The sequence below is a fragment of the Dactylosporangium sp. NPDC049140 genome, assembly GCF_040648435.1.
The window spans coordinates 56,443-112,019 of sequence record NZ_JBEZDS010000037.1; the positions used below are offsets into that span (position 1 = coordinate 56,443).

A 55,577-nucleotide genomic window follows, 5' to 3' on the forward strand; every position below is an offset into this window, starting at 1 on the left:
CGGCCTTGCGACCCGAGCGGGCGAGGGATCCCCCGCCGTCCGCCGGGTCGCCGAGATTGTCGCTCGCAGCGCTGAGCTGCGCGGACACCCTTCTCGGCCGGCGCCGGCGGCGCGAGCCCGCGGCGACACCTGAGCCGGGTGCCGGGTTTGTCCAGGAAGACGCGGCGGACACCACGGCTAGACTGTGACGATGGCGGAGATCACGCCTCCGGCGCCGGTGGCGTTCTCCACCGCGGGATTGCCCGAACGGCAGCGCGTCGAGTTGTGGGAGAGCCACAACGCCGAGGCCCTCATCGGCCTGCGCTGTCGCACCCTCACCGCGGCCGTGCTGGAGGCGACCGAGATCAACGTGCAGCTGGAGCGGATTCACCTCGCCCGGGTGCGCGGCAACTCCCACGTCGTCGAGCGTGACGAGACACTGATCAGGCGCCGGCCCGCCGAGTCCGTCGCGCTGTTCTTCAGCCTGGTCGGGGAGGCGTTCTTCTACCACGACGACGGGGTCCGAACCGTCCAGCCCGGCGAGATGCTGATGTGCGACGCCGACCGGCCGTTCATGCGCGGGTTCTCCCACGGGCTCGAGGAGCTTGTCCTGAAGATCCCGCACGCGGTATTCGCCGACGTCACCGGCGTCGACCATGTCGCCCGCCCGACGGTGGTGAACTTCGCCGCCGGTGCCAACTCCGTCGCCCACGCGCTCGCCCGCGAGGTCGGCGCCGCGACCAGATCCGACGACCCACGCCCGGCCAACGAGGCTGCCCTGCTGGAACTGGTCGCCGCGCTCGCCGGCGCGGACCGCGACGCCCTGTCCACTGCACACCGCGCCGCCGCACAGACCTACATCGACCAGCACCTCGCCAACCCGGCCCTGAGCGCACCTCAGGTGGCCGCGGCCGTCGGCATCAGCCCGCGGCACCTCTCCCGGGTCTTCGCCGAAGCCGGCACGACCGTGCCCAAATACGTCCTGGCCCGCCGCCTGGAGGCCGCCCGGAACCTCCTGGAGAAGCCGACGGCGGCCACGATGACGATCGCCGGCCTCGCCCATTACTGCGGGTTCACGTCCGCCGCCCACTTCTCGAACGCCTTCAGGTCCCACTTCGGGGAACGCGCCACGGACGTCCGCCGGCGGGCCCTGTTCTCCCGGACGCTGGACTGACCCACACCGTTTCGCCTTCCGGGCTACAAGCTTGCGTGGATCGGCCATCGCATCGGGTTCTGGCCGAGATGAGCGTCACATGTCGACGCCGCGGTTGCGACTGCTGACACTGGCTCGCTAGGCGCCGGCGCACGACCGGCCCGAGGGGATGTATCGATGCCCGTGTTCAACGACGGCCAGAGTGAGACCGAACTGCCGACGTCCGCGGCGGTCGAGACCGACGTGCTGATCGTCGGATCCGGACCGGCAGGGTCGGCGGCCGCGCTGTTCCTGTCGACCCTGGGTGTCCCCAACATCATGATCACCAAGTACCGGTGGACCGCGAACACCCCTCGGGCGCACATCACCAACCAGCGGGCCATGGAGATCTTCCGAGACATGGGGATCGAGGACCAGGTGCTCGCCGACGCCACCCCGCACCACCTCGTCGGTGACACCGTGTTCTGCACCTCGATCGCCGGTGAGGAGATCGGCCGGATCCACACCTGGGGTACCAGCGCTGCGCGAGAGGCCGACTACCAGCTCGCCTCGCCGTGCCTGACCGTCGACATCCCGCAGACCTACCTCGAGCCGATTCTGGTCAAGAACGCGACGATGCGCGGCACGCAGTCACGGTTCTCCACCGAGTACCTGTCCCACACCCAGGACGCCGACGGCGTCGACGTCCAGGTCCTGGACCGGCTCACCGGCACGCGGTACACGATTCGGGCGAAGTACCTCATCGGCGCCGACGGCGCGCGGTCGAAGGTTGCCGCTGACATCGGGCTGCGGTACGAGGGCGCCATGGACATCGCCGGCTCCATGAACATCACCTTCAAGGCCGACATCAGCGCCTACTGCAACCATCGGCCTTCGGTGCTGTACTGGGTCATCCAACCCGGCTCCAACGTCGGCGGCATCGGCGCCGGCCTGGTCCGCATGGTCCGCCCGTGGAACGAGTGGCTGATTGTGTGGGGCTACGACATCAACGACGAGCCTCCGGTCGTCGACGAGGCCGCCGCGACCCAGATCGTGCGTAACCTGCTCGGCATGCCCGACCTTGACGTGGAAATCACGGGCACGTCGCTGTGGGGCAACAATGAGATGTACGCCGCGCACCTGCAGTCCGGACGAGTGTTCTGCGCCGGTGATGCCGTCCACCGGCACCCACCGAGCAACGGGCTGGGCTCCAACACCTCCATCCAGGACTCCTACAACCTGGCGTGGAAGCTCGCTGCGGTGCTCAGAGGTCAAGCGTCCCCCTCGCTGCTGGACACCTACTCCACCGAGCGCGCCCCGGTCGCCGAACGCATCGTGAAACGCGCCAACAAGTCCAGCCGCGAGTTCGTGGACCTGTTCGTCGCGCTCGGCGTCACCGAGGCCAAGACCGAAGAGGAGATGGTCCGCCAGATCGAGGAGCGCAAGGCCAACACCCCCGCGGGGGCAGCCAAGCGCGCCGCCCTGGTCAAAGCGATGGAACTGAAGAACTACGAGTTCAACGCCCACGGCGTCGAGCTCGGCCAGTGCTACGAGTCCAGCGCGGTCGTCTCCGACGGCACCCCCCGGCCCGAACCCACCCGCGACCCGGACCTGTACTACCAGGCATCGACGGTGCCGGGTTCGCACCTGCCGCACGCCTGGGTCGGCAACAACAAGCGGAAGCTCGCCACGATGGATCTCGCGCCGTACACCCGGTTCACCCTCATCACCGGCATCGCCGGCGAGGCCTGGGAGAACGCCGCCGCGACGGTCGCCCATGCGCTCGGCATCGACCTGACGACCGTCATCATCGGCCCCGGCCGTGAGATCACCGACCTCTACTACGACTGGTCCAGGCTGCGCGAGATCGACGAGAGCGGCGCTCTGCTGGTGCGCCCCGACAAGCACATCGGATGGCGCGCCGCCGTGCTGCCCGCCGACCCCGAGTCCGCACTGCGCGACGCGTTGACCCAGATCCTCGGCCTGGGCAGTCGCGCATGAGCCTGCGGTTCGAGCACGAGACACTCGGCCAGCGCATCCGGTTCGCCTCCGGCGGCGCAGCCCACGCGGTGGGGGAGGAGGTCACACGTCTGGGCGCCTCCCGGGTGATGGTGATCGCCGCACCCGCCGAGACGGCCCTCGCCAAGCAGATCACCGGCGGGCTCCCCGTCGTCCTGGTCCACGACGAGGTCGCGATGCACGTCCCGGTCCCGGTCGCCGAACGCGCCCGAGCAGCTGCCGCCGAGTACGACGTCGACGCGATCGTCAGTGTCGGCGGTGGCTCCACCACCGGCCTCGCCAAGGCGATCGCGCTCACCGCAGGCGTACCGATCGTCGCGGTGCCGACCACGTACGCAGGCTCGGAGGCGACCAATGTGTGGGGGCTGACCGAGGGCGCTCGCAAGACCACCGGCGTGGACCCGCGAGTACTGCCGCGCGCAGTCGTCTACGACGCGGCCCTGACGCTCTCCCTTCCGGTCGACCTGAGCGTCGCATCCGGATTGAACGCGCTGGCGCACTGTGTGGACTCCATGTGGGCGCCCCGCACCGACCCGATCGACGCGGCGCTGGCCGCCGAGGGCATCCGCGCGCTCGCTTCCGGCCTCCCACAGGTCGTCCACGACCCCGAAGGGCTGCCCGGCCGGGAGGCGGCGCTCTACGGCTCGTATCTGTCGGCGGTCGCGTTCGCCTCCGCCGGGTCCGGCCTGCACCACAAGATCTGCCACGTCCTGGGCGGCATGTACGGCTTGCCGCACGCCCCGACCCACGCCGTCGTGCTGCCCTACGTCCTCGCGCTCAACGGGCCGGCCGCCCCCGCCGCCGCCGACCGCATCGCGCGAGCCTTCGGCAGTGACACCGCCATCGAGGGCCTGCAGGCCCTGCGTCGGCGCCTCGACGCGCCCCGGGCGCTGCGTGACTACGGACTCCACGAGGCACAGATCCCGGCAGCGGTCGAGGCGATCCTGCCCGTCGTGCCCGACACCAACCCCGCGGCCGTCACCACCAACGACCTGCAGCGCCTCCTGCACGATGCCTGGGAAGGAGCCGACCCCCGATGACCGCCGACACCAATCCGATCAGCGCCGACACCGACGCTGCCAGCAGCGTGCCGCCTGAGGTCTCGCAGGACCAGCGGGCCCGGGAGGACGAGTTGGTCGGGCGGGTCCTGGACTCGTTCGATGCCACGCCCGACGCCCGGCTCAAGCAGATCATGCGGTCGCTGGTGACCCACCTGCACGCGTTCCTGCGCGAGGTGCGCCTCACCGAGCAGGAGTGGAAGCAGGGCATCGACTTCCTCACCGCCGCCGGCCACATCACCGACGACCGGCGCCAGGAGTTCATCCTGCTCTCCGACGCTCTGGGCGCCTCCATGCAGACTATCGCGATCAACAACCAGGCGTACGCGAACGCGACCGAAGCGACGGTGTTCGGGCCGTTCTTCATCGACGACGCCCCGCACGTCGAGCTCGGCGGCGACATCGCTGCCGGCGCCACCGGCCAGCCGTGCTGGGTTGAGGGCACCGTCCGCGACACCGACGGCAACCCGGTCCCCGGCGCCCGGATCGAGGTATGGGAGGCCGACGAGGACGGGTTCTACGACGTCCAGTATGACGACGACCGCACCGCCGGCCGCGGGCACCTCTTCAGCGGCGAGGACGGCAACTTCCACTTCTGGGCCATCACCCCCACGCCGTACCCGATTCCCCACGACGGCCCGGTCGGCGCGATGCTCGCCGCAACCGGCCGCTCCCCGATGCGCGCCTCGCACCTGCACTTCATGGTCACCGCCGACGGCCTGCGCACCCTGGTCACACACATCTTCGTGCGCGGAGACGAGCTGCTCGACCGAGACAGCGTGTTCGGGGTGAAGGACTCCCTCGTCAGGGACTTCGCCGAACAGCGCGCCGGCACGCCGACCCCGGACGGCCGCGACCTCGACGCCCGGCCGTGGTCACGCGTCCGCTTCGACATCGTGCTCGCACCCGCACCCAGCTGAACCGCCGCGCCAGCACGATGTCAGACCCTGCCGCCGCGGAGCCGGGGACCCAGGACGGCGAGCCCGACGCCGACGACGAGCGCGCCGCCCTGAGCCATCTGCTGCCAGAAGGTCGGCACGCCGAGCAGCGTCAGCCCGTTCTGCAGGCCGCCACGGAACACCACGCCGAGCAGGACGCCGAGCAGCGTCAGCCCGTTCTGCAGGCCGCCAAGGAACACCACGCCGAGCAGGACGCCGAGCAGCGACCCGCTGCCGCCGGTGAGTGCCACGCCACCGCGCAGGACGGCGGTCAGCACGGTCAGCTCGAAGCCGAGCCCGGAGGTTCCGGCCGCGACGCTGTCCGGTGCGGATGCCTTGACGGCGACGGCGAGCCCGGCCGTCGCGGCCGTGAGGACGAACAGCATGAACGGGATGCGGCGCACGTCCACGCCGGAAAGGTAGGCGGCCTCGCGCTGTTGCATTTGGCGATCAGGAGACGTGGTTCAGCCGGTGTTTCCGGTTGCAGATGGCGGCGGCGAGTTCGGTGAGCGCCGCGGTGATGCGAGGCCCGCGTGCGGTGTCGAGGCCGAGTTCGTCGTGTCCGCGGCGAACGTTCTGCATGCAGGCGTGTCCGGCGCTGATCACGGTGGCTGTTCGGTCGGTGCGGAGTCCGCGTATGGGTTTGAGCCGGTGTTTGAGCTGGCTGTGGTCCGCCTCGATCCGGTTGTTGGCATAACGCGCGACGTGCTGCCACGCCGACGGGACCAGCTCATCGAACACCGCTGGATGGACAGCGGCGGCGTCGGTGACGACCTCGCTCGGCGTCGCCTTCAACGTGGCCAAGGCTCGGCGGAGGAACCGGCGGGCCGCGGCGGCGTCGCGGCGGGCGGAGACGAGCACGTCGATGACCTGGCCGTCCTGGTCGGTGGCGCGGTGCACGTACCGCCGAACGCCGTGGACCTTCACAGACCTTTCGTCGACGAACCATCTGCCGCCGGGCGCGTGCCGACAGCACCGGGCGGCGTCGGCCAGCAGCGGCATGAACCGCTGCACCCACCGGAAGATCGTGACGTGGTCGACCGCAACGCCACGCTCGCAGGAGTTCCTCGACATCGCGGTAGGACAGGTTGTAGCGCAGGTAAAGCCGAACGGCGACCACGATCACCTCCAGCGGAAACCGGAACCCGACGAAGGCAGCCTGCGGCGGCGAGGGCGACTGCCGACTTGGGAGCTTCACTGCTCCTGCCTGCCTCGATCTTGCCGAACGACGAATGCAACAGAGCCGGTCGCTCTGCTGACCGAGCGCATCAGGCGGACATGGCCGCTTCGTGGCGGTGTCCGCCGCGGTCAGTCGGAAGACGAGGGCTGTAGCCAGACCGCCGGCATACGCGCGATTCCACAGGCCGCCGGTGTCCGAGCCGGCCGTGAGGAGGCCGTCGAGCGGTTGGCCGTTCTCGCGTAGGGCGCGTGCCTGGTCGTCGATGAGCACGCCGTGGAACGGGAACGTGATGGCCGGCGCCGTTTCGATCACGTAGTACGGCGGTTCGTCGAGCGGCAGGCGGTCGAGTTCCCGGCCCGGGGTCAGGTCCAGACCCGCCGATGCGCGCTCGTTGAACTGTCTGACGCCGTTGCGAACGGCCTCGCCGCGGTACCCCCACTGCCGCACCGATGCGGCCAGCCCGACGGGGCCAGCGCCGGGATGCCGGTCTGTGTCTGCGTCTCGCTCATGGCCATGCTCCTTCAACGAAGGTCGGTGGCACAGGCGGGATGGATGTCGGTCGGTGGGCCGGGATGCGAATGGGTCGCCGGCTCGACGATCTGTGGTGCGCTCTGGTCAGCGCGGGCCGGTGATGGCGGTGGGGTGTGTGCGCGTCGCCTCGATGCGGGCGTGGGTCCGCTGCTCGGCGGTGGTCACTTCGGCGCAGTCGTCGCAGAACCGCACCCCGGAGCGGGTGCTGGAGCGGCGAGTGAGTCGGAACATGTCGGTCTCCCTGATCATGACGCCCAGGCTGTCTCGACGTCTGTCGAATCAAACAGTTGCACGCTGATTTGAGATCTGTCAACCTAGAAGCATGTCGAAACAGTCGGCGGTCCTCACCCTCACCGACCTCAACGCGAGCGAGCCCTGCTGCAGCCCGATCGCGCAGCAGCGCATCCAGGCCGAGACGGCGGCGATGCTCGCCCCGGCGTTCAAGGCCCTCGGCGACCCGGTCCGGCTGCGGCTGCTGTCGATGATCGCCTCAGCTTCCGAGGGCGAGATCTGCGTCTGCGATCTCGCCCCGGCGTTCGACCTGTCGGGACCGACGATCTCGCACCACCTGAAAACCCTGCGCGAGGCCGGTCTGGTCGACGCCGAGCGCCGCGGCACTTGGGTGTACTACCGAGCCCGGCGAGGCCTGATGCGGCAGTTGGCTGCCCTGCTCGCCGTGGAGGAATCCACCAACGTGTAGCCCACGAGACGGAAGGTTGGTCGAACGACGATGCCTGGTGCAAGCGCGCAGACCTCGCCGGTCAAGGCGCTCAACGCCAACTGGATTGCCGGTCCCGACGGCACCGACGGCCGGTTCGAGCTCATGATCGTCACCGAGGACGACCAGCAGCACACGATCTGCCCGAGTCCGGCGTCGACGACCGCACTGCTGGCGCTCGCGCAGGCCGACACGATCCTGCTGTGGGACCCGGACAATCGGACGCTGATCGCCGCCAACGTCGTCGGTACCTGGCTGGCCAGAACCGGGGCAACCAGGGTCACTGTCACCGCAGACCGCTGACAGGCCTTCCATCGATCCGTGCGCAGATCATCGAACGACTCGCGGACGGCCCGGCCTGCACGTGCCACCTCGTGGAGGACACCGGCGCAAAGCAGCCCAACGTGTCCAACCATCTGCGTGTGCTACGCGAAGCCGGGCTCGTCGTGGCCGAACCGCACGGCCGCTACACGTACTACCGGCTGCAGCCCGAAGCGTTGCAGGCCGCCGCCGCGCAACTCAGCCACCTGGCACAACGCGCCCGGACCAATGCCCAGAACCGCCGGGAGTGTCCATGAGTACCGCCGAGCTGACCAGGACGTCCGACCCGACGGCGGTCGCGCGCCAGTCGCGTCTTGATCGGCTCCTGCCGCTGTGGATCGGTATCGCCATGGTGGCCGGTCTCGTCCTCGGCCGCGTCATCCCCGGCCTCAACAGCGCCCTGGAGGCCGTCAAGATCGGCGGTATCTCCCTGCCGATCGCGGTCGGCTTGCTCATCATGATGTACCCGGTGCTGGCGAAAGTCCGCTACGACCGCCTCGACACCGTCACCGGCGACGCGCGCCTACTGATCTCGTCACTGCTGCTCAACTGGATCATCGGGCCCGCCGTCATGTTCGCGCTTGCCTGGCTGTTCCTCGCCGACCACGCCGAGTACCGCACCGGCCTGATCATCGTCGGCCTCGCCCGCTGCATCGCCATGGTCATCATCTGGAACGACCTCGCCTGCGGTGACCGGGAAGCCGCCGTCGTCCTCGTCGGACTCAACTCCATGTTCTAGGTCATCGCCTTCGGCCTGCTCGGCTGGTTCTACCTCGCCGTGCTGCCCGGCTGGCTCGGCCTGCCCGGCGCCGAACTCAACATCTCGGCCTGGGACATCGCTCGCAACGTCCTGATCTTCCTGGGCATCCCGCTCGCGGCCGGCTACCTCACCCGCCGCTTCGGCGAACGTACGAAGGGCCGCGCCTGGTATGAGCAGCGATTGCTGCCCAGAATCGGCCCGGCTGCGCTGTACGGGCTGCTGTTCACCATCGTCATCCTCTTCGCGTTGCAGGGCGAGGCCATCACCAGCCAACCCCTGGACGTCGCCCGCATCGCACTGCCGCTGCTGGCCTACTTCGCCGTCATGCGGGCTGGCTCGTACTTGCTCGGCAAGGCCATCGGCCTCGGCTATGAGCGCACAACCACGCTGGCGTTCACCGCTGCCGGCAACAACTTCGAGTTCGCCATCGCAGTGGCGATCGGCACCTTCGGCGTCACATCGGGCCAAGCGCTCGCCGGTGTCGTCGGTCCGCTCATCGAAGTTCCGGTTCTGGTCGCCCTCGTGTATGTGTCCTTGTGGGCCCGCAGGCGCTACTTCACCCCGGCCGGCAGCCGGCACGACGTCATGAACTGCCTCGACTGCGGTGCCGAAGGTGTCGTCGGTGTATGCGCCGACTGCGGTGCGGCCGTCTGCCGCGACCACGCTGTCGTCAGGCCGGTACGGCTGACCCGCACGATGGGGCGCTGTTGCGTTGAGGGATCGATGGACGCGTCGAACTTGTCCTCGTTCCGAGGTCAGATCGCCCAGGCGAGTTCGGCAAACGCCGCAGCGACCCGCATTGCTGGCGGGGTGTCGACGGCGAGTTCGTAGTGCCCGCGCCGCAGGTTCTGCATGAAGGCGTGCCCCGCGATGACCACCTGCGTTGTCTTGTCTGTTCGCAACCCGCGCATTGGTCTCAACCGGTGTTTGAGCTGGCTATGATCTGCCTCGACCCGGTTGTTGACGTACCGCTCGACGTGGTGCCATGCGGACGGGATCAACTCGTCGAGGACGGCGGGGTAGATCGCGGCAGCGTCGGTGACCACCTCGCTGGGTTTGACCTTCAACGTTGACAGCGCCCGCCGGAAGAACCGCCGAGCTGCGTCAGCATCACGGCGGGCCGAGACCAGCACGTCGATGACCTGCCCGTACTGGTCGACAGCCCGGTACACGTACCGCCAGACTCCGCTGACCTTGACGTAGGTCTCATCGACGAACCACCTGTCGCCTGGCGAGTGGCGGCAGAACCGAGCCGCATCGGCCAGCAGCGGGGTGAACCGCTGCACCCACCGGTACACGGTGACGTGGTCGACCTTCACGCCACGCTCGACCAGCAACTCCTCGGCGTCACGGTACGAGAGGCTGTAGCGCAGATACCAGCGGACCGCGACGACGATGACCTCGGGCGGGAACCGGAACCCGGCGAACGCCGACTTCGGAGGCAGCCACGGATCAGGTCGGGTCGATGACCTCACCCGCTCAAGTCTGCCTGGATCTTGCCGACGCACAACGCAACGGCGCCTCCAGTACCGGCCCGACCTGATCGACGGCTTCCTCGCCCACACGGGTCTGACCGTCGGACAGACCGTGCCGGATCAGGACCCTGGCGACCCACTTCGCCGAGACCGCACCAGATCCAGATACTCCTCGCCAGCCACACCGAAGTTCACCCACCGATCTGCCGCTGCGCCGGCGAGTCGTTCGGCCAGCGCGATCGCCTGCTCCTCGTCGGTGCTGCAACCGAGTTCGCGACCCTCACCGACGTAGTCCTCGTCCACTGGATCCAGTGACGGGAACTCGGGCAGGTCACCGAACCGGTCATCATCAAGGTCCTGCACCGTATGCAGCGAGATCCGGTACTGCCCACCCATCGGGCTGACCGCAACCCACCGCACGGCAGCCACACCGTCGACCTCAACGCCACCCAAGAACTGCTCGATACCGCTGCCGCTGCGCAAGGCGCCAACCGCGAACTGCCGGCGTGCGCTGCAGCACGGCCGTGTCATGCACGACCTGGTCGCCGGTGAGACCGGCACCCAGGTCGGGCGCCGCCGCGTTTTAGCCGTCGAGCGGACCGCCCGGATCGTCGAGCGGGTGCGGCAGCGCGGCCGCCTGCCGCCGGTGGGCCGGCGAGCGGCGGGCCGGACGCGGCTCCGGCTCGTCATAGATCTCCTCGAACTCCTCGTCCACGCCGAGGATCGGGTCCTCGACCCGGCCGAGGGCCAGGTCACGTAGCTGCCGCCACCGGTGCGGGATGCGGCTGATCGGTGTCGCGGTGACGACGAGCAAACCGAACAGTGACAGCAGGATGAGCAGCGGCAGCGCGATCCACGGAGTGAGCGCCGCGTCGATGGTGCCGCCGCCGAAACGTCCCAGCAGCCCGCCGGCCTCGTCTTGAGCCGGGGACCTTGCCGGCCGGCCGGCGGCGATGTGGGCGAGGCCGGCGCCGCCGATGAACAGCGCGGCCCAGCCGACGATGCCACGGCCGCGGTTGTCTTCGTCTGGGGTGCTACGCATCCGAGCCACCGCATTGAGGAGCAGTAGCACCGGCAGCGCGTTGGCGAGCGCGCCGAAGGTCAGCCGCATTGCTGTGGCCAGCCAGCTCGTGACCGGATCCGGCGTGCGGAACCACAATGCCGCGGCGAACAGCACCGCAAGGCAGATGAGTGCCAGTCCACCGCCGTCGCGGCGGTGCTCGGGGTCCAGGTCGCGGGTGCTGGCGGCCTGCCGGCCCACGACGCGGGCGGTCCAGCCGACGCCGTGCGCGACCCCCATCCAGAGCGCGATTACACCTCGGCCGAGCAGCCCCAGGGGCGTGGTGACGACCGCACCGCCGCGACGGCGGACCCTGGAGGAAGGCCGGGCGGCGTTGGCCTTCTTCGCGGGTGTCGCGCTCTTCACGGGCCGGATCGGCGGCTTCGACTCGGCAGATCGGGCCTGGGACGGCGGCAGCGGTGGTAACGGGCGCTGCGGGGCGGGCTGAGGCATGGCCGGTAGCGGTTGCATTGTTGCCGTTCCGACCGGGTTGGCTGGCACGGCCGGGGGCTGCGGCGGCGGCGTGATGGGGGCCGGGCGGTAGGCCGGATTCCGCGTCAGCGCCAGCTGCGCGGCTGACCTGTAATTGACCTGCTCGGGCCTCGGAAGATCACGCGCCCGCAGCATCCCGTTCAACTGCTCATGGATCACGCCCAGGCTCAGCAACTCCGGCCCGTCGGCGATGCCGTTGCGGAGCAACTCCAACAGCGCACCGCTGAACGCCGTGTACCGCTCGCCCTCCGGTGCAAGCGCGGGCTGGTTACGAGCGGTCGCCGTCAACACGTACACGCCGTCGATCTCCACCAGCCCGCCGACCTGCGCACTGGACATCGTCGGGATTGCGCGGCCACTGAAGCAGCAGTCAAGAATGACGACACGGGTCTTGGCTCGGACGAACCCACTGGCCACCAGCAGATTCCGGAGATCGTCGTACCGCAGCGCGCTGAGTGCTGGATCCTCGGGATCGGACTCGGGCAATGCGAGAAAGAGTTCACCGCTCGTCCGACCGGCAATCCCATGACCTGCGAAGTAGACGATCAACGTGTCGTCCGCCGCACGCGCCAACTCGCGCACGGCTCGGCTGATCGTGAGCGGACTCGCGGGTTGGTCGATGATGCGGCAGTTGACCGGCTGGATGCCGCCGTACCGCGGATCGGTCAGCGCCGCCGCGAGCCCCGCCAGGTTGTTGCGCACCGCAGGCAGGTCGGGAAGGTCTGGTGAAACGTATTTGCTCGTGCCGATTAGGAGAACGGAAGATCCGTCACGACGCGGGAGACGCACCGTCATCGTCCGCAGCTGCCCGTCGATGGAGATGACGATCCATCACGATGCAGCCGCACCGTCATCGCCTTCAGCCGGCAGTTGCACCGCCGTCTCGCGCGTCAGCACAACCTTCAAGATCGCCTCAGCATTGTCGATACGTCGGGCGTCCAGCTCAATGGTCTCGCCTTGCGCGGTGGTCACCTTCAGCCGGACGTCCGAACGGCGGGGCTGCGCGAACCACACCCGAAGGGATGCAGCCAGCGCGGTAACTGCCCCGCCACTCGCCAGCGCCACCGACAGCACGTCGCTGACCGCCCCCATCTCGCCAGTCCGGGGCTGGACGATATTGCGGCGGACCGCCCCGCGCAGGTCGAAATCGCTGGTCAACCAGCTCTCGAGATCCTCGAGCACGGTCTCGTCGGCTGCTGAGCCAGCGCGAAGATCAACAATCAAAGGTACCTCCAGGACGAGACACGCCAGCCTTACATCCGGACCGTCGCATTGGCATCGTTCGCTCGGGCAGTTCCGCCATCCGGACGTTCCTCACCGCTTTTGATATGCAGGGCTTCGGGTCTGTCAAATTAACGGCTCTGGCGCAGAAACGGCGGTGCCTGCCGGTCTTATGCGAGCAGGGTTCGTTGGCGTAGGAGAGCGAGGCCGGCTCGGCCGTACCTCCACCGCGCGGATATTCAGGTCGTCACCTCGACGGTAGCGACTCGTGGCCAGGATGCCAGCCGGCCCCGTTCGCTGGGCCATCACGGTCAGATCGCACAGGTCGTCCGGCTTGCTCTGGCCTCATGGGCGTTAGGTGAACACGTCTCGCCTTCCCTGCTCTGACTCGGAGCTCCTCGTTGGCTGCTATTCCGGATTCCGCTGGTGCTGATCTCTTGGCGTGTGGGGTGGATGAGGTGCGGCCGGCCGGGCGTTCGTGTCGGCGGACCCCGGACGCGACGGGTGGCTTGCGGTTTGTCTTCTACGGGCGGGTGTCGACGGCCGATTTCCAGGAGCCGGAGTCGTCGCGGCGGTGGCAGCGGGATGTTGCCGAGGAGTTGATCGCGGGTCATGGTCGGGTCGTGGCGGAGTTCTTCGATGTCGACCGGAGTCGGCGGTTGCCGTGGCGGGAGCGGCCTCGGGCGGCGGCGTTGCTGGAGTCGTTCGCAGATCCGGATCGTGGGTTCGATGCGGTGGTGGTGGGGGAGTATGAGCGGGCGTTCTACGGTGACCAGCTGTTGTCGATGGTGTCGTTGTTCGAGGCGTCCGATGTGCAGTTGTGGTTGCCGGAGGCGCACGGCCGGATCGACCTAGGGGATCCGTCGCATCGGGCGTTGGTGATGTTGTTGGGTGCGCAGTCGAAGCGGGAGGTGTTGCGGGCTCGGTCGCGGGCGTTGGCGGCGATGCGGGCGCAGACTCGTGAGGAGGGCCGGTTCCTGGGTGGTCGTCCGTTGTACGGGTACCGGCTGGTGGATTCCGGTCCGTATCCGAACGCGAAGCACGCGAAGTGGGGTCGGCGGTTGCGTCGCTACGATCCGGATCCGGCGACGGCGCCGACGGTGCGTCGGATTTTCGCGGAGCGGCTTGCCGGGTGCAGTACGTCGAGGATCGCGGCGGGTCTCAACGATGACGGTGTGCCGTGCCCGTCGCGGGTGGACCGGGAGCGCAACCCGCACCGCTCCGGTGCCGGGTGGGCGTTGACGACGGTGCGGGCGGTGCTGAGCAACGCGAAGTACACCGGCAGGCAGGTGTGGAACCGTCAGCCAGGGCGGTACACGCCGCCGCATCTGCCAGGCCCGTTCAAGACGCAGCGGTGGGCCGGCACCGATCAGTGGGTGATCTCCAAACACCTCGCGCATCCGGCGTTGGTGTCCGAGGTGGACTTCATCGCCGCGCAGCAGATCACCGCGCTTCCGGCGCCGCGCGATGATGGAGTGCGGGAGTACCGGCTGGCGGGCCTGTTGCGCTGCCGGTCGTGTCGGCGCCGCCTCGATTCGTGCTGGTCGCATGGTCGTGCCGCGTACCGTTGCCGGCACGGCCACACCAGCGCGAAACTACGCGTTGGGGGAGGGGCGTCGAACCTCTACGTCCGCGAGGACGTGATGATCGACATCATTCGCAGGCTGCTACCCGACCGCAGCGCCGGCTGGACCTGCCTGCAGATGGTCCAGCATCTACGCCGTCGCCGGCTCGTGGTCAGCTGCGCGCCGCGGACAGGTCAAGCCGGCCCGCGGCGCGCAGCTCGGCCAGGATCAGCTCGTGCAGCTGCTGCCAGACGCCGGCCTCATGCCACTCCTTCAACCGTCGCCAGCACGTCGCACCGGACGCCCCAGACGCGGCCGTTGGCAACGCATTCCACGAGACCCCGGTCCGGGCCGCGAACAAGATGCCTTCCAGGACGGCCCGGTCCGGGGTCCGGGCCCGGCCCGGGTAGCGGTGTCGCCGCTGCCGCACCGGAATCAGTGGCTTCACCCGCGACCACAGCTCGTCCGCGAGCACTGTGTGAGACACCACATGAGTGTCGATCACCTTGATCAGCAACCCAATCAGACACACGGAGTCATTTTGAACTGATCTCTAATCAGGACAGCGGTCCGCTTCTGGGTTTTCGGGTGGCCTCGAACTGGGGTTTCGGTTGTCTGCACCTGGCTGATTATTTGTTCGGCGGCAGGGAAAAGGCTGGAATGCGAGATCAAGTCGCCCTGGAAGGAGCTTCCATGACCGTCAGCGATCAGGAGATCATCAGCCGCTTCCCGGTCGGATACCACGAGCTGCACCCGAACCTCTCCCTGAACTTCCAGATGAACCGGTTCTACGGGTGGGCCAACGAGCAGCAGATGCTCGACGAGATGCGCGCGGCGGGAAAGCGCATCAAGACTTATGACGACTGGACCCGCGAGATGTTGCAGCTCAGTGACCAGGCGGTAAACCAGAAGCGCGCGGTGCCGGCCGCCTACTACTCACGGGGGGCGCAGTTCTTCCTCCAGCCTGACGATTCTCGCTTCGACCAGGCCAGGAAGCGGTTCCTGGACGGGGTCGAATCCGCCTTCGGTGTCACCGAGGCCGACAAGTTCCAGGTCCCGTTCCAGAAGACGCAGCTCGCCGCCTACCGTTTGACCCCGGATAAGCCGCGAGGAACCATCGTGATCTTTGGCGGCTACGACAGCTACATCGCCGAGTGGCTGCCGGCGGCGATCGCCCTGCGCGACGCCGGCCTGGACACGGTGATCTTCGACGGGCCGGGCCAGGGCATGGTGCTGGACGCCGGTGTTCCGATGACCCCGGACTGGCATCTGCCGGTTGGGGCCGTGCTGGACTACTTCAAGCTTGACGGCGTCACTCTGATGGGTTTCTCGCTCGGTGGCTGCCTGGTCGTCCGGGCGGCCGCCCGCGAGCCCCGGGTCGCCCGGGTGGTCGCCTGGGACGTCTTCACCGACCTGCACGAGAACGCATCGAGGGCGCTGGACGCGGTCGGCCTGGAGACGGTCGAGAAGAACGCGGAGCAGATCCCGGCGACGGCTCTCAACGCGGCCATCGACGCGGTGAGCAAGTCCGACCTGCTCACCGAGTGGACCTTCAATCAGGGCAAGAGGGTCATGGGCGTGGACACCCCGTCGGACGTCTTCAAGGCCTGGGACCAATACCACACCGATGACGTCTCCTCGCTCGTGAAGCAGGACATCCTGCTGATGGTCGGGACCAAGGATCACTACGTGCCTCTGCATCAGCTCGGCGACCAGGTGATGACCCTGACCGCCGCGCCGTCGGTCACGTGCCGGGTCTTCACCGAGGAGGAGCAGGCGCAGAACCACTGCCAGGTCGGCAACACAGGCTTGGCGATCAGCGTGATCCTGAACTGGCTCGACCAGGTCGGTGGCCGGAAAGGCTGACCCGGGCCGGGGGACGGGTCTTCGATCGCTGATCGACGGCGAAGCTCCCGGCATGCCGAAAATGACCGGCGAGCCGGCCGTCATCGCCGCGGCCGAGCGCCTGGGGTGCGCCCCGGCCCAGGTCGGCCTGGTCTGGCTGCTGCACCAATCCGCGTCGACTCTGCCGTTTACTCCGGCAGGCGGAATACCGGTGAAGTCAGGCGAAGAGGTTGCCGGTGATGTCGGCGTAGAAGTCGGCGGGATCGCGGGAGAGGGATGCCTTGACGTTGGCGGTGGGCTTGTCGGCGATGACTTCGATCTTGCCCGCTTCCAGTCCGTCGAGGGCCTGGGCGACCACCTCGTGGGGCGCGAGTTTGGGGATGTCGACGCCGGCCATCATGTCCGTGTCGGCGATCGCCAGCGCCAGGGCGGTGACCAGAGTCTTCTGGTCGGCCAACTCGAGTCGGATGCCGTTCGTCAGGGACCACTCCGCGGCCTTGGAGGCGGCGTAGCCGTTGCTGCTGGGGCTGAAGGTGTACCAGCTCAGCGCCGAGATGACGTTGAGGATGGCACCACCGGCCAGCCTGGGCGCGAAGGTGCGGGTGACGTTCAGGGTGCCCCAGAAGTTGGTGTCGAGGTCGCGGCGGATGTTCTCCGTGGAGGAACCGAGCAGCGGGGCTTCCGTGGAGGTGCCGGCGTTGTTGATGAGGATGTCGAGGTCGCCCACCTTGCCTGCGGCGGCCTCGATGGACGCGGGATCCGTGATGTCCAGCTGGAGGGCGATGGCACCGGGGATGCCGATGCTTTCCAGGCGACGGGCGGTCGCATAGACGGTGGCGCCCCGGGCGAGGAGGGCCTCGGCGAAGGCCTTGCCGAGGCCGCGGTTGGCGCCGGTCACGAGTGCTGTTGAGCCGTTGATTTGCATACCGCCACGCTAAAACCTCACGTTGACGTCAGGGACAAATATATGCGAGGTGAATCACGCTCGCCCGTGTCGGCGGCGAAGTACGGCCCGGCTGAGGGTGATCCGTGTGCGGCCGGTAACGCCCAATAGGCCGGTAATGCCCGATCGGACGGATCGGGCGTTACCGACCGCGCGTACTGATCAGGGGTTGATGATTGCGATCATTGCGGCATTGGTGCCACGTGCGGCGCGCTCTCCGGCGGCCATGGCCTCTTCCGGGGTGGCGCCGCGGGCCATCGCCTTGGCCACGGCCTCGTTGTGAAGCTGTTCGACCCGCTCGCGGCGCGTCTTCTTGAACCAGCTCCAGATAGACATAGTTCTGATCTTTCCGACACCTGTCGCGTGGAAACTTTCCAGGCCTCGTGCCGCGAAACCAGGGCCCTTCGGGCTGACTGCCCGATGCTCAAGCGTCACTGGTTTGTCGACATCCGAGGCGATGGTGTCCGGTGGTTTATAGGAACTCGCTGCGGTAGAGCGGGGCCAGTTCGGCCGCGCGCCGGCGGCGCTCGGCGAGTTCGTCGGTAGAGAGCTGCGGCGGCGGCGCGTCTTTGCCCGCGACGACATCGCCGATCCGCGTGAAGTATTCGTCCTGGCCGGCGGGCGTGCACATGCAGAGCATGCGGGCCGGGACGCCGGAGACGTTGCGGAAGTTGTGCGGTGCGTTGGCGGGGACATTGACCGTGGTTCCGGCCCGTGCGGTGTGTTTCTCGCCGCGGAAGGTGAATTCGATCTCGCCCTCGAGGATGGTGAACATCTCCTCGAAGTCGTGCCGGTGCGGGGGCGGCCCGCCGCCGTCCGGTACGCGCATGTCGATCAGGCAGTACTGGCCGTTCGTCTGCGCACCGGTGATCAGCATGGCGTAGGTGTTGCCCACCAGCGAGATGTATGTCGTGCCCGGGTCGTCCGGGTCCGCCAGGGTGAGCGAGCGGGAGGGATCGTCAGCAGGAATCATCAGGGTTGTCTCCTTCGTGGTGAACAAATGGTCGCCGAGATCGGTCACGCCTCGAGCTCGGTGCGGCGGGCGGCCAGGAAGCCGGTGAGGCTGAGTGGCTCCTGGTTGACGGCGCGCGTGGTTCGAGGTCGTGCCGAACGAGGGAGGCGTTCGATCAGAGGACGATGACGGTCTTGCCGTGCAGTGCACCGGCGGCGGCCCGGGCGTGGACGTCGGCGAGTTGCGCCAAAGGCATCCGCTCCGCGACGTCGACGCGCAGCTCGCCGGAGTCGACCAGCGCCACGAGCTGCGCGAGCTGGGCGGCGTCGCTGTTGACGAACAGATTGATGCCGCGGACGCCCCGCGTCTCGTCGGAAGGAGCGGGCATCCACACCGTGGTGTTGACCAGGACGCCGCCCGCCCGGACCAGGTCGATCAGCTCGTTCAGCTGAGCCGGCTCGACCGGCGCCACGTTGAGCACCACGTCCACCGAGGTCGTGGCCGTAGCCACCGTGGTGCTGGAGTGGTCAACGACCTCGTCGGCGCCCAGGGCCTTGACCCGCTCGGCGGTACGCGGCCCGGCCACACCGACCACGTACGCCCCGGCCCGCTTGGCCAGCTGCACCGCGAAGCCGCCAACCGCCCCGCCCGCGCCGTTGATAAGTACCCGCTGTCCGGCCGTCAGCCGCGCGTGGTCGAACAGTGCCTGCCACGCAGTGAGGCCCACGATCGGCAGCGCGGCGGCGTCGGTGAGCGGGATCCTCGCCGGCGCCGCCGCCAGGATCTCGGCCGGGGCCACGACGTACTCTGCGGCCGCGCCGTCCTCGGTCATCGGCAGGAACCCGATCACCCGATCGCCGGCCTGGACGTCGGTGACGCCATCGCCGAGCGCGGCGACCGTGCCGGAGACGTCGATGCCCGGCGTGTGCGGTAGCGTCACCGGGATCGGGCCCTGCATGAAACCGGCCCGGATGTTGCCGTCGACGCCGTTGAACGATGTCGCCGCGACCCGGATCAGCACCTGCCCTGCGCCAGCCGTGGGCTGCTCGACGTCCTCGTAGCGCAGGACGCTCGGATCGCCGTACTCGTGGTAACGCACTGCCTTCATCTCAGGACCCTTCTGGGGTATTGCTTCGTCTTCGAAGCGAATGTGTGTGGTGCGAGCCGGGGTCGGATTTGCCGCTCAGACACCCGGCCGGCGACGCCGCGCCGGGTCGAGCAAGGCGGGCGGGGTCGTTCTCCTCGGGCGCACTCTGCGGATCTGCACCCCACTTGCGCGCCAGCGTCATGGCGGGTGGCCAGGTACGGGTTACACCGGCGTCCTCGCCACTCGAGCCGGCGCCGCCGCCCTCTGGCTCACCCACCTGTGGCCGGTCAGCGAACCCGGCCCCACCTGGCCGTCGCTCGCCGCGTCTACGCCGGGCCGACCGCTGTGGCCGTCCCTCGGATGACCTGGACCTCGATGCGCTGACCGGGCCCGAGTGCCGCGCGGCCCGGACCCGGGGACGTCAAGCGATCGTGCTGATGATCTCCGTCAAATCGTCTGGGGGGAGAGAAACGGTAAGTGGGAGGCCTCAAGCTCGAAGACCTTGGTCTGCGACATGGATACCGCGTCGATCTCGCGGACGAAGCGGTGTTGCAGGGCTGGCCGGATCGCGTTGTCCCGGGTGCAGACCACGCAGCTGCGCGGGACGCTGCCGAACCTTTCCCGGGTTACCGGGAACGCTTCGCCCGGGATGCCCATCGGGCCGTCCGAGCCGCCGGGTCGAACGGGGTTGGCCCAGCGGAAGCGAGGAGATGCCGCTTTGAGACCGTGGCCGTCGAGGTCGACGGCGACTCATCGGATTTGCTGGGCGGCGAGGCGGCTGGTGATCGGCGTCCAGCACCAGGAACCGTGCCAGAAACCGTGAACAAGAACGACGTTGCGCATGCTTGGAAACGTTAGGGGAGCCCAGCGGCGACAACCACGTCCTGATTGTGTGGGGATAAGCGGTAGGTGTGCAGTGCGGCGATCCGGTGAGCGGTGGGCGTGCCGGCAACCGGCTGAAGTGTGAGCATCCGCTGCCGGGCCGTCGCCCCGGTCACGATCTCGCAGTCCAGGTCGAGGCGGCCGACTCGCTCGTCGTGCACCACCTTCGTCGAGCAGTGCAGCATTGCGACCGTATGCCGCCCCCACATCGCCCGGAACTCCGTGCTGGCCTCGCACAGCCGCTCGACGAGCTCACCCGCCGTACGGTCCTGACCGCGTTGGGTGATTATCGCCCTCAGGTCCGACACGTAGGCCATCCCGGTCTGCTCCTGTTGCTCCGGCGGGTCGAGCCGATGCCGCCACGCCGGCGACGTGAACCAGTGCCAAACGAGATTCGCCTCGAGGCCTGGCCGGTCTGCGAACTGCCCGAACAGCGTGACATTGAGCCAGTTTTGCGCCAGGACGGTGCCCAGGTCGTCGGTGACGAACGCCGGAGTCGTCTCCGAGATCGCTGTCATCAGGTACGCGAGCCCGGGATCGACCGGTTCGGGCTGCGGGTCCCATCGGGCCGGCGCCATGTGGCCCGCCAGCCGGAACAGGTGGGCCTTCTCGGTCTCGGTCAGCCGCAGTGCCACCGCGATCGCGGCCAGGACCGTCGCCGATGGCCGTGGCCCTCTCGCCTGCTCGAGACGCTCATAGTAAGTAGCCGACACGTTGGCCAGCGCCGCCACCTCTTCACGCCGCAGCCCTGGTGTCCGTCGCCGGCGCAGTGAAGTCAATCCCGCTTCCACGGGTGACAGCGCCTCGCGCCGGCGTCGTAAGAAATCACCCAGCCAGTCGCGGTTCTCCACCGAGCCATAGTACGTAGGGTCCACTCCTGCTGCCTGTGCGATCCTCGTCGCCGTGATGGCCGGGCCGCTTCGAGCACACCTCAGCGGAGCGACGGTGTGACGCCCGTCGTGGGCGAGGACGTGCCGCGTACGCCGTCAGGTGCTGCGGTAGCGGGATGCGCGCGGTCAGATCCGCACCGCGGCCGGCGGCGGTCGTGTGGGCTGGATCGACGTGGAAGACGTGGCAGAGGTGGCGACACCCGTGATACGGAACAGCCGCGCTGAACCGGCCCGCCCCCGGAGGTAGGTCTCGGCCTCAGCACACTGCAGGCGCGCGGCCGCCGGCCGGTGTACATCTTCCGCGAGTTCGCCGTCCACCCTCGCTGGCAACGACACGGCTACGGCCAGCAGATCCACGACGAACTGCTCCGCGAACGCGACGAACAGGTCGCCCACCTACTCGTACGCCCCGACAACGACCCTGCACTCGCCGCGTACCGCAATTGGGGCTGGACGAAGGTCGCCACCAAGCAGCCGTTCGTCGACTCGCCGGTTTTCGGCCTTATGGTCCTCGATCTGACGGACCGCCTTGCGGCGTCCAGGCGTGAACCAAGCTTGTGATCCGGAATCCTCCACCTCAGCAGCGTGTCCAGGTCCGGATCGTCGCCCGTGGCACTGGCGACTTGGTTGATCTCCGCCAGGCATGTGTCGGCGATCGCTCGGCGGGTGCTGGGCAGCCGGCAGGATTTCTCCACCTTCTGGGTGGGGTCGTCCGCGGCGGTTAGGTACCCATCGGCGACGACCCGCTTGTAGAGGCAGCGCAATGCGGCGATGAACAACTCTGCAGCGCTGCGGCCTCCGCGTGCGCTGCGCCGGGTCACGACGTTCGTTTTGATCTGCTGCGCCAGGCGTTCGATCTCGGATGGCATGCGGGTGTCCGACCGCGGTTGGTAACCGGTCGCCGCCCCCTCTGGTGCGCCACCGCTCGGGTCGGCTGGATGGAGGCGGCGCAGTGCGGAGGCCAGGGCTGGTGAGGTGCGTCGCCGGTGCCGTGAACCACGGCTATGCGCGGTGCCCGTCGGTACAGGAGAAAGGCGATGCGATGGGCGGCCAGCCCACGAAGTCGCTACCGGCGGAGGCCGACGATGCCGATTCGGTTCGCCGGTGGCGGTATCGGGCTGCGGTGGCGAGGCCGATCAGCAGCGGCAGCGTCCAGGCGGCGCCGAGCGGCCCGGCTGCGGAGAGGAGCCGACGATGCCGCCGAGGCCGAGCGTGACGGCGGACCACCGCGGGACGGCGCGAGTTCGCGGCCAGGCAGTCGGCGACGCCTTGTGCCTGATCTCCGCGATTCGAGCGGAGATCAGGGAGGCGGTCACGCTGCGGCGCTGCCGCAGCTGTCCGGCGACCACGTCCCGGACCTGGCCGCCGCCGTGTTATGAACACTGCGCGACTGGCTAAGGGCTGTCTCGTAACCCCGAGCTCTGTCCACTGAGGATGATCGTCGATGATGTCTGGGTGCAGGTGATCTCCGCGGCCCGGCCTGAGTGGATCTTTCCGTTCACCGGGGTGCAGCCTGCCCAGTTCCGCAGGCTGGTCCGGTTGGTGGCCGAGCGTGGTGGGGAATCGATCGTCGACGGGCGGCCGGGCCGGCAGTGGGCGCTCGACCTGGCTGACCGGGTGCTGCTGGTGGCCGTGTACTGGCGGACCAACCTGACCATGCGGCAGATCGGTCCGCTGTTCGGGGTGTCGCACTCCGCCGCGCACCGGGTCATCGACACCGTCGGGCCGCTCCTGGCCCTCGCAACGGTACGGCGCCGGCCGGCCGACCAGATCGCCAGCGTCGACGGCACACTGATCCCGACCCGGGACCACCGTCTGGCCATGCGGAGCAAGAACTACCGGTACTCGACGAACCTGCAGGTCGCCATCGACGCCAGTACCCTGTAGGGCTCGTAAATGCGGTTCGGTGGCTGTGACGTGCGATTTTGTGCGCGGTCCGGGGAACGTGGGCGGTGACGATCCAGACCATGTCAGCCTCGCTGGTGTACCTGCTCCTGCGCCAGATCCTGCGGATGCTCACCCAGCTCGCCCGGGACGGCGGCGCGAAAGACGTCGAACTGCTCGTGTTGCGGCATCAGGTGGCGGTACTACGTCGGCAGGTCCACCGCCCCGACCTGCAGCCCGCCGACCGGGTGGTGCTGGCCGCGCTGTCGCGCCTGCTGCCCCCGACCACAATGGGCGGCGTTCTTCGTCACCCCGGCTACACTGCTGCGCTGGCATCGGCAACTGATCGCCCGACACTGGACCTACCCACACGCCCGCCCCGGCCGGCCATCAGTCGACCGGGAACTCCGCGAGCTGGTACTGCGCCCGGCAGCGGAAAACGCGACCTGGGGCCATCGCCGCGTGCAAGGTGAACTGGCACGTCTGGGCTACCAGATCGCCGCCAGCACGATCTGGAAAATCCTGCACCAGGCGGGCATCGACCCGGCACCACGCCGAACCGGACCCACCTGGCAGCAGTTCCTCACCGCCCAGGCACACACGATCCTGGCCTGCGACTGCTTCACCGTCGACACCGTGCTCCTCAAACGCATCTACGTCCTGTTCTTCATCGAACTCGCCACCCGCCAGGTCCACATCGTCGGTGTCACCACGCACCCGACCGGCGCCTGGGTCACGCAACAGGCCCGGAACCTGCTCATGAGCCTCGAGCAGCGGGCCCACGGACTCCGATTTCTGCTCCGCGACCGCGACAACAAGTTCACGGCCGCCTTCGACACGGTCTTCACCGCCGCAGGTATCGACGTACTCCGAACACCGCCACAAGCGCCGAGAGCGAACGCCTACTCGGAGCGCTGGGTCGGTACGGTACGACCCGAGTGCACAGACCGGATGCTCATCGTCGGCGAACGGCACCTGACGACCGTTCTGACCGAGTACATCGAGCACTACAACGGCCACCGACCCCATCGATCACTCGGCCAGCGACCACCGAACCCACCACCGCAGGTCGTTGACCTCACCGCCGCGCGGGTCCAACGGCGCCCGATTCTCGGCGGACTGATCAACGAATACTCGCAGGCAGCGTAGCCGAACCCGGTTTACGAGCCCGACAGGTGTGGCTGGTCGGCTCGTTCTTCGCGGTCGGGCCCGGCCCGCTGCTGCTCGTGGCACTGTACGTCGTGTTCCTGGCGGTGCTTCCGGGGCGCGTCGCCCGGGGCGCGCTTTCCGAGCAGTACGATCAGGCGGCGCCGAAGGCCTTGCGGTAGCGGTGCGGCGGGATGCCGCGGCGGCGGACGAACTGGGCCCGCAGGAACGCGGCGCCGGCGTAGCCGACCCGGTGGGCCACCTGCTCGACCGGCAGGGTGGTGGTCTCCAGCAGCTGCTCGGCGAGGTCGAGGCGCTGGGCGAGCAGCCAGGCGTTGGGTGTCGTGCCGGTCGCGGCGTGGAAGCGGCGCAGGAACGTGCGCCTGCTCATCGTGGCGCGCGCGGCGAGGTCGTCCAGCGTCAGGCGCAGGTGCAGGTTGCGCCGGGCCCAGTCCAGCACGTCGCTCAGCGCCGTGTCGTGCGGGTCGGCCGGCACCGGGGACGGGACGAACTGCGCTTGACCGCCGTCGCGGTGCGGCGCCACCACCAGCTCCCGCGCGACCGTGGCGGCGGCCGCCGCGCCGTGCTCGCGTCGCAGCAGGTGCAGGCACATGTCGATGCCGGCGGCGGCGCCCGCGCCGGTGACGATGTCGCCGTCGTCGACGTACAGCGCCTCCGGGCGGACGGCGACGCGCGGGAACAGCTCGCGGAACAGCGCCGTGAAGCGCCAGTGCGTAGTGGCCGGCCGGCCGTCGAGCAGGCCGGCCCGGGCGAGCGCGAACGCGCCCACGCAGTGCGCCGCGACGATTGCGCCGGCGGCGTGGGCCTCGCGGACGGCGTCCAGCACCGCCGGCGACGGCGGCTCGCGGAAGCGGCTCCAGGGCAGGGCGAGCACTAGGTCGGCGGCGGCCAGCGCGGCCAGGCCGTGTCCGATGTGGACGGCGGCACCGAGGCTCGTCGGCACCGGGCCCGGCCGCGGGGTGCAGAACGTGACCTCGAGGCCCTCGAAGACCTCGCCCGCGATGCCCAGCGCGAGCGGGGTCACGCCGGGCAGCACCAGCGCGGCGACCGAGCGGATCGGCATGTTGGCATGATAGCAGCGATAGTCGGTGTTCGTGCCGCTGTCGGGCGGCGGGCCAGGGCCGCAAGCTGTGGGCGTGACTGACGTTCCCGCCGGGCGAACGGCCCGCTACCGGCTCCTGTTCACCGGCTACACCAGCTCCACCGGCCCCGGCGTCGCCGCCACGGTGTCGCTGATCGAGGACGGCGACCTGCGCATCGTGGTCGACCCGGGCATGGTGCCGACCCCGTCGAGCCTCACCGGGGCGCTCGCCCGGGCCGGACTGGCCGCTGCGGACATCACCGACGTGGTGCTGAGCCACCACCATCCCGACAACATCATGAACGTCGGCCTGTTCATGCTGGCCCGGGTCCACGACCACAAGGCCGTCTACCGGGGCGACCAGTGGACGTCGCGCGACGCGGACGGCGTCGCCCTCAGCGACTCGGTGCGGCTGCTGGCGACGCCCGGCCACAGCGACGAGGACGTCACGGTGCTGGCCGGGACGCCCGAGGGCGTGGTCGCCTTCGCCGGCGACCTGTGGTGGCGGCCGGACGGGCCGGCCGACGACCCGGTGGCGCCGGACCGCCAACGCCTGCGGCGCAGCCGCGAGCGGGTGCTGGCGTGCGCGGACGTGATCGTGCCCGGGCACGGGCCGGCCTTCGTACCGGGGCCCGGCACGGTCCGCTGAGGGCCGCGGCGGGGTTCAGGCGTCGCCGGGGTGCGGCTCGTGCCGCTGCGGCACGGGGGACCAGCCGGGCGCCGGTGCCACCGAGTGGACCACGTCGTGCAGGATCTGCTCGTACTCGGCCCGGTCGAACTCGTACGGCAGCTCCAGGCGCAGCTCGTCGACCGCCTGCACGCCGGCGTCCGCCCGCAGGCGGTCGACGATCTCGTCGCTGGTGCCGATGACGTCCAGGGCGAACAGCGTGTGCGTGGCGTGGGCGAGGGGCCTTTCGCGTCGGCGGTCGCCGCGCGTACCTTCTGGCGATCCATGTTCAGGCCGCGTCGCGGTGACGGTCAGCGGTGAGTTCGCGGGCGGCGCGTTGGGCGGCGTCGAGGCTGCGCCGGAGTTCGGTGACCGGGTCCGGTGCGGTGCCGGTGGTGACCTCAAGCCCGGAGGCGATCAGGTCGCGCAGCATCTCGGACAGGGTCACTCCGCGCTGCTTGGCGAGAGCGACGACATCGGCGTCGATGTCGAACGGGAGCCGGACCGCGCGGACGACGGTGACCGGTGCGCCTGGTGGCGGGAGCTCGGGTGTGGGTGCGGTGTCGTCGTAGACGAGTTCGAGGTTCCCGGCGGCCAGGTCGCGGACGGCGCGTTCGCCGTCGGCGAGTTCCTGGAAGTCGATGTCGTCACTCATGGTCTTGCTCCCATTGCTCGAGGTGGGCAGTTTCAAGGGGCGTCATGGGCCGTGCGGCGATGATCTGGGCGTCGAGTCCGCCGAGTGGGCGGACGGTGACGATGACCGGTCGGCGGGTTGCGGTGCGGGTCCAGACGGCGATGAAGATGTGTCCGTGCTGGTGCGTCATGCGGCCACCGGTCGAGCCGATGCGTGCCGTTCCCGCTGCGGACCTTCCGGCCGGCGCCGTCTACGAGCCGAAATTCGACGGCTGGCGATGCGTGGCGTTTGTCCAGCCGGACAGGGTGTTCCTGCAGTCGAGGCATCTGCGGAACCTGACGCCGTACTTCCCGGATGTCACCCGGCTCCTGCGTGCCCTACCCGCCGGCACGGTCCTCGACGGTGAGCTGATTATCTGGGACCCGGACCGGCATCGGACCAACTTCGTCGCCCTCCAACGCCGCGTCACCGCCGGCCGCCAGTTGCTGGTCGAGGCCCGCGACCGGCCCGCCCACTACGTTGTCTTCGACCTGCTCGCTGAACCGGGCGGGCCGCTGCTCGACCTGCCGTTGTGTGTCCGCCGCACCAAGCTCGAGGCGCTCCTCGCCGCGGCGCCGCCGCCGCCGCTGCTGTGCCCGCAGACCGCCGACGTGGACGAGGCCCGCCGGTGGGCTGTCGATTGGGAGGCCGCCGGCGTCGAGGGTGTGATCGCCAAGAACCCCGGTGGCCGGTACGAGCTGGGCCGGCCGGGCTGGGTCAAGGTGAAGACCCGGTCGACGGCGGAGGCGATCGTCGGCGGGGTCACCGGCAGCCTGTCGACGCCTGGTGTGCTCCTCCTGGGTCGGTACGACGCCGCAGGCCGGCTCCGCTACGTCGGGCAGACGATGCCGGTCGGCGAGGTGGGCCGGGAGCTCGGCCAGGCCCTCGTCCGGTACGTCGCCCAACGCCGCAACGCCGACGAGCGGTCGCCGTGGCCGCAGCCGCTGCCCGCCAGCTGGTCCGGGCAACTGGGGGAGCGGCGCCCGCTGCCGTACATCCCGGTCCAGCCGACGGTCGTCGTCGAGGTGGAGGTGGATGCCGCGTTCGACGAGGGCGCCGGCCGGTGGCGGCACCGGGCCCGGTTCGTGCGAGTCCGTGCGGACCTGTCGGTGTACGACGTAGAGCGGGCCGTCGGGTTCTGACCGATCTCAACGAAGTGCCCGGACTACCTCAGCGACGGCGGCAATGACCGCGGCGATGCTTGCCAGTAAGCCTGCACGGGCGTGGAGTAGACGAACGCGCCGGTCTTGGCGGATACGTTTCACCGGATTGACCTCTTTTATCCCAAGGCTGTGTCTGACCAGACACTGTTCGGAGGGACTTGGTGGCCGCTGACATGTAGTGATGTTCCAGTGAAGATCGAACCTTGGCAGCGTAGGCGCTGCAATCGTGGCGTTGATGCAGCTCGACGCCGGTTGCGTGTTTCTGGTCAGGAGAGGCCGGTGTCAACCCTCGACTCAGAGTTCCGGCGACTCTACGCGCACCTGTGTCGAACTCGGGAAGCCGGTACGGCGGCAACTTCTGCAGATCGCCGACGTCGAGCCGGTGCGGCGTAGTGGCTGCTGCAGCTGCTCGGTGGTGACGAATTGCTGGGCGCCTCACGGGTCGACGGCCTGGCCCCAGCCGCTCTCTGCGGCCTAGGGCCTATCTGACGGATCTTGAGGTGGTCCGGTCGGGTTTGGCCCGGAGCCAGATCACGATCGAGGCGACGGTGATCGTTGCCTGGTAACGGCATTTGAGCTTGTCGTACCGAGTCGCGACCGCGCGGAACTGCTTGAGCCGGTTGAAGGCCCGTTCGACCTGGTTGCGGTCCTTGTACCGTGCGGCGTTGAAGTTCGGGGGCTGGCCGCCCCGCGATCCCTTCCGCGCGCGGTTGGCCCGCACATCAGCCCGCTCCGGGATGGTGTGCGGGATACCCCGCGCTCGCAGCGACCGCCGGTTGGCCTTGGACCCGTAGGCCTCCAGCAGCGCCACCGGCTCCTTGGTATCCGCCGCCTGCCCGGCGGTAAGCCGTTTGACCAGGCTCCGGCCGCGACCTTCGGCGAGGAGATGAACCTTCGTGGTCAACCCGCCTCGGGACCGGCCGATCGCCTGCGCGGCACGTGATTCATCTGTGCTCAGCCCCCTTTACGCGCACCGGCCGCGTGTTGATGCGCCCGCACGATCGTGGCGTCGGCCTGGGCGCGCCAGTCCAAATCGCCGGCGGCGTCGGCGTCGGCCTGCAACCGCAGTGGGGACTGGGTGATCCCGGACTCCGCGCCCGACGTGGAGAAGCCGGCCGCTTGCGCAGACCTGTTCCGCGCCGGCAAGGGGGGCGGACAGCGGCCGTCGCGGCCACCGCTGAGCGCCGAGGAGCTGGCCAAGGCACGCAGATGGGCGGAGTGCGTGCGGGCACACAACGTGCCGACCTGGCCGGACCCCGACAGCGAGGGTTACTTCGAGGCGCCGGATAGCCTGCAGTACGGGGCCTCCGGTGAGACGATCGACGCGGGGCCAGCAGGGCCGACCGTGCGCCGGCGCCTCGGCGAGAACGACCGCGTCCGCCGGCTGTCACTGACCGCTCGTGGCGACGAATGACCGCTGGACTTGCTGATCAGCGCTCCTGGGTTAGGCCGCCTTGTTCGAACTGGTGGATGAGTAGCTTGAGTTGCGTGACTTCGTCCCTCAGCGCGCGGTCGCCGGCGGGGGTGAGGGAGAGCCAGGTGCGGGGGCGTTTGCCCTCGTAGCCCTTCTCGATGTCGATCAGGCCGGCCTTCTCCAGGACGGCCAGGTGCTGGTTGAGGTTTCCGGCGGTGAGGTCGAGGGCCGTGCGCAGGAAGCCGAAGTCGACCCGGCGTGCCTGGTGGGCGACGGTGAGGATACCGAGGCGGACGCGCTGGTGGACCACGTCGTCCAGGCCGTTGACGGGGTGCTGCTCGCCTTCATTGCTCATGACACGTGACGCTGACGGGGCAGCTGGGCCAGGGCGAAGCCGAGGGCGCCGAGCAGGAGGAAGGCGCCGGACACGGCCAAGCGGGGCAGCGACATCCAGGGTGAGTCGAATGGGATTCCCATCAAGCCAACCTTGAAATGTGACAGCCCGGTAACCAGCTCCATGGCCAGGTAGGCCAGGGTGAAAAGCAGCAGGGCGCGGTTGCGCTCTATATAGGACAGCACCAGCAGCGGCAGCCCGACGGCGGCGGCCGGTCCGTCGAGCCATTGCAGGAACTGCGCCAACCCCGAGGCGGGGTCGAGATGCAGGCCCAAGAAGTCGAGCTTTTCGCCGGGCGACGGCAAGCCGTGACGGGTGTTCCAGTAGAAGACGGCGGCCTCCAGGGCGACCAGGCCGATTCCGGTGAGGACGTAGGGGCGAACCGGCGTGCCGACGCCGCGGTTGTGGGAGCGGCGGGTGTAGAAGATCGCGGTCGCGGCGTAGGCCAGGGCGGGACCGAGCGTCCAGTACAGCGCCGAGCCTTGCCTGGTTTCGGTGCAGATCTGGCCGGCGTTGTCTGCGGAGCCGGGGATGGCGGGGCAGGTGGTCGTGTGGACGCTGAACGTGAAGCGGTTGACGAGAATCGCGCCGAGGGTGATGACGCCGAACAGCAGGAGAGGGACCCAGGTGCCGCGCTGGGCGGCGCGGACCTTGCGGGTCAACGTCGCGAGGCCGGCGAGGACTTCGTGGGGGTCGCCCGGAGACGGCACCGAGGACTCTGTCATGCAGTAAGCTTCGCATCGCAGACTAAATTGCGCAAGAGACCTCGCCCTGCGGCCCAACCCGGTGCGGCCCACCGCCGCGATCCGGGTTTGCGCCGCCCCCTCCGGGGAATCCGATTTGCGCACTATTTGCCAACGGACGGGAGAGCGGCCATGGCTGAGCGGGTGTACGAGCGGACCGCGGCCGGGGCGAACGCGGGTCCCTGGCCGACGCGGCTGGAGTGGCAGCGGGCCGCAGACCGCAACCCGGCCTGCACGTCGTCCGAGCCGACCGGCGGCATCAAGTTCAAGGGTTCCGGGCCGACGAGGCCGGCGAACCATTGAGGCACCGCCGAGCGGCCATTGCCGGTCGGCGGTCAACCTAGGGTTCGTCAGGTCCGGCGCCGGGCGGCGAGTTCTGCGCTCAGCTGCCAGCCGGCGACCTGCGCACCCTCGTCACCACGGACGGCCGATACCACCCCGCCCATGGATCTCCCCAGGACTGTCCGGAACCGCGCTCGACACCGCCCCCACACTCGCCACCGTCGAACCGGAACTCGCCGCCCGACTCAATGACCGGATACTCGTCGGGCACAACATCGGCGTCGACTGGCGCCTGCTCCACCGCTGCTGCCCCACGGTCGCCCGCAGAACGGCGCGGTGGCCCATGTCAACATCGGCACCTGCCTCGGTGAGCTCGGACGCTTCCCAGAAGCCATCAGCGAACTGGAGTACGGCCGCCGCATCGCCGACGACGCCGGAGACACCAACATCCTCTGCTTCATCCACCACAGCCTCGCCGACATCCACCTCCGCCTCGGCGACTACGACAACGCCGCCATCCACGCCCGAGCCGAAGTCGTCGCCGCCCAGCAAGGCCACGACACCGATCGCGAGGCACGCGGATGGGAGGTCCTCGGCGACGCGCGCGCCCACTCCGACCGGGCGGCGGCCGCCAAGGCTCGGCAGCAGGCGATCGAACTCTATGAAGCGCAGGGCAAACCGGCGCTCGCCGAAGCGCTCAGGGCGCGAATCGCACCGGACAAGAGCTGACTCGGCACTGCACGACCGGCGCTTGGCACTGTCGCGGGGTGTCCGTCTGCGCCGCCATGGGCGGCCGTGCCCGGCACCACAGCTGCGGATCTGGCTGACCGTGATCGAGGCGATGCCGAGCCGTGAACTAGAGGCGTCGTTCAGGTCCTGAAGGTCAGACGCGGTGCGGAACGCCTCACGTGAGCGTTCCGCACCACATCAGGTGCTTACCGGAAGAGCGTTGCGGGATCTCGTGGAACCTTGTTGGTCGTGGGCAGGGAAGCCACGTTTACTGTGCGGCTTGGACCGTAGCCGTACGCGACGACGTCTAGGTCCCACCCGACGTAAGTCTTGCGCGAGCCGTCGTTGTAGGTCACAACGGATGTGACGGACCGCCATCTGACTTGAATCCTCGGCGACATGTAGCCGAGGTCATATCGCCCATTGTCACTAGCTACCACGCTGGTTCCGGCCAACTCGGTTCCTTCGGTGTGGTCGTAGTGCACTCCGATCGAAACCGCCCCCAAGTCGAGGGCGATGTCGCCACCCCAGCTGTTCGATTTCGTGGTGTTGATACTCAGCGTCGTGTCGTCGTCCGTCGACAACGTGTATGAGTCGCCCAACGAGATGCCGTCGACGATTCCCAGATCGATCCAGTCAGATTCCGAGTAGGATAGTTCTCGGCTCTTTCGGCAGTAGTTCGTCACCACCACACAGTTGTTCTCCGTCGTGCCTTCCAGTACATTCTTGCCACTCGGCCCTGCCGCACGCCGCGCCGCGCAGGCATAGTCGACACAGTTACCAATTCGTACGGGCGGATGACCCTTGGATCCGTAATATCCACAATGCTTTCTTCGCTCGCATGGGTCGTCCATCATCTTCTGATAGTTGGTCGCCGGGGCCTTCGACTCGGTCGCATCACAGCGAGGATCGGCGTCGCAGGCCCGAGTCCCGGCCGGGTCGGTGAAGGTGGCTGGGCTGTTGTTGCCGTAGGCGTACCCGTTCATCTGCTGCGGATCATGCGGGTCGATGATCGGATCCATGCTGATGAACTGGCCGAGCGACGGGTCGTACTCGCGGGCGCCGAGGTGCGTCAGACCCGACGGATCGGCCGTGCCGCCGACGAAGCCCTTGTCTCCTGACCATTCCGTGGGCGGGGTGCCGCGAACCTCGCCGAACGGCTTCGAGCGGCGTCGCAAGACGGATAGGCTCGCCGAGTCAACGGTCGCCTCACCCGTGTTGTGCTGGTCGCTGGCTAGCCACGAGAGCTTTTTACTCGTCCGAACGGCGATAGCGCCGCCTCCGTAGGTGTAGTAGCGAGTACCGGTCGCCGTGGCCTGTCCGGTCGCGAGCCGCAGTTCGAGCCCTTCCGGCAGGTAGAGCGTGGTGCCGGTGGCGTCCTTACGGATGAGGCGGTTGCCGTCGGCGTCGTAGACATAGCTCTCGGCGCCGTTGGTGGCCAGGTGTCCTTCCTTGTCGAAGTCGAGCGAGGTGCTCACTCCGCCGATAGTGCGGGTCTTGAGGTTGCCCGACGCGTCGTACTGGTAGGTGTCGGTCCGAGTCGTTCCTCCGGTCACCGTCACCTTCGTCGTGGTGTGCGGCTGGCTACCGGCCGTTCCCGCCGGAGCCGGGTGACTGTAGGTATAGGTCTTGTCCGTGCCGACGTTGTCGGTCACGACCGTACGGTTGCCGCTCTTGTCGTACTGGTAGGAATCCCAATAGGGCGCGGTGGTGCCCAGCAGCGTGTCGGAGCGGGCTGCCGTGCAGTCGCTGTCCTTCTGCGTCCAGGCCTCGGTCATGCGGCGCAGGTAGTCGTAGGCGAAGCACTGCGCATCGGCGGGCTGCCCACCGTTGGGCACATCCGTGATCTTTGTCAGGTTTCCGGTCGCGTCGTACTTGTAGGTGAAGTTGAAGATCTGGTTCTTCGCCTCGGGGGTCGCGTACGCGTTGACAAGCCGCCGTGTCGGTTCGTCGTACTGGTAATCCAGCCACACCCGGGCGTTGCCGGTGCCGAGGATGCGCTCGGTCACCTGCCCGAGGTGATCGTAGGTGGTGGAATTGATGTAAGTTGTCGCGCCCGACAGGCCGATGGACAGGCCGAGATCCGTGCTGCGGACGGTGGTCACGGTCTCTTCTGCCAGGCCACCCTTCGCCGGCGTGGTGACCGTGGCGGGCTGATTGTCTTTCGAATAGGTCGTCGTGAACTCATAGGTGCCGGTCAGGCCGGTGCCGGCCGAGGCCGGAATCGTGACCAGACTCTTGGTGGCCCGCCCGGCGGTGTCGTATTCCGTCACCTCGTTGACGTACTGGTTGGTGCCGTCGTAGCGGATGCTCTTGGCGGGTTTGCCGATGCCGTTGAGCACGGTGTCGTACGTCCACTCGACCAGCTTGGCACCCGTTTCGCTCCCGTCCCGGACGCTCGTCTTCCGGCCGAGTTCGTCATAGGTGTATCCCAGGGTGACAGTCCGGGAGTCGGTGGCGGTCTTCAGCGCACCGTCGTTGTAATACTTCATCGACGTGGAGCCCTTGTCCGAGTCCTCATCCTTGATCTTGCGCCACCGCTGGTCGTAGGTGTACTGCCACTTGTTGCCCAGCGAATCGATGACGGATGCCAGGTCGTCGTGCGCGGTGTAGGCGTACTTCGTCGAGTCGTACGTCGAAGCGTCGAGCCCGGTGTGCTGCCGCAGTTCGCTCGTACGCCCACGAGCGTCGGTGATCGTCGTGGTCTTGGTACCACCTTCAGGCGGAGTCACTGTGGTCCGGTCACCGCCGTAGGCGGTGGTAGTACGCCATTTCTCGACCCCCGCGGCCTTGAAGACGGCGTCAATGATCCGCCCGGCGCCGTCGTAGACATTCTCCGTGACCGAGGGAATCGTCGCCGTCGGCACCGCCAGGGTCTCCTGCGGCGCGCTAGCGTCGTTGTAGTAGGCCGCCGACGACCAGTCCAGCAGCCCTCGCGAGTCGTAGACGGTGTCCGACACGGTGCGGCCACCGCCGGGCGCCTGGCTCTGCTTCTGCCGCTCGCGCATCTGGCCGTCAAACAGTGTGATCGACGTCGAATAACGGTCGGCCAAGGCGTAGGGCAGCAGAGTTTGCGTCGTGACGGTCGTCGGCGCGTTGTTTCGGACGTTGTAGGCGAACTTGAAACTCGGATTCGTCGCCGAGACCCGGTTCGGCATCCAGACGGCGGTCAGCCGCCCCAACCCGTCGTACGCCTGCTTCGTCACCCCGGTTGCCGTATTGACCAGATAGTTCGGGTCTCGGGTCTCCTTCGGCAGATTCCAGCCGATCTCATACAGGGTCGTGGTCTTCTGGCCCTTGGGATTGGTGACGTCCACCTGCGTCACCGGACCGGCCTTGACCGGGGTGTAGGTGGTGCCGGTCTCGTGCTGGAGCGCGTCCTTGGACGAGATGACGCGCCCGTTGGCGTCGTACGCCATTGCCGAGGTGGCGATATACGTGGGTGTGGTGCCGGACCAGTCGGCGACCTCCTCGGTCTTGACCGGCAGGCCTCGCGTGGGCGGGGCGCCGAACGGCAGATCCGTTCTGTCGTAGTAGGTTCGGACGTCGGAGACGACGTCCTTGGGGGTGTTGTCACTGTTCTTGCCGCGTACGGGAGCGGTCGCGCAGTTGACCTTCACCGTTTCGACGCGCGACACCTTGGCGTGCATCCAAATCCCGTCGTTGACGGCGTACTCGGTCCGGGTGCACAGGTCGTCGGAGGCGGTCGCCTCGTCGCCGAGGTCGTCCACCTCGTATGCCAGGTTGTCGGCGTTGACCTTCGTCTTCGTCGCGGTCCAGCGCGTGCTGCCGTCCCACTTGATGGTCCGGCTGTAGTCGGCCGCCGTCGACACCATGAATGCCCCGGCGAGCTTGGCGCCGTTGGACGGGCTTCCCGTCTTCATCGCGGCCGGCTCGGACAAGGTGCCCGAAACGACGGGCCCGTTGACACCTTGCGCGTCAACACCGTTGTAGACGATCGTCTCGCGGAGTTCGCCCTGGAGCGGCGCGGCGTCCTCGATCTTCTTCGAGTGCGGATCACCGGTGCCGTCGAGGGAGTCGGTGATCCAGACGTCCTTGGTCCCGGCCGCGGCCTTGTCGCCGTCCATGCCGCGGAAGTAGCGGTACTCGGTCGCCGACTGGGTTTCGGACTGCAGGCCCTTGCGGACGCGGACCCGGCCGTAGCCCCGGAACTCGCCCCAGGTCCGCTTCTTGTCCTGAGTCAACTCCGAGTTGTCGTACGCCCACGCCGGGGTGTCGAGATAGTCGTAGTTGGTCTGCTCATGCACAAACCCGCCGGTGTTGTCGTACACGTCGAGCCGGGTCACCACATACTTGTGGAACCAGTCCAACGTCGGCGTCTGCCCGTCCGGGGCGTACCACTGCGGCATGCACCTCGTCGCATTCGTCGACGCCGTCGGCGGGGCCGACCGCGAGCAGTCACCGCCGACATACGTGATGCCGAGCTGCGCTCCGGATTCGGTGACTATCGTCTTGATCCGGAACCGGTTCAAGCCGGTGCGGCCGTCACCGGCCACATCGACCCGGTTCGGATACGGGTCGGAGCCGGGGCTGAAGGTGATCTCCGGGTCGGAGACGGCGGTGCCGCCCTTGATTCCGGTGCCCGTCCGGGTGAGCCCGAGCAGGAACATCGGCGTGCCCTCACCGTACAGCGAACCCGCGTCGAGATAGTCCTGGCGCAGGGTCCACTTCTCCACCGTCCGGAAATCCGCCGGAGCCAGCGTCGCGTCCCACACCTTCGCCTCGACCGAGGCGAGCCGCTTCTGCGTCCAGAACGTCGGCGAACCCTGCTCCGTGCACGAGGCGCCGCTATTGCAGTACTGATCCCACGGAGTGTCCGGCCATGACGCCGCCACCGCCTTACCGGTCGAATCGAAACACGTCGTGTTCGCCTTGCACCGGTCGGCGACGTTGAACACGATCCGCGCCGACGCCTGCGACTGGTCGGTACGCGTACCGTACTCGATCTTCGTCAGATAGCCGCCCCGGACGTATGTCGTCCGCTTGGCCGGATCACCCTCCCGGCCGTACGCACCGGTCTCCTTCGCATAGCTGTACGTCATCGTGTTGCCACTGGGGTCGACCACGTAGTCGAGGTTCCACCGCCAGGCCCGGGTGTGCTTCGACGCCGCGAAGTCGCCGGCGACATACCCGGTCTCTCCCGGGTGGTTGCTGTAAACGGGGACCGTCCAGACCGACGCCGACGCCGCCACCTTGCCGAAGTAGTACTGCGTGCCGTCGAGTGTCGTCACCCGGTAGTACTGGCCGTAATCGTCGCCGTTGCCGATCGACGTGTCGGCCAGCAGCTCGATCTTCGAACCGTCGTCCGACACGCCCTTCCACCGGCCGTTGCCCACGTCGACCAACTCGGTGGACCTGCCGTTGAGGCTCATCGTGGCATTACTGCGATACCAGCACAGGTCGCCGGTCTTCTTGTCCTTGTTGTTGGGGTCGTTGCCACCGACCGGGTCGGTGTCCTCGGCGCAGGAGTCGTAGCGGCGCTCGATGTAACCGGGCCACATGTCCCAGCCGTCGCCGATCCACGAACCCTGCGTGTTCGTGCCGCCCGTACGCCCGTCCACCGACTGCGACGAGTAACCCAGCGACAGCGACGGCGCCGGGCCACCCACCGACGGCGGCATCCGCAACGCATACGACCACGAAAACGCACCCGTCTGCTGCGAAACCTGCCACGTCGACGCCGGCGACAACGACGTCGCCTTGTAGTCCCCGTTGTCACCCGACGCAGCCGCCGTCGCCGCCAGCAGCGTCGCCGAACCGTCCCCGCTGACCGGCACCGTCGCCGTCAACGCTCCGGCGGCCGGAAGATTGCCGGCGGTGATGGTCCGGCCGTCGGCGATCCGGCAGCCGGCCATCGCCGGAGTGCTCAGGAAGCACTCCGGCACCGCCACCAGCTTCAGCCGCGTGGCCCAGTCGCCCCCGTACGCCCGCCGGAAGGCGGAGTAGTCGACCGTGACCGCGACAGCGTCGCTGGTGTGTACGCCGTCGGCCCGAGCGACCGACAGCAACATTCCTGAGATTCCTGTTCGAACGGCGTCGGCCCGGTCATAGAGGCGTACCGCCACCTTGCCAACCGGCGGCCTACTGGACCGGGCGGAAGTCAGCTCGGAATGGGCCGGCGCTGCGGCGACGAAGACGGGCATCGTGCCGGCTCGGACCGATCCGGCCGCTGCGGCCACCGAGGCGCTCCGAGTCGACGCGCCCGTGGTCGTCGCGAGGTCGGCCACCGCGCTCTGCGCCGCCGGCCAGACGGGCGACACCGCCTGAGCGATCGGCGGGCTGCCCAGCGAGACCCCGGTGCCGGAGACGCCGTCGCGTACCGGGACGCTCTTGACGTTCTGCGGCGTCGGCTTCTTCCAGTTCATCGCGGCGATCTTCGCTGTGACCGCCGGTGACGCGGCGTGCGCCGGTGCGTCGGCCACGCCCGTCATGAGCATCACGGCCGCCAGCGACGCGGCGAGCGTACGCCTCGCGATCCTTCCTCGCGCTTTGGTCATGTCAGGCCTTCTTCATCTCGGTGGTCAGGTCTGCCGCGCTCAGCGCGCGATTGATCACAGCGACTCGGTCCACGGCGCCCGTGAGGTACTCGGTCGCCGCGTTGTTCTGCCGAGCTCGCCCGATCGCCAGCGGCCCGGTCGCCGACCAGGCGCTTGTGAAGACGGTCGGCGGGGTCACCGGCTCGGCGACGCCGTCGAGCAGGATGAAGAACTGGATGGTGTGCGCTGTGCTGTCGTAGGCGCCGGCGATGTCCACCCAGTTGGTCGTGGTCGCCGTGCCGGTGTCCAGGGCCGGTGCGCAGGACCGGGTCGAGGCGGTGTCGGCCGTGTTCGCCGCGGTGAACATCGTGAAGCACCAGGCCGGCGCGTCCAGGTCGGTACGGTATTGCAGCCGGAAGGCGGATCCGGCCCCGCCGTCCTGCGACACGATGGTCATCGGCGACGCCGGTGAGATCGTGCCGAGCTTCACCCGGGCGACCACCGTGAACGAGCTCATCGTCTCGATCACCGGCCCGGAGGTGGCGGCGGACTGCGAACCGGGGAGCTGGATCGCCTGCGTGGACTGCCCCGCCACGTACACCGGGGTCCAGGAGCCGCCGGACAGCGGATACGGGTCGATCGTGCCGCTGGAGGCGACCGAGTTGGTGGCGCCGTTGAGTTCCCAGGTCCACGACTTCTGCGCAGCCGGTTTGACCAGGAAGTCGAACGGGGCGCCCATTCCGAGCGAGTTCCCCGCTGCGTCCCGGGCCTCGGCGGTGATCCGGTTCACGCCGTCCTTGCTCGGTGTCAGCGTCACCGAGAGAGCTCCACCGGTCGTGGCGAACCACTCGTTGTTACTGGCGTCCTTGGCGACGACGCCGTTGAACGCGTATCGGATCGCCGCCGCGTCGGCGGCCGAGGTCAGCGTGAACTTCCCGGCCTGCCCGATGCCGCCCAGCCACTCGCCGGTCGAGATCGACTTGTAGGTTACAGTTCCGCCGGAGACCGCCGCGATCGCCGGTGTGGCCGGCGCGATCGTGTCTACTGTGAACGCTCCCCACGACGAGTCAGGCCCGCATTTGTACGCGTCACAGCTACGCGCCTTGACGGTGTACGCCCCATCGGCCAACGTGGGTGCGATCCAGGGTGCAGCTGTCTCCACCGTTCGATTCGTCACCGTGGTGCCGGAGGACGCCACCAGCGTGACCTTGTCCGGCTTGTAGATCTCGATCACGACGGTGTTGACTCCGCCGTCGGCGTCGTGCGGAGTCACGCACAGCAGCGGCGTGCTGTCGTTCGTCAGCGACGCACTGGAGCCGGAGCAGTCGGTCACCCCGGCTGCCTTCAGGAACAGGCTGGTCGGAGCGGTCGGCACCTGGTTCCAGGCAATGTAGAGCCTGGCGCTGCCCGGGTTGAACTTCTTCCACCATTCGGTGGTGCTCTCGCCGCCGCCGCCGTTCTGCGCCGCCATCAACGCGACGGCGAACGACGACCAGCCTTGGTCGTGGTTGTACTGCACACGCGAGGCCACCCGGGCGTCGTCGAAGACGATCACCTGGTCTGGTTGGGGATCGTCGCTGCATTCCTCCCCTCCGCTGCTGGGTTTGTGCGCGTGGCCCTTGCGCTCGCCCAGCCAGCCGTCGGACAGGACGGCCGGGCCGGGCCACGCGTTGCGGCCCGAGCTGAATCCGCCGACCGAGTACGCGTTGACCGGGGTGTCATAACAGGCCCATGAGTGGGTCATGGTGATGCTGAAGTTGGCGTCGGTGACCGTCGCCGCGGCACTGCCGATCGACGTGCCGGAGCTGAAGTAGAAGAACGACCGGTAGATGCCGCTCCCGTCAGGGTTCTTGCCGGCTCGGCTCACGCCGTCGTCCCGGTTGACGTTGGTGGAGTCCGCGTAGCCCACGGTATTGGCCGGTAGCGCCGTGGCCGGGTCGATCACCACCGGGTAGACCGTCGCCGGGTCGGCGAGCATCGCCGCGTCGGGCGTGACGGTCAGACTCGTCGGAGTCGCGTCGACGTTCGCCTTCGCCTCGGCCGAGCCTTCCGGTGCCTCCACGAGGAGGCCGGCGACGTCATGGGCCGACGTACGCGCGGCTGGAGCTCGTCCGGCCGCGTCCCACATCGCCGCGCCTCCGGCCCGGAGGGCAGGCCGGCCCGCCGAATCACGGGCTTCGAAGCCGCCGCCCGCCGTCGGGACGATCGTCAGACCCTGGCCAGATAGGGCCAGCCGCTGCGACCTCAGCTTCGGATTGGCCGCCGCTGCCCGCGACTTCACGACCAGGTAGTAGCGGAATCCGTCCACAGTCGCCTTGACCCACAAGTCGACGCCTGGATAGACCTCGGGGTAGGAGGCCGAGTCGCCGGAGACGACCGGGGTCGGCAGCGCGGACGGCCAACTGTAGGTCAGCGCGTTGCCATCGGTGGTGAAGGTCGCCAACGGACCCGTGCCCCCGCCGGAGAACCGCACGTCGGCAACGGTCGCCGTAGCCTGCAGGGAACCGTCGCCGAACTGCCGCAGTGTGGTGTCGACTGCCGTCCACGAGCCGTCCGCGCGGTGCACTCTTGTCGGCACGGCGGTGATCTCCGCCGAAAATCCGCCACCGGGCTCCGCGTACACCTCGGCCGTCTCCGACCGTCGTGCGGTCACCACTACCCGAGAACCACATCGGGCGGCTTCGGCCAGCGCGGCCGCTTCCGACTGCTTCTCCGCGGCACAAGCGGCACGGCCCGCCGCAGTGGCGGCCCCTGCGGCGGCCATGGCGGGCGGCCCGGCCGCCAGCTGTCCGGTGAGGACGAAAACCAGTGCGACGGCGAGGGGTACGCCGAACACGCGTTGTCGCATCCGCGTTCCTTCCTGAGACCGGCGAGCCGGACGGCGACCGGAGGAAGGAAGTGTCGGGGAGATCGCTTATACGTCCGCTATACGCGATCGCCAGACCGGGTGGATGACGGTGGCCGCCGGTTGATAACTTCTGATCTAGTCGGCTGCCCGGGGGTTCACGATGTGGTTCACGGTGCTCGGTCCGGTCGAAGTGACGGCCGGCGGCGGGCCGGTCGAGCTGGGCCGGGCTCAACGGCGCGCGGTGCTCGCGTACCTGCTGCTCAACTCCGGCCGGACCGTCTCGGCAGATCAGTTGGTGGACGCGCTCTGGGGCGACGCGCCGCCGGCGACGGCCCGGACGCAGATCCAGGTCGCGATCTCAGCGGTACGCCGGGCGCTGCGCGCGGCCGGTCGCGACTCGATCCGGTCCGGGCCGGGCGGCTACCAGGTGACGGTCACCCCCGACGAGTTCGATGTCGCTCAGTTCACCGACCGGGTGCAGACGGCTCGGGGCCTGGGGGCCACGCAGTACGCAGCGGACGAGGTGCGGGCCGCGTTGACGTTGTGGCGTGGTACGCCGCTGGCGGGCGTCACCGCGGCGTACGCACCGATCGTCCGGGCGCACCTGGAGGAGAAACAGCGCGCGGCGTACGACATGTTGTTCGGGATCGAGCTGGACCACGGCCGGCACCGCGAGGTGATCCCGGAGCTGACCGCCCTGGCGGAGGCCCATCCGCTGCACGAGGACCTGGCCGGCCGGCTCATGCTGGCCCTGTATCGGGCGGGACGGCCGGCCGACGCGCTGGCGGCGTATCAGACGATCCGCCGGAGCCTGGTCGAGGACCTGGGCATCGAGCCGTCGGCCGCGCTCCGCGGCCTGCATCAGTCGGTGCTGACCGGCGACCCGACGCTGGACCTGCCGACGACCGTGACGGTCTCGGCTCGGGGAACGAGCACGCTGCCCCACGATGTTCCCGACTTCACGGGCCGCGCCGCGGAGCTGGCCCGGCTGGACGCGATAGCGGGCACGGCGGTCGCCGTGATCAGCGGCCCGGGCGGCGTCGGTAAGACCGCGCTCGCCGTACGCTGGGCGCACGCCAACGCGCACCGGTTCCCGGACGGGCGGTTCTACGTCGACCTGCACGGCTACGGTCCGCGCGATCCGATGGCCCCGGCCGAGGCGCTGCGCCACGTGCTGCTTACCCTCGGTTTCCCCGGCGGCGACGTGCCGGCCCGCGTGGACGCGGCCGCTGCGCTCTACCGGGCCCGGCTGGCCGGCGCGAAGGCGTTGATTCTGCTGGACAACGCCGTGACCGCCGACCAGGTACGCCCCCTGCTGCCGGGCGGTCCCGGCCCCACGGTGCTGGTGACCAGCCGTGACCGGCTCGGCGGCCTGATCGCGGGAGACGGCGCCACCGGGATCGGGCTGGCCGAGCTGGGTGCTGCGGAGTCGGCCGACCTGCTCACCCGGATGGTGGGCGCCGACCGGGCCGCTCGCGAGCCGCAGGCGCTGGCCGATCTGGCAGTGACGTGCGGGCGACTGCCGCTCGCGTTGCGTATCGCGGCGGCGAATCTGGTCGACCGGCCCGAGGACATGATCCGGGAGCACGCCGACCGATTGGCCGCGCCGAACCGTCTCGGAAGGTTCGTGGTGGCCGGCGATCCGCGGCGTACGCTGCGCGCCGTGATCGACCAGTCCGTCGAACGGCTCACGCCGGTGCAGCAGACGGTACTGCGGTCCTTGCCCGCCCTCCCGGGCGCCGACTTCGGGATCCGCGTGCTCGCCGGGGTGCTGGAGCTGCCTCGTGACGAGGTCAGTGTGCTGCTCAAGCAGCTGGTGGACGCCTGGCTGGTGGTCGAGCCCACGCCCGGCCGGTTCACTCTGCACGACCTGGTACGCGAATACGCCGCGAGCCTGATCGACGACAACGCCGACGTGCAGCGGCGGGCACTGGCTACCTACGTGACGACGACGGCGGCGGCACACCAGCGCATCGCAGAGCGTACGCCGGACGACGGGAGCGGCAAGCCGGTCTTCGAGTCCGTCGCCGACGCTATGGCCTGGTTCGACGTCGAAGCGGCGAATCTGCTGTCGGTCAAGAGCGCCGCCGGCGAGCAAGGCCATCCGGACTGGGGCCGGTCGCTCGGGCTGATGCTGCGGCCGTACCTGCGAGTGCGATCGCAGCGTCCGGATTGGACAGCCGTGTGCGAGGTCGGGCTGCGTTTGGCGATCGAGCTCGACGACACATCCGTCGACGTGTACCTGCTGTCGGCCGGCGGCGCGGTGCACCGCCGCCGTCGGCAGTACGCCGCCGCTCGCACCACCTTGCTGCGCGCGCTGGAGGTAGCCGTCGCACAGGACGAACCGGCGCTGACCGGGCACATCCAGGATATGATCGCGACCGGCGCCGACCCGGCCACCGAGTACGCCGACGCCCAGACCCGGCTGGATCATGCGCTCGCCCTGGCCGCGCGGGCCGACGACGACTACCTCGCCATGACGGTGTACATCGGTCGCGGCCTGCTGTCGGGGCTGCGCAAGGCGTACGTGGAGGCGATCGGGGATTTCCAGCTCGGGCTGGCGATCGCCGAGCGGCTCGGTCGTCCGCACCCGATCGGCGTCGCCCGGCACAATCTCGCGTACGCCTGGCACCAGCTCGGCGACCGGCCGAAGGCGGTCGAACACGCGAGCCTTTCGGCCGCGGTAGCTGACCAGGCCGGGCTCGTCGATCTGGCCGCACGAGGCCGTGAACTGCTCGCAATGACCGACACAGACGACCGCGCGTACTGAGTGATCCCGGAGCGCACGTGGCCGCGGATGCAGTGAAGCGGTGTTGGAGACCTCCGAGGAGCCCGTCGGGTGGCGCGCGATGTTGGGCTCGCCGTTGCTGCGGTGGTAGCCGATGGCGGTGTTGCGGAGCACGGCGGCGACGGCGAGGCCGTTGCCCGTGCAGGCTTGCTGGGCGTCCTCGGTGAGGGTTACGTCTCGGACCCGGTGCAGGCGGTTCCGATGGGCCATTCGCGGCGGGGCCCAGTCGCTCAGCTGATCGGGCTGGGCCGGCGCTGCGGGCAAGGATTACGTCGCACCATCAGGCCCCGAGCCGCGCGGACACGGCCGGGGTGACGGCCGTGAGCTGTGTGCCGCACGGATCGTCAGGCACGGGTGCTGGCCCTGCGTACCACGGACCACGACGCGGCACCGGAGTCCGGCGGCTGCCCGAGCGCGGCTCGTGCGCATGTCGCGCCTTGTTCGCGCAGCGACTGCGCCACCGTGGTCAGCCCGAGCCGCGCTGCCACCGCCGCGTCGTCCCATCCGGTCACCGCTACGTCGTCCGGCACGGCACGGCGGGCCGCACGCACCGCCCGGACGACGCCGGCGGCCTGCTCGTCGCTCATCGCGGCGATCGCGTCGGGCGGCTCGGCCGAGGACAGCAGCGTGGCCGCGATCCGCTCGGCCTCGGCCGCATCGTTGTGCGCGCACACCGCGACGACCACGTCGTGCCACGCGAAGCCGGTCGCCTCGGCGGCCTGCCGGTAGCCCTCCAGCCGCTCCCGCGTCACCGGGAACAGCACGCCCGCGGTGTCCGGGCCGCCGGTGATGGCGCTGATCCGGGCCCGCGACAGCGGGAAGCTGACCACGGCCGGACGTCTGGCATCCGCGAAGGCGACGGCTCCGATCGCGCGCGCCGCCGCCCGGTTGTCGATGCTCACCAGCGCCAGGCCGTCGACCGCCGGACCACCGTGTACCACCGCGGGACGGCGCATCGCCCGCACGGCCGCCAGGATCGGGTCGTCGTCCGACGTCGTCCACACGATGAACCCATCGACGGCGGCGGCCCGGATCCGCTCGGTGTCGTCGGCGGCGCCGGTGATCGGCAGGATCGTCATGCCGTAGCCGCGGTCGGCGCAGACGTCGGCGATGCCGGCGAGGAAGGACGCGGCCTGCGGGTCCTCGAACGCGTAGGTCAGATGCTCGCCGAGCACGACGCCGAGCGTGCGAGTGGTGCCGCGGCGCAGCGACCGGGCGCTCGGGTCGGGTCCGGGGTAGCCGAGTTCGGCCGCCGCCGCGAGCACCTTCGACCTGGCGTCGTCGGAGACCCGGCTCGGCCGGTTGTAGGTGTAGGAGGCGGTCATTACCGACACGCCCGCCAGCTCCGCGACCTGCGCGAGCGTCACCCGCTTCGCGGCGACCGGCGATTTCATGGGTACCAGCGTACCGGCACGATGTGTATCGTTACACCGATGACGCCGGCACCCCGTGCATTGATCGCAACGGCATTCGTAGCCTTCGCTGCTTTCGGCTCCTTCTGGGGCGTTTGGGGCGCGTCGGTACCGCGAGTGCAGTACCAGACTGGCATCAATGAAACCCGGCTCGGCGTCGCGCTGCTGTTCGTCGGTGCCGGCGCGCTCCCGGCGATGCTGCTGGTGGGCCGGGCGTTGGATCGGTGGGGGTTATCCGTCGCGGCACTCGTCATCGGCGCGCTCGGCTGCGCGGGTGCCGGGCTGGCGCTAACCGCGGTCAACCTGCCGAGCCTGTGCGCCGGGCTCGCCCTCGTCGGCGCCACCAGCGGCGCGGCCGACGTGGCCATGAACGCGGTCGCCGGACGCGCCGAGACGCTCGCCGGCCGGCCCGTCATCACCCGCGCGCACGGCGTCTTCTCCAGCGCGGTCGTCCTCGCCAGTCTGGCGACCGGGCTGGCGTCCGCCGCGGCTTTGCCGCTCGTCGTCCCGTTCGCCGCTGTCGCCGCGCTGTCGCTGATCGCGGGCACCGCGATGTTCCGGACACTGCCCGCCCGCCGCACGGTGCCGAATCCGCAGCCGCACCTCGACAATGCCCCGGAGCGCCGGCCACCGAGCGCCCCGTTGTTGCTCATCGGGGTGCTCGGCGCGCTGGCATTCGCCAGCGAGAACGCGCACCAGAGCTGGGGTGCGGTCTTCGCGCAGCACGAACTGCATGCGGGTGGCGGGTTGAGCGCCGTCGCACCCGCCGTGTTCGCGGCAACGGTCGCCGTCACACGCTTCTCCGCCGGCGGCCTCAAGCCGGCCAACGCGCGGACCGTGCTGCTCGCCGGCGCGGCCAGTGCGGCGGCCGGTGCGGTCATTGTCGCCGCCGCACCCACGCTGACCATCGCGGCGGTGGGCCTGGCAGTGGCCGCCGCCGGGACCGCCGTGCTGTTCCCGACCCTCATCGGCATCGCGCAGCGCAACGTCGACGAGTCCCGCCGGGGTCGCGCGACGTCGCTGGTCACGACCGTGTCGTACCTCGGGTTTCTCCTCGGCCCGGTCTACGTCGGGCTGTGGGCCGACGGCGCCGGGCTGCGCGGGGCGATGGTCGCGGTGGGCGGCCTCGCCGCCTGCTTGTTCGTCCTCACGCCGGTGCTGCGAGCGCAATGACCGTGCGGTACTGACCGCGCGGCAAACCCCGCGGTGTTCAGCCCAGGGCCAGCCAACCCGAGCGCCATGGAGGCGTCCCCGGAACTGGGCGTGAGCGGGCTGGGCGGGTCGACGGGCCGGCGTTCTCGGGGCTGGCCGAGCGGCACCGGCGGGACTGCACGTGCACTGCTACCGGATGCTCGGGTCGTTCGAGGACGCCGAGGACACCGTGCAGGAGACGTTCCTCCGTGCCTGGCGGCGGCGGGAGACCTTCGAGGGGCGGTCGACGTTCCGGGCCTGGCTCCCCGCGACAACAAGCGCAAGGCATTCCGCGGGGCGCATCCACCAGCTGCGCCAGGAGCACGCCCGCAAGCCGAGCCTGCTGGACCGCCTCGAACGCGCCGGCCTCGCCTAGACCCGTCTCTAGGTGTCAGCGGCGGCCGCCCTGTACCCGCTACGGGGCGGCCGCGAACCTTGCGATCGGCGCGCTGTATCGCATGGCAGGGTAGCCGGTCGTAGGGCTTCACCGAAGGTAGCCGCGGCCGCAGCGGGCCTTGTCGCGAGTGCCGAGCGGTCGATAGAGTCCGTGGTCATCGACAAGCGTACGTATCGAAATCCGAATCGGCGGATCTTCCTCTGCCTTGGCTTCCTCCTGCTCGCCGCGTTTCTCGGCAGTGGCGCGGCCTTTGCCACCGGCGGCGCGCGGATAGCCTTCGCGCTGCTGGCCGGCCTCGTCGCCGCACTGGGCTTGCGGACACTGTTCCTGCGGCTCGTCGCCACCGGCAGCGGCCTGCGGGTGCACGGCCTGCTGGGCAACCGCACCTACGCCTGGAGCGAGATGGAACGCATCGAGCTCGGCAACGACCCGGTGAACTCGATGAACCCGCTGCAGGTTTTCCATCAACAGTGGATTCCCGTTGCCCATCTAACCAGCGGACGCATGCTCAAACTGACCGAGATCACGTCGTACACCATGCGGAAGAGCGCGCGCGACACCACCCTTGCGGCCCGCGTCGCCCGGGAGCTGGAGCTGGCCCGCGCAGCGGCGCGCTAGTCCACGACGACCGTGAACTTGTGGGGCTCGAATTCTCGGTTCGGTGGCTGTGACGTGCGGTTTTGTGCGACGTCGATCCAACGACAGCAACGACGATCCAGGCCGTGACAGCCGCGCTGGTGTACCTGCTCCTGCGTCAAGTTCTGCAGATGCTCACGCAACTCGCCCGGGACGGTGGCGCGAAGGACGTCGAGCTGCTGGTGCTGCGGCATCAGCTGGCAGTGTTGCGCCGACAGGTGCACCGGCCAGACCTGCAGCCCGAAGACAGGGTGGTGCTTGCTGCGTTGTCGCGGCTGCTGCCTCGCTCACAGTGGGCGGCGTTCTTCGTCACCCCAGCTACGCTCCTGCGCTGGCATCGGCAACTCATCGCGCGACACTGGACCTATCCACACGCCCGACCCGGCCGGCCACCCATCGACCGGGAGATCCGTGAGTTGGTGCTCCGTCTGGCCGCGGAGAACTCGACCTGGGGGCACCGCCGAGTGCAGGGTGAGCTGGCTCGTCTGGGCTACCAGATCGCGGCCAGCACGGTCTGGAAGATCCTGCACCAGGCCGGTGTCGACCCGGCACTCCCGCCGAACTGGACCGACCTGGAAACAGTTCCTGACCACCCAAGCCCACACCATCTTGGCCTGCGACTTCTTCACCGTCGACACCGTGCTTCTGAAGCGGATCTACGTGCTGTTCTTCATCGAGCTGGCGACCCGCCACGTCTACATCGTCGGGGTTACCGCGCACCCGACCGGCACCTGGGTCACGCAACAGGCGCGGAACCTGCTCATGAGCCTCGACCAGCGTGTCGACGAGCTTCGGTTCCTGCTCCGCGATCGCGACACGAAGTTCACCAGCGCCTTCGATACGGTGTTCACCGCAGCAGGCGTCGACGTGCTTCGCACACCGCCACAAGCGCCGAGGGCGAACGCCCACGCGGAGCGCTGGGTCCGCACCGTCCGGCGCGAGTGCACCGACCAGATCCTGATCTCCGGCGAACGGCACCTGGCGAACGTTCTCACCGAGTACACCGCGCATTACAACGGCCACCGCCCGCACCGATCACTCGGACAGCGACCACCGAACCCACCACCGCAGGTCATTGACCTCAACGCCGCCCGAGTCCAACGACGCCCGATCCTGGGCGGACTGATCAACGAATATTCGCAGGCAGCGTAGCCACTCCCATTTACGAGCCCCACGGGTCATCCGGCGTCACCGCCGAGCACAGCGCGGTGACGATCGGCGATCATGGCGTCGATGGCAGCCGGTGGATGAATCACGAGCCGCCGCTCGGCTGGCTCTGCGGCGATGAGCAGCCGATCGGCCGGCGAGATCGCACAACGGCGCCGCACGACGGACGGAATGTACAGATGACCCTGCCGGGTGACCGCGAACACTCCCCGTGGGCTGGCGTCGACGAGCAGCAGCCCATCATGCTCCTGGATCGCGTACCGGGTGCCGGGCCTCCAGCCCATGACCCGGACGATGGCCTGATCGGCGAGCCTGCCGTTGCAGTCAATCGCCGGCAGCGCGTAGACCGTCCGGCGCGTCCGCCGATCGGTGAAGGTCGGCAACGGCAGCGGACCACGGACGGGCCGTCTCATCGCTGCGTGGCCGCTCGTCGCGTTCGTGACGGAAGCCGGGACCACTGCGGGCACGAGGCTGGTCATGGCCGGCACCGCCGTCCAGCACAGATGCTTGGGTGACGTGTTCGAACGCGCTCGAACACCGGTGCGTCAGATAACGCAGGGATGCTATGGATTGGTGTCGAAGGTCTGACACGCACCATTTCCCAACGCCCCGACCTGCCGTCGGCGTGGTTGGTGGTGCCGCAGGTTGACTGACGACGGGGTGTGTGGCGCGGCTGGTTCGATCGCCGGACGTCCTGGGGTCCAAGGCAGTAAGGGCTGACATGGATGACGGCGCGGTGCAGGGCACGCACTTCCTGTCCTACGGCAGTTCGCAGCGGAGGACGTCGCGAGGGTGGCTCCGCGCTGGCATTACCGGCATATCAGCGAGGACGTCCTACCGGCGCTGAAGGCGCGTGGACTGTCCGACGACGATGTGGACACGATCCTCGTCGCGAATCCGCGCCGGCTGTTCGAGTAGGACAGTCAGGAGAGGCGCACGGTCCTGAGCTCGCGGCGGGAGGCGATGCGCAGCTTGCCGAAGATGTTGCGCAGGTGTGCGTCGATGGTGCGGGGGCTCAGGAAGAGTTGCGCCGCGACCTCCTTGGAGGTCGCCCCGGTGGCCACGAGCCGCGCGATGTGCAGTTCCTGGGCCGTCAGGGCATCGGTCGGCCGCGCCGCCCGCTTGCGTGGCTGCTCGCCGGTGGCCCGCAGCTCACGGCCGGCGCGGTCGGCGAACGCCCGCACACCCATGCCCGACAGCATCTCGTGGGCGGTGCGGAGCTGTTCGCGGGCGTCCTGGCGCCGGCCCTCACGGCGCAGCCACTCGCCGTAGACCAGGTGGGTGCGGCCGAGAAAGGTCGCGAACCGGCATTCGGCGAGCTGATCGATGGCCTCGCGGTACAGGTCCTCGGCGGCGGGCCCGGTGGTGGTCAGCGCGCGCGAGCGTGCCTCCAGCCCGAGCGCCAACGGGGTGCCGCTAGCACGGGCTCGGGAGCTGAGCCGTTCCAGCGCGGCGGAGGCGCGCGAGGGCTCGCCGGCGCGGACGGCGGCCTCGACCAGCTCGGGCAGCGCGGTACTGCTGTGCGTCAGCTCGTCGTAGTCGCACGGTCCCGAGGCGGCGTGGAGCGCGGCGGGGTAGTCGCCCAGGCCGTTGTGCAGCACGGCCAACGCCGCTTGGGCGAGGGTGATCAACGTTCCCTCGCCTCGCCGGGTCGCCTCCTGGACCGTGGCGTCGTACAGGTTCAGGGTTTCGGTCCGCCGGCCGCCCCACGCGCCGAGGACCAGCCTGCCGTGCGGCAGCGGCGGGGCCCCGATCGACTGTGTGATCGCACGCTCCTCGGCGATCACTTCGGCGGCCTGGGCCAGCTCGCCGGTATTCGCCAGGATGGTCGAGTGGAAGTTGAGCGCGGTGGCGAGCGTGGCCAGCGCTCCGGCGTTCCGGGCGAGCTGGACGAAACGGCTGGTCAGCGCATAGAGGATCTCGTCGTCCCACAACATGAACGCGACGCGGCTGGCCGCCCACAGCCCGCGCCGGCTGCCGTCGTCGGCGCTCAGCTGGTTGCGGAACGCATGCAGGGCCCGCCGGAGGCCCGGCACGCTCACCTCGTATCCCTCGGTGAACCTGGTTACCAACCCGTCAAGCAGGAGATCGGCCGGGCTTGGCTGGCCGGTCGGCGGGGGAGCGTCGCGCGCGGCCTCGGCGAGCTCCAGCACTCCGCGGCCGTGCCCGAGCGGGCCGGCGTGGATGGCCGCCTCGATGGCCTGCAGGTACGTGTCTCTGGACTGGGCGGGGTCCAGCGGGGCGAGCGTCTTGGCCGCGTCGAGCAGCATCCCCGGCACGTCGCTGCTGCGGGTCCTCACAAACTCGATCTGCGCGCGCAGCAGCTCACCCTGGGCGTGTTGCAGCGCGTCCAACGGACCGGCCACCGCAGCGGTCAGCAGCTGCAAGGCGGCGCCGGACGCGCCTGCCTCGTGCTTGGCCTGCGCGGCGACCAGCGCCCGGCGCGCCCGATCGGCGGGGTCGGGGGTGAGGGCGGCCGCTCGTTCCAGGAACGCGGCTGCGGCGGCCAGTCCGCCGCGGGCTCTGGCCCGGCCGGCCGAGCGCTCCAGCTCCAGCGCGACCGTCTCGTCGGTACTGAGAACCGCCTGCGCGCGGTGCCAGGCCCGGCGGTCGGGGTCGGCTCGCGGGTCGGTGGCCCCGGCCAGCGCGCCGTGCGCGCGGCGGCGCTCGGCCGGCTCGGCGGCCCGGTAGACGGCCGAGCGCACCAGCGGATGGGAGAACCGCACCCTGGCACCGACCTCGAGCAGACCCGCCGCTTCTGCTGGCGCGATCGCCTCGGCGCCGATGCCGAGGCGCTCGGCCGTCCGCCACAGCAGCGCCGCGTCGCCGACCGGATCGGCGGCCGCGACCAGCATCATCGTCTGCGTCGGCGAGGGGAGGTCGGCCGCCCGGCGCTGGACGCTCTCCTCGATCCGGTCGGGCACGCTCAGCGCGTCCGGCATGCCAAACCCGCCCGCCAACCCCGCCGGTGCGGCATGCCGGGACAGCTCCAGCAGAGCCAGCGGGTTCCCCCGCGCTTCGGCCAGGATCCGCTCGCGCACTCTGTCGTCCAGCGGCGCGTGGACCGCCGAGTCCAGCAGGGCCCGCGCGTCGTCGTCCGCGAGCCCGTCCAGGCGCAGCTCGGGTAGCCCGGCGAACGTCTTGGCAGCCCCGAGGGCGGGTACCTGGTCGCGCACTCCGAACACCAGGGCCAAACGCTCGGCCTGCACCCGCCGCGCCACGAATGCAAGAACCTGTGCGGAGACCGCGTCCAGCCAGTGTGCATCGTCGACCAGGCACACCAGCGGCTCGTCCTCGGCGGCCTCGGCGAACAGGCCGAGCGTGGCCACTGCGACCAGGAACGGGTCCGGTGCCGCGCCGGCACGTTGCCCGAGCGCCACAGCCATGGCCTTCTGCTGGGGTTTGGGCAGGGCTGAAAGCCTGTCCAGCAGCGGCGCGCAGAGCTGGTGCAGCCCGGCGAATGCGAACCCGATCTCGGACTCCACGCCGACCGTGTGCACCGCCCGGAACCCCGACGCCGTGTCGCGGGCGTGCTTCAGCAGCTCGGTCTTGCCGATACCGGCCTCGCCGTGCACGACGAGCACGCTGCTGTGCCCGCCGCGCGCCGCGGTGAGCAGCCGTTGCACAGCCACGTGCTCGGTCTGCCGACCTCGAATCATCACCGGCTCTCCCGCGGGGCACCGACTGACCGTGGGGGCTGCGCCGTCGGTTCTCGAACGGCATCAAGCCTAGACGCTGGATTGCCTCCGGCCACACGTCGCATGTCGGTTTGCCTAGCGGGTAGGCGACGCCAACCGGCCGCCGCCGGGAGAGCCTGCGACGAGAAGGCGGCGTCGGACCGGCTGATCGCAGAAGGAGCCGTGCAGTGTCCACTTCGCGGCCAGAGGAGCCGGTGGCACTGGTCCCCGGCGCCAACAGGGGCATCCGGCTGGAAACGGTGCGACGCCTCGTCGAAGCCATGGATCCTGCCGCTTCTCGGGCACTGCGCGGACCCCGACCTCACGTTCAGCCCGCCGACCTCGAAGCAGGATGACCTGCGGCTGGTCATCGGAGGGTATTGAAGAAATCGGTGATGTCCCGGGCGAGGAGGCCGGGTTCCTCGTGCGCGGCGAAGTGTCCGCCGCGGGGCATCCGGGTGTACCGGGCGACGTTGTAGGTGCGCTCGGCCCAGGAGCGTGGTGGCCGAGTCAGATCGGCGGGGAAGACCGCGACAGCCGTAGGGACCTTGACCTTCTCTACGCGTCTGGTCAGGCCGCGCGCGTATTCATAGTAGGGCCGAAACGACGTGGAGATGGTGCCGGTGAACCAGTAGAGCGATGCCTGGGTCAGGATGAAGTCGTCGGTGAATCGGGTCTGCAGGTCGCCGTCGTTGTCGCTCCAGGCGCGGTACTTCTCGACGATCCAGGCCAGGAGACCGCTGGGTGAGTCGGACAGGGCATGGGCGAGCGTAAGCGGCCGGGTGCTCTGCTGGTGCTGGTAGCCGCCTTCCTCGGAGTTCCAGGCGGCGACCTCGTCGAGGTAGGTCTTCTCCTCTTGGGTGAGACTCGCCGGGTCGTACTCCGTGGGCGCGGCGACGGCGAGGAGGTGAATCCCGGTAACCGAGTCCGGGTAGGCCTCCGCCAGCCGGGAGGTGACGCCGGCGCCGAGGTCGCCGCCGTGTGCGGCGTAGCGGTCGAAGCCGAGCTTTTCGTGCATGAGGCGGTGCCAGATCTCGTGGGTCTGCAAGGCCGGCGGGAGTGACGGCCGCTGGGGTGAGAACGTGTAGCCGGGCAGGGAGGGGACGATGACGGTGAAGGCGTCGGCGGCGTCGCCCCCGTGCTGTGACGGTGTGGCCAGGCGGCGGGCCAGGGTGGTGAGCTCCAAGAAGGAGCTGGGCCATCCATGGGTCAGGACGATCGGCAGGGCGTCCGGGTGCTCGCCATCGAAGCGCAGATAGTGCACGGGGGTGCCGTCCACATCGGCGATGTGTGACGGCAGGCCGTTGACCTCGGCCTCGTGTGCGCGCCAGTCGTACTCGGTGGCCCAGTACTCCACGAGGCGGCGCAGCTCACCGGTATCGGCGCCGGCCTGCCACCCGTCGAGAGGCCAGGGCGTTGGCCAGCGGGTGGCGCGCAGCCGCGCGCGCAGGTCTTCCAGGTCGGCGTCACTCACGGCGATCAGGGGTTGGGGGTTGGCCAAGGGCGTCCCGAACGCGGGCATGATCCAGCCTTTCGAGATCATCTAGTTACCTGCACAGGCAACTATAGCTGGCTGAGACCCGCCCGTTTTGCCGGTACAGTGCGGTCATGGCGACTGAGCGGCTGCGGCCCCTGGAGTACGAGGCGTGGCGAGGGTTCCTGCTCACCCACGACCGGATCTGGCGTTCGATTCAGGATGGACTCGCACCGCTGAACGTGAGCATGGCCGAGTACAGCGTGCTTGCGCTTCTCGGTGAGGCCGGCCCCAGGGGCATGCGGATGTCCGAACTGGCCGAGCGTCGTCTGATGTCCACCGGTGGCTTCACCCGCTTGGCCGACCGCCTGGAGCGCCGTGGGCTCATCGAGCGGCGGCGCTCAGGCGTCGACGGCCGCAGCATCGACGCGACGCTGACGAGCCAGGGGCGGGCCCTGCTGCGCAAGGCCTGGCGTCAGCAGCATCGCGACCTCCGCAGGCTGTTCTTCGACCGGCTCGAGGACGACGACCTCCGTCGTCTCGCCGACATCTGGGACAGGCTTGCGATCGAACCGCAGTGATTCACTTCGCTTGTTGTTCTGACCCCCGCTCTACCGCCGGCCGGTTCCGAACACGCCCCGGAATATCTGCCTGCGCAGACAAGTTATGACCTGCGTGGCGCGGGAGGGACCCGGCCGGCAGGGAAGGAGCGACTGATGAGTTTCGAGATCGGGATCATGACTTTCGGTGAGGTCACGAAGGATCCCGTCGCAGGGCGGCTGCCGTCACCGCGGCAGCGCGTGCGGGAAACGATCGAGCAGGCGCGTGTCGCCGACGAGGTGGGCCTGGACGTGTTCGGCGTCGGGGAGCACCACCGCTCCGACTTCGTCGGGTCGGCGCCGACGATCCTACTGGCGGCCGCGGCCGAGGCGACCGAGCGCATCCGCCTGACGAGCTCGGTCACCGTGCTCAGTTCGGAGGACCCCGTGCGGGTCTGGGAGCAGTTCGCGACGATCGACCTGCTGTCGGCCGGCCGGGCCGAGATCGTCGCGGGCCGTGGTTCCTACACCGAGTCCTTCCCGCTGTTCGGGTACGACCTGCGGGACTACGCAGATCTCTTCCGCGAGAAGCTCGAACTGCTGCTCAAGATCCGTGAGCGGAATCCGCTCACCTGGTCCGGGCGCTTCCGCGCACCGTTGGTCGACGCCGACATCGCGCCCCGTGCGGACGGCGACACCATCCCGATCTGGGTGGGGGTCGGCGGCTCGCTCGCGTCCGCGATCAGCACCGGCAGACTGGGCCTGCCGATGGCGCTGGCGCTCCTGCTGGGACCGGTGACATTCCACGAACAGACCGTCGAGCTGTACCGCGCGGCCGCGCAGAAGGCCGGGCATGATCCGGCCACGCTGCCGATCAGCATCAACGTCCACGGGTACGTCGGGCGTACCAGCCAGGAGGCACGGGAGACGATGTACCCCTACTTCGCGCAGGGAATGGCGGAGAACAACCACCAGCGAGGTGTGGGCTTTCCGCTCTCGCGGGCCGCGTTCGACGCGCAGGCCTCGCCCGGATCCGGCCTGCTGGTGGGCAGCCCGCAGGAGGTCATCGACAAGCTGCTGCGCTACCGCGAGTTGTACGGCATCAACCGTGCCATCATCCAGATGGGCTTCGGTGGGATGCCGCAGCAGGAGCACCTCAAGGCGATCGAGCGGCTCGGCACCGAGGTCGCGCCTGTCGTACGCCGTGAGGCCGCCACGATCGCGCGGAGCGCGGCATGACCACCACCCCGTCTGCCGTCGACGCCGGCCCGGCCACTCCACTGGCCGGGCCCGAGCTGCGGGTCGTGGTCGTCAACGGCAGCCCGAACCGGCCGTCCAAGACGATGGGCCTGGTCGACGTCGTCCTCGAGACGTTGGCGGGGATGCTCCCTTTGGAGGCGTCCCGGATCGACGTCTACCGGCTCGGCCCGGGGTTCACCGGGGCCGTCGAACGCGAGGACGTCACCCCCGACGTCGAGGCCGCCCTCCGGCAGGCCGAGATCGCCGACCTTCTGATCGCGGCAATACCGGTGTACCGGGGCTCCTACCCGGGAATGTTCAAGCACTTCTTCGACCTCATCGACCAGTACGCGCTCGCCAACAAGCTCGTCCTGCTCGTCGCGACCGGCGGGGGCGAGCACCACGCGCTCGTCCTGGAGCACGCCCTCCGGCCGCTCTTCGCCTTCTTCCAGGCGTTGACCGTACCC

Annotated in this window: 53 protein-coding genes and 8 pseudogenes (2 of these 61 only partly in view); 32 read left to right on the top strand and 29 right to left on the bottom strand. The window is 69.1% G+C overall.

Annotated features, from left to right (window positions below; genetic code table 11):
* The 5 genes from AB0B76_RS40875 to AB0B76_RS40895 form a co-directional block, all read left to right on the top strand.
* A protein-coding gene (locus AB0B76_RS40875) for a LysR family transcriptional regulator (protein WP_360385848.1) crosses the window boundary here: on the top strand, window positions 1-133 show its 3' end. 806 nt of this gene lie to the left of the window's left edge; the window shows 133 of its 939 coding nt (coding positions 807-939); its start codon lies off the left edge, out of view; it ends in the stop codon at window positions 131-133.
* 57 nt (window positions 134-190) lie between these two features.
* Window positions 191-1,153 (top strand): AraC family transcriptional regulator, encoded by a 963-nt coding sequence (locus AB0B76_RS40880; protein WP_360385850.1) that lies wholly within the window; start codon window positions 191-193, stop codon window positions 1,151-1,153.
* Window positions 1,154-1,309: 156 nt separating this feature from the next.
* Window positions 1,310-3,112, top strand: a complete 1,803-nt coding sequence (locus tag AB0B76_RS40885) for an FAD-dependent monooxygenase (RefSeq protein ID WP_360385852.1) — start codon at window positions 1,310-1,312, stop codon at window positions 3,110-3,112.
* A complete protein-coding gene (locus AB0B76_RS40890; RefSeq protein ID WP_360385854.1) occupies window positions 3,109-4,170 on the top strand; it encodes a maleylacetate reductase in 1,062 nt (353 codons plus the stop codon). The genes AB0B76_RS40885 and AB0B76_RS40890 overlap by 4 nt, the downstream gene beginning before the upstream one ends.
* On the top strand, window positions 4,167-5,108 hold the full coding sequence (locus AB0B76_RS40895; protein ID WP_360385856.1) for an intradiol ring-cleavage dioxygenase: 942 nt from the start codon (window positions 4,167-4,169) through the stop codon (window positions 5,106-5,108). The genes AB0B76_RS40890 and AB0B76_RS40895 overlap by 4 nt, the downstream gene beginning before the upstream one ends.
* A gap of 20 nt (window positions 5,109-5,128) precedes the next feature.
* On the opposite strand, the gene AB0B76_RS40900 is transcribed toward AB0B76_RS40895, so the two are convergent.
* The 4 genes and pseudogenes from AB0B76_RS40900 to AB0B76_RS40915 all read right to left on the bottom strand — a co-directional run bounded on the left by AB0B76_RS40900 (window position 5,129) and on the right by AB0B76_RS40915 (window position 7,068).
* Complete coding sequence (locus tag AB0B76_RS40900; RefSeq protein ID WP_360385858.1) at window positions 5,129-5,569, bottom strand: hypothetical protein; 441 nt, start codon at window positions 5,567-5,569, stop codon at window positions 5,129-5,131.
* Window positions 5,570-5,576: 7 nt separating this feature from the next.
* Window positions 5,577-6,324 (bottom strand): annotated as a pseudogene (locus AB0B76_RS40905) (IS6 family transposase).
* A 150-nt stretch (window positions 6,325-6,474) separates the two neighbouring features.
* Window positions 6,475-6,753: pseudogene (locus AB0B76_RS40910) on the bottom strand (FAD-binding protein); the annotation flags it as partial.
* Between the two features lie 168 nt (window positions 6,754-6,921).
* Window positions 6,922-7,068 (bottom strand): hypothetical protein, encoded by a 147-nt coding sequence (locus tag AB0B76_RS40915; RefSeq protein ID WP_360385860.1) that lies wholly within the window; start codon window positions 7,066-7,068, stop codon window positions 6,922-6,924.
* A gap of 91 nt (window positions 7,069-7,159) precedes the next feature.
* Between AB0B76_RS40915 and AB0B76_RS40920 the strand changes: the two genes are divergently transcribed.
* The 4 genes and pseudogenes from AB0B76_RS40920 to arsB all read left to right on the top strand — a co-directional run.
* Window positions 7,160-7,537, top strand: coding sequence for a metalloregulator ArsR/SmtB family transcription factor (locus tag AB0B76_RS40920; protein ID WP_360385862.1), 378 nt, complete (start codon window positions 7,160-7,162; stop codon window positions 7,535-7,537).
* Between the two features lie 30 nt (window positions 7,538-7,567).
* A complete protein-coding gene (locus tag AB0B76_RS40925) occupies window positions 7,568-7,858 on the top strand; it encodes a hypothetical protein (protein ID WP_360385864.1) in 291 nt (96 codons plus the stop codon).
* Window positions 7,759-8,133 carry a metalloregulator ArsR/SmtB family transcription factor gene (locus AB0B76_RS40930; RefSeq protein WP_360385866.1) on the top strand — a complete coding sequence of 125 codons (375 nt, stop codon included), beginning with the start codon at window positions 7,759-7,761 and terminating at the stop codon, window positions 8,131-8,133. The genes AB0B76_RS40925 and AB0B76_RS40930 overlap by 100 nt, the downstream gene beginning before the upstream one ends.
* Window positions 8,130-9,188: pseudogene (gene arsB / locus AB0B76_RS40935) on the top strand (ACR3 family arsenite efflux transporter); the annotation flags it as partial. The gene AB0B76_RS40930 and the pseudogene arsB, both read left to right, overlap by 4 nt.
* Before the next feature lie 203 nt (window positions 9,189-9,391).
* Here arsB and AB0B76_RS40940 read toward each other — a convergent pair.
* The 4 genes from AB0B76_RS40940 to AB0B76_RS40955 form a co-directional block, all read right to left on the bottom strand.
* A complete protein-coding gene (locus tag AB0B76_RS40940) occupies window positions 9,392-10,081 on the bottom strand; it encodes an IS6 family transposase (protein WP_360385985.1) in 690 nt (229 codons plus the stop codon).
* A 150-nt stretch (window positions 10,082-10,231) separates the two neighbouring features.
* Complete coding sequence (locus tag AB0B76_RS40945; protein ID WP_360385868.1) at window positions 10,232-10,594, bottom strand: hypothetical protein; 363 nt, start codon at window positions 10,592-10,594, stop codon at window positions 10,232-10,234.
* Window positions 10,595-10,694: 100 nt separating this feature from the next.
* Window positions 10,695-12,458: a DNA translocase FtsK 4TM domain-containing protein gene (locus tag AB0B76_RS40950; RefSeq protein WP_360385870.1), complete on the bottom strand. Its 1,764-nt coding sequence runs from the start codon at window positions 12,456-12,458 to the stop codon at window positions 10,695-10,697.
* Window positions 12,459-12,494: 36 nt separating this feature from the next.
* Window positions 12,495-12,887 carry a hypothetical protein gene (locus AB0B76_RS40955; RefSeq protein ID WP_360385872.1) on the bottom strand — a complete coding sequence of 131 codons (393 nt, stop codon included), beginning with the start codon at window positions 12,885-12,887 and terminating at the stop codon, window positions 12,495-12,497.
* A 455-nt stretch (window positions 12,888-13,342) separates the two neighbouring features.
* Between AB0B76_RS40955 and AB0B76_RS40960 the strand changes: the two are divergent.
* Window positions 13,343-14,317 (top strand): annotated as a pseudogene (locus AB0B76_RS40960) (recombinase family protein); the annotation flags it as partial.
* A 304-nt stretch (window positions 14,318-14,621) separates the two neighbouring features.
* Here the strand turns inward: AB0B76_RS40960 and AB0B76_RS40965 are convergent.
* Entirely contained in the window at window positions 14,622-14,936 is a 315-nt protein-coding gene (locus tag AB0B76_RS40965) for a transposase (RefSeq protein ID WP_360385874.1), read from the bottom strand.
* A gap of 206 nt (window positions 14,937-15,142) precedes the next feature.
* On the opposite strand from AB0B76_RS40965, the gene AB0B76_RS40970 reads away from it, so the two are divergent.
* Window positions 15,143-16,315, top strand: a complete 1,173-nt coding sequence (locus tag AB0B76_RS40970) for an alpha/beta fold hydrolase (protein WP_360385876.1) — start codon at window positions 15,143-15,145, stop codon at window positions 16,313-16,315.
* A gap of 196 nt (window positions 16,316-16,511) precedes the next feature.
* Here AB0B76_RS40970 and AB0B76_RS40975 read toward each other — a convergent pair whose 3' ends face one another.
* The 6 genes from AB0B76_RS40975 to AB0B76_RS41000 form a co-directional block, all read right to left on the bottom strand.
* Window positions 16,512-17,219: an SDR family oxidoreductase gene (locus AB0B76_RS40975; protein ID WP_360385878.1), complete on the bottom strand. Its 708-nt coding sequence runs from the start codon at window positions 17,217-17,219 to the stop codon at window positions 16,512-16,514.
* A gap of 180 nt (window positions 17,220-17,399) precedes the next feature.
* Complete coding sequence (locus AB0B76_RS40980; protein WP_360385880.1) at window positions 17,400-17,573, bottom strand: hypothetical protein; 174 nt, start codon at window positions 17,571-17,573, stop codon at window positions 17,400-17,402.
* A gap of 136 nt (window positions 17,574-17,709) precedes the next feature.
* On the bottom strand, window positions 17,710-18,258 hold the full coding sequence (locus AB0B76_RS40985; protein ID WP_360385882.1) for a cupin domain-containing protein: 549 nt from the start codon (window positions 18,256-18,258) through the stop codon (window positions 17,710-17,712).
* 106 nt (window positions 18,259-18,364) lie between these two features.
* Entirely contained in the window at window positions 18,365-19,297 is a 933-nt protein-coding gene (locus AB0B76_RS40990; protein ID WP_360385883.1) for an NADP-dependent oxidoreductase, read from the bottom strand.
* Between the two features lie 426 nt (window positions 19,298-19,723).
* On the bottom strand, window positions 19,724-19,933 hold the full coding sequence (locus AB0B76_RS40995) for a hypothetical protein (protein ID WP_360385885.1): 210 nt from the start codon (window positions 19,931-19,933) through the stop codon (window positions 19,724-19,726).
* A 197-nt stretch (window positions 19,934-20,130) separates the two neighbouring features.
* On the bottom strand, window positions 20,131-21,009 hold the full coding sequence (locus AB0B76_RS41000) for a helix-turn-helix transcriptional regulator (protein WP_360385887.1): 879 nt from the start codon (window positions 21,007-21,009) through the stop codon (window positions 20,131-20,133).
* Between the two features lie 327 nt (window positions 21,010-21,336).
* Here AB0B76_RS41000 and AB0B76_RS41005 point away from each other — a divergent pair, with 327 nt between their 5' ends.
* From AB0B76_RS41005 to AB0B76_RS41025, 5 genes and pseudogenes are all read left to right on the top strand, one after another.
* The gene (locus tag AB0B76_RS41005) at window positions 21,337-21,609 is read left to right on the top strand and encodes a GNAT family N-acetyltransferase (protein ID WP_360385889.1); all 273 of its coding nucleotides are present in this window, start codon (window positions 21,337-21,339) and stop codon (window positions 21,607-21,609) included.
* A gap of 894 nt (window positions 21,610-22,503) precedes the next feature.
* A pseudogene (locus AB0B76_RS41010) lies at window positions 22,504-22,923 on the top strand (transposase family protein); the annotation flags it as partial.
* Window positions 22,924-23,000: 77 nt separating this feature from the next.
* Window positions 23,001-23,405, top strand: coding sequence for a hypothetical protein (locus AB0B76_RS41015; protein ID WP_360385891.1), 405 nt, complete (start codon window positions 23,001-23,003; stop codon window positions 23,403-23,405).
* On the top strand, window positions 23,395-24,081 hold the full coding sequence (locus AB0B76_RS41020) for an integrase core domain-containing protein (protein ID WP_360385893.1): 687 nt from the start codon (window positions 23,395-23,397) through the stop codon (window positions 24,079-24,081). The genes AB0B76_RS41015 and AB0B76_RS41020 overlap by 11 nt, the downstream gene beginning before the upstream one ends.
* 26 nt (window positions 24,082-24,107) lie before the next feature.
* Entirely contained in the window at window positions 24,108-24,260 is a 153-nt protein-coding gene (locus AB0B76_RS41025; RefSeq protein ID WP_360385895.1) for a hypothetical protein, read from the top strand.
* Here the strand turns inward: AB0B76_RS41025 and AB0B76_RS41030 are convergent.
* On the bottom strand, window positions 24,233-25,162 hold the full coding sequence (locus AB0B76_RS41030) for a helix-turn-helix domain-containing protein (protein ID WP_360385897.1): 930 nt from the start codon (window positions 25,160-25,162) through the stop codon (window positions 24,233-24,235). The genes AB0B76_RS41025 and AB0B76_RS41030 overlap by 28 nt on opposite strands.
* A 73-nt stretch (window positions 25,163-25,235) precedes the next feature.
* On the opposite strand from AB0B76_RS41030, the gene AB0B76_RS41035 reads away from it, so the two are divergent.
* On the top strand, window positions 25,236-25,829 hold the full coding sequence (locus tag AB0B76_RS41035) for an MBL fold metallo-hydrolase (protein ID WP_360385899.1): 594 nt from the start codon (window positions 25,236-25,238) through the stop codon (window positions 25,827-25,829).
* 15 nt (window positions 25,830-25,844) lie between these two features.
* Here AB0B76_RS41035 and AB0B76_RS41040 read toward each other — a convergent pair whose 3' ends face one another.
* From AB0B76_RS41040 to AB0B76_RS41050, 3 genes are all read right to left on the bottom strand, one after another.
* Complete coding sequence (locus AB0B76_RS41040) at window positions 25,845-26,000, bottom strand: hypothetical protein (protein ID WP_360385901.1); 156 nt, start codon at window positions 25,998-26,000, stop codon at window positions 25,845-25,847.
* Between the two features lie 136 nt (window positions 26,001-26,136).
* Window positions 26,137-26,502: a hypothetical protein gene (locus AB0B76_RS41045; RefSeq protein ID WP_360385903.1), complete on the bottom strand. Its 366-nt coding sequence runs from the start codon at window positions 26,500-26,502 to the stop codon at window positions 26,137-26,139.
* Entirely contained in the window at window positions 26,495-26,671 is a 177-nt protein-coding gene (locus tag AB0B76_RS41050; protein ID WP_360385905.1) for a hypothetical protein, read from the bottom strand. The genes AB0B76_RS41045 and AB0B76_RS41050 overlap by 8 nt, the downstream gene beginning before the upstream one ends.
* A gap of 19 nt (window positions 26,672-26,690) precedes the next feature.
* On the opposite strand from AB0B76_RS41050, the gene AB0B76_RS41055 reads away from it, so the two are divergent.
* On the top strand, window positions 26,691-27,662 hold the full coding sequence (locus AB0B76_RS41055; RefSeq protein ID WP_360385987.1) for an ATP-dependent DNA ligase: 972 nt from the start codon (window positions 26,691-26,693) through the stop codon (window positions 27,660-27,662).
* A 502-nt stretch (window positions 27,663-28,164) separates the two neighbouring features.
* On the opposite strand, the gene AB0B76_RS41060 is transcribed toward AB0B76_RS41055, so the two are convergent.
* Window positions 28,165-28,587: a transposase gene (locus AB0B76_RS41060; protein ID WP_360385907.1), complete on the bottom strand. Its 423-nt coding sequence runs from the start codon at window positions 28,585-28,587 to the stop codon at window positions 28,165-28,167.
* A 174-nt stretch (window positions 28,588-28,761) separates the two neighbouring features.
* On the opposite strand from AB0B76_RS41060, the gene AB0B76_RS41065 reads away from it, so the two are divergent.
* The gene (locus tag AB0B76_RS41065; protein WP_360385909.1) at window positions 28,762-29,097 is read left to right on the top strand and encodes a hypothetical protein; all 336 of its coding nucleotides are present in this window, start codon (window positions 28,762-28,764) and stop codon (window positions 29,095-29,097) included.
* Between the two features lie 16 nt (window positions 29,098-29,113).
* Here AB0B76_RS41065 and AB0B76_RS41070 read toward each other — a convergent pair whose 3' ends face one another.
* Both AB0B76_RS41070 and AB0B76_RS41075 read right to left on the bottom strand, forming a co-directional pair.
* Window positions 29,114-29,452, bottom strand: a complete 339-nt coding sequence (locus tag AB0B76_RS41070; RefSeq protein ID WP_360385911.1) for a transcriptional regulator — start codon at window positions 29,450-29,452, stop codon at window positions 29,114-29,116.
* Window positions 29,449-30,216, bottom strand: a complete 768-nt coding sequence (locus AB0B76_RS41075; protein WP_360385913.1) for a hypothetical protein — start codon at window positions 30,214-30,216, stop codon at window positions 29,449-29,451. The genes AB0B76_RS41070 and AB0B76_RS41075 overlap by 4 nt, the downstream gene beginning before the upstream one ends.
* 150 nt (window positions 30,217-30,366) lie before the next feature.
* Here AB0B76_RS41075 and AB0B76_RS41080 point away from each other — a divergent pair, with 150 nt between their 5' ends.
* Entirely contained in the window at window positions 30,367-30,537 is a 171-nt protein-coding gene (locus AB0B76_RS41080) for a hypothetical protein (RefSeq protein WP_360385915.1), read from the top strand.
* A 315-nt stretch (window positions 30,538-30,852) separates the two neighbouring features.
* The gene (locus tag AB0B76_RS41085) at window positions 30,853-31,245 is read left to right on the top strand and encodes a hypothetical protein (protein ID WP_360385917.1); all 393 of its coding nucleotides are present in this window, start codon (window positions 30,853-30,855) and stop codon (window positions 31,243-31,245) included.
* Window positions 31,246-31,451: 206 nt separating this feature from the next.
* Here the strand turns inward: AB0B76_RS41085 and AB0B76_RS41090 are convergent, their stop codons facing one another.
* Both AB0B76_RS41090 and AB0B76_RS41095 read right to left on the bottom strand, forming a co-directional pair.
* A complete protein-coding gene (locus tag AB0B76_RS41090) occupies window positions 31,452-37,763 on the bottom strand; it encodes an RHS repeat-associated core domain-containing protein (RefSeq protein ID WP_360385919.1) in 6,312 nt (2,103 codons plus the stop codon).
* Between the two features lies 1 nt (window position 37,764).
* On the bottom strand, window positions 37,765-40,395 hold the full coding sequence (locus AB0B76_RS41095; protein WP_360385921.1) for a LamG-like jellyroll fold domain-containing protein: 2,631 nt from the start codon (window positions 40,393-40,395) through the stop codon (window positions 37,765-37,767).
* Window positions 40,396-40,762: 367 nt separating this feature from the next.
* Between AB0B76_RS41095 and AB0B76_RS41100 the strand changes: the two genes are divergently transcribed.
* Window positions 40,763-43,360 (top strand): BTAD domain-containing putative transcriptional regulator, encoded by a 2,598-nt coding sequence (locus AB0B76_RS41100; protein ID WP_360385923.1) that lies wholly within the window; start codon window positions 40,763-40,765, stop codon window positions 43,358-43,360.
* Window positions 43,361-43,722: 362 nt separating this feature from the next.
* Here the strand turns inward: AB0B76_RS41100 and AB0B76_RS41105 are convergent, their stop codons facing one another.
* A complete protein-coding gene (locus AB0B76_RS41105; RefSeq protein ID WP_360385925.1) occupies window positions 43,723-44,772 on the bottom strand; it encodes a LacI family DNA-binding transcriptional regulator in 1,050 nt (349 codons plus the stop codon).
* Between the two features lie 39 nt (window positions 44,773-44,811).
* Between AB0B76_RS41105 and AB0B76_RS41110 the strand changes: the two genes are divergently transcribed.
* The 3 genes and pseudogenes from AB0B76_RS41110 to AB0B76_RS41120 all read left to right on the top strand — a co-directional run bounded on the left by AB0B76_RS41110 (window position 44,812) and on the right by AB0B76_RS41120 (window position 46,996).
* Window positions 44,812-45,963 (top strand): MFS transporter, encoded by a 1,152-nt coding sequence (locus AB0B76_RS41110; RefSeq protein ID WP_360385927.1) that lies wholly within the window; start codon window positions 44,812-44,814, stop codon window positions 45,961-45,963.
* Between the two features lie 66 nt (window positions 45,964-46,029).
* Window positions 46,030-46,246: pseudogene (locus AB0B76_RS41115) on the top strand (sigma factor); the annotation flags it as partial.
* A 282-nt stretch (window positions 46,247-46,528) separates the two neighbouring features.
* Window positions 46,529-46,996, top strand: a complete 468-nt coding sequence (locus AB0B76_RS41120; protein ID WP_360385929.1) for a PH domain-containing protein — start codon at window positions 46,529-46,531, stop codon at window positions 46,994-46,996.
* Here the strand turns inward: AB0B76_RS41120 and AB0B76_RS41125 are convergent.
* Window positions 46,993-47,238 (bottom strand): hypothetical protein, encoded by a 246-nt coding sequence (locus AB0B76_RS41125; protein WP_360385931.1) that lies wholly within the window; start codon window positions 47,236-47,238, stop codon window positions 46,993-46,995. The genes AB0B76_RS41120 and AB0B76_RS41125 overlap by 4 nt on opposite strands.
* Between AB0B76_RS41125 and AB0B76_RS41130 the strand changes: the two are divergent.
* Window positions 47,146-47,481, top strand: a pseudogene (locus tag AB0B76_RS41130) (hypothetical protein); the annotation flags it as partial. The gene AB0B76_RS41125 and the pseudogene AB0B76_RS41130 sit on opposite strands and share 93 nt — an antisense overlap.
* A gap of 70 nt (window positions 47,482-47,551) precedes the next feature.
* Window positions 47,552-48,166 (top strand): integrase core domain-containing protein, encoded by a 615-nt coding sequence (locus tag AB0B76_RS41135; protein ID WP_360385933.1) that lies wholly within the window; start codon window positions 47,552-47,554, stop codon window positions 48,164-48,166.
* Between the two features lie 26 nt (window positions 48,167-48,192).
* Here AB0B76_RS41135 and AB0B76_RS41140 read toward each other — a convergent pair whose 3' ends face one another.
* Window positions 48,193-48,660: a hypothetical protein gene (locus tag AB0B76_RS41140; RefSeq protein WP_360385935.1), complete on the bottom strand. Its 468-nt coding sequence runs from the start codon at window positions 48,658-48,660 to the stop codon at window positions 48,193-48,195.
* 313 nt (window positions 48,661-48,973) lie between these two features.
* Between AB0B76_RS41140 and AB0B76_RS41145 the strand changes: the two genes are divergently transcribed.
* Window positions 48,974-49,099, top strand: a complete 126-nt coding sequence (locus tag AB0B76_RS41145) for a hypothetical protein (protein ID WP_360385937.1) — start codon at window positions 48,974-48,976, stop codon at window positions 49,097-49,099.
* A gap of 5 nt (window positions 49,100-49,104) precedes the next feature.
* On the opposite strand, the gene AB0B76_RS41150 is transcribed toward AB0B76_RS41145, so the two are convergent.
* Window positions 49,105-51,840, bottom strand: a complete 2,736-nt coding sequence (locus AB0B76_RS41150) for an AAA family ATPase (RefSeq protein WP_360385989.1) — start codon at window positions 51,838-51,840, stop codon at window positions 49,105-49,107.
* 206 nt (window positions 51,841-52,046) lie between these two features.
* Between AB0B76_RS41150 and AB0B76_RS41155 the strand changes: the two are divergent.
* Window positions 52,047-52,139, top strand: a pseudogene (locus AB0B76_RS41155) (short-chain dehydrogenase); the annotation flags it as partial.
* A gap of 86 nt (window positions 52,140-52,225) precedes the next feature.
* Here AB0B76_RS41155 and AB0B76_RS41160 read toward each other — a convergent pair.
* The gene (locus AB0B76_RS41160) at window positions 52,226-53,401 is read right to left on the bottom strand and encodes an epoxide hydrolase family protein (RefSeq protein WP_360385939.1); all 1,176 of its coding nucleotides are present in this window, start codon (window positions 53,399-53,401) and stop codon (window positions 52,226-52,228) included.
* Between the two features lie 65 nt (window positions 53,402-53,466).
* Between AB0B76_RS41160 and AB0B76_RS41165 the strand changes: the two genes are divergently transcribed.
* The 3 genes from AB0B76_RS41165 to AB0B76_RS41175 form a co-directional block, all read left to right on the top strand.
* On the top strand, window positions 53,467-53,913 hold the full coding sequence (locus tag AB0B76_RS41165; RefSeq protein WP_360385941.1) for a MarR family transcriptional regulator: 447 nt from the start codon (window positions 53,467-53,469) through the stop codon (window positions 53,911-53,913).
* Between the two features lie 135 nt (window positions 53,914-54,048).
* Complete coding sequence (locus AB0B76_RS41170; RefSeq protein WP_360385943.1) at window positions 54,049-55,110, top strand: LLM class flavin-dependent oxidoreductase; 1,062 nt, start codon at window positions 54,049-54,051, stop codon at window positions 55,108-55,110.
* Window positions 55,107-55,577, top strand: the 5' portion of a protein-coding gene (locus AB0B76_RS41175) for an NAD(P)H-dependent oxidoreductase (RefSeq protein ID WP_360385945.1). It continues 147 nt past the right edge of the window; only the first 471 of its 618 coding nucleotides appear in the window; it begins with the start codon at window positions 55,107-55,109; its stop codon lies off the right edge, out of view. Before AB0B76_RS41170 ends, AB0B76_RS41175 begins: the two co-directional genes overlap by 4 nt.

Excerpts from the sequence above, each read along its gene's own strand:
- AB0B76_RS40880 (WP_360385850.1), top strand. The coding sequence starts at position 191 with ATGGCGGAGATCACGCCTCCGGCGCCGGTGGCGTTCTCCACCGCGGGA.
- AB0B76_RS40885 (WP_360385852.1), top strand. The coding sequence starts at position 1,310 with ATGCCCGTGTTCAACGACGGCCAGAGTGAGACCGAACTGCCGACGTCC.
- AB0B76_RS40890 (WP_360385854.1), top strand. The coding sequence starts at position 3,109 with ATGAGCCTGCGGTTCGAGCACGAGACACTCGGCCAGCGCATCCGGTTC.
- AB0B76_RS40895 (WP_360385856.1), top strand. The coding sequence starts at position 4,167 with ATGACCGCCGACACCAATCCGATCAGCGCCGACACCGACGCTGCCAGC.
- AB0B76_RS40900 (WP_360385858.1), bottom strand. The coding sequence starts at position 5,569 with ATGCAACAGCGCGAGGCCGCCTACCTTTCCGGCGTGGACGTGCGCCGC.
- AB0B76_RS40915 (WP_360385860.1), bottom strand. The coding sequence starts at position 7,068 with ATGTTCCGACTCACTCGCCGCTCCAGCACCCGCTCCGGGGTGCGGTTC.
- AB0B76_RS40920 (WP_360385862.1), top strand. The coding sequence starts at position 7,160 with ATGTCGAAACAGTCGGCGGTCCTCACCCTCACCGACCTCAACGCGAGC.
- AB0B76_RS40925 (WP_360385864.1), top strand. The coding sequence starts at position 7,568 with ATGCCTGGTGCAAGCGCGCAGACCTCGCCGGTCAAGGCGCTCAACGCC.
- AB0B76_RS40950 (WP_360385870.1), bottom strand. The coding sequence starts at position 12,458 with ATGACGGTGCGTCTCCCGCGTCGTGACGGATCTTCCGTTCTCCTAATC.
- AB0B76_RS40970 (WP_360385876.1), top strand. The coding sequence starts at position 15,143 with ATGACCGTCAGCGATCAGGAGATCATCAGCCGCTTCCCGGTCGGATAC.
- AB0B76_RS40975 (WP_360385878.1), bottom strand. The coding sequence starts at position 17,219 with ATGCAAATCAACGGCTCAACAGCACTCGTGACCGGCGCCAACCGCGGC.
- AB0B76_RS40980 (WP_360385880.1), bottom strand. The coding sequence starts at position 17,573 with ATGTCTATCTGGAGCTGGTTCAAGAAGACGCGCCGCGAGCGGGTCGAA.
- AB0B76_RS40990 (WP_360385883.1), bottom strand. The coding sequence starts at position 19,297 with ATGAAGGCAGTGCGTTACCACGAGTACGGCGATCCGAGCGTCCTGCGC.
- AB0B76_RS40995 (WP_360385885.1), bottom strand. The coding sequence starts at position 19,933 with ATGGGCATCCCGGGCGAAGCGTTCCCGGTAACCCGGGAAAGGTTCGGC.
- AB0B76_RS41030 (WP_360385897.1), bottom strand. The coding sequence starts at position 25,162 with ATGCCGATCCGCTCGGTCGCCGCGCTGGTGCTGCCCGGCGTGACCCCG.
- AB0B76_RS41045 (WP_360385903.1), bottom strand. The coding sequence starts at position 26,502 with ATGAGTGACGACATCGACTTCCAGGAACTCGCCGACGGCGAACGCGCC.
- AB0B76_RS41050 (WP_360385905.1), bottom strand. The coding sequence starts at position 26,671 with ATGACGCACCAGCACGGACACATCTTCATCGCCGTCTGGACCCGCACC.
- AB0B76_RS41055 (WP_360385987.1), top strand. The coding sequence starts at position 26,691 with ATGCGTGCCGTTCCCGCTGCGGACCTTCCGGCCGGCGCCGTCTACGAG.
- AB0B76_RS41070 (WP_360385911.1), bottom strand. The coding sequence starts at position 29,452 with ATGAGCAATGAAGGCGAGCAGCACCCCGTCAACGGCCTGGACGACGTG.
- AB0B76_RS41075 (WP_360385913.1), bottom strand. The coding sequence starts at position 30,216 with ATGACAGAGTCCTCGGTGCCGTCTCCGGGCGACCCCCACGAAGTCCTC.
- AB0B76_RS41080 (WP_360385915.1), top strand. The coding sequence starts at position 30,367 with ATGGCTGAGCGGGTGTACGAGCGGACCGCGGCCGGGGCGAACGCGGGT.
- AB0B76_RS41090 (WP_360385919.1), bottom strand. The coding sequence starts at position 37,763 with ATGACCAAAGCGCGAGGAAGGATCGCGAGGCGTACGCTCGCCGCGTCG.
- AB0B76_RS41105 (WP_360385925.1), bottom strand. The coding sequence starts at position 44,772 with ATGAAATCGCCGGTCGCCGCGAAGCGGGTGACGCTCGCGCAGGTCGCG.
- AB0B76_RS41110 (WP_360385927.1), top strand. The coding sequence starts at position 44,812 with ATGACGCCGGCACCCCGTGCATTGATCGCAACGGCATTCGTAGCCTTC.
- AB0B76_RS41140 (WP_360385935.1), bottom strand. The coding sequence starts at position 48,660 with ATGACCAGCCTCGTGCCCGCAGTGGTCCCGGCTTCCGTCACGAACGCG.
- AB0B76_RS41150 (WP_360385989.1), bottom strand. The coding sequence starts at position 51,840 with ATGATTCGAGGTCGGCAGACCGAGCACGTGGCTGTGCAACGGCTGCTC.
- AB0B76_RS41160 (WP_360385939.1), bottom strand. The coding sequence starts at position 53,401 with ATGATCTCGAAAGGCTGGATCATGCCCGCGTTCGGGACGCCCTTGGCC.
- AB0B76_RS41165 (WP_360385941.1), top strand. The coding sequence starts at position 53,467 with ATGGCGACTGAGCGGCTGCGGCCCCTGGAGTACGAGGCGTGGCGAGGG.
- AB0B76_RS41170 (WP_360385943.1), top strand. The coding sequence starts at position 54,049 with ATGAGTTTCGAGATCGGGATCATGACTTTCGGTGAGGTCACGAAGGAT.